General features: G+C 63.2%; 49 protein-coding genes, 2 pseudogenes and 1 riboswitch (1 of these 52 running past the window's edge). Of the genes and pseudogenes, 16 read left to right on the top strand and 35 right to left on the bottom strand.

Annotation, left to right across the window (positions count from 1 at the left end; translation table 11 throughout):
• The 5 genes and pseudogenes from AC0L3D_RS12175 to AC0L3D_RS12195 all read right to left on the bottom strand — a co-directional run.
• On the bottom strand, nt 1-884 hold an 884-nt coding region (locus AC0L3D_RS12175), incomplete at its 3' end, for an efflux RND transporter permease subunit (protein WP_473644473.1).
• 2 nt (nt 885-886) lie between these two features.
• Nucleotides 887-2,065, bottom strand: a complete 1,179-nt coding sequence (locus AC0L3D_RS12180) for an efflux RND transporter periplasmic adaptor subunit (RefSeq protein ID WP_023797016.1) — start codon at nt 2,063-2,065, stop codon at nt 887-889.
• Nucleotides 2,066-2,185: 120 nt separating this feature from the next.
• Nucleotides 2,186-2,461 carry a hypothetical protein gene (locus tag AC0L3D_RS12185; RefSeq protein WP_023797015.1) on the bottom strand — a complete coding sequence of 92 codons (276 nt, stop codon included), beginning with the start codon at nt 2,459-2,461 and terminating at the stop codon, nt 2,186-2,188.
• A pseudogene (locus AC0L3D_RS12190) lies at nt 2,458-4,730 on the bottom strand (xanthine dehydrogenase family protein molybdopterin-binding subunit). The gene AC0L3D_RS12185 and the pseudogene AC0L3D_RS12190 overlap by 4 nt, the downstream one beginning before the upstream one ends.
• Nucleotides 4,731-4,732: 2 nt before the next feature.
• Complete coding sequence (locus AC0L3D_RS12195) at nt 4,733-5,194, bottom strand: (2Fe-2S)-binding protein (RefSeq protein WP_023797013.1); 462 nt, start codon at nt 5,192-5,194, stop codon at nt 4,733-4,735.
• 117 nt (nt 5,195-5,311) lie between these two features.
• Between AC0L3D_RS12195 and AC0L3D_RS12200 the strand changes: the two genes are divergently transcribed.
• Complete coding sequence (locus AC0L3D_RS12200) at nt 5,312-5,908, top strand: TetR/AcrR family transcriptional regulator (RefSeq protein WP_023797012.1); 597 nt, start codon at nt 5,312-5,314, stop codon at nt 5,906-5,908.
• A gap of 13 nt (nt 5,909-5,921) precedes the next feature.
• Here the strand turns inward: AC0L3D_RS12200 and AC0L3D_RS12205 are convergent, their stop codons facing one another.
• The 3 genes from AC0L3D_RS12205 to AC0L3D_RS12215 form a co-directional block, all read right to left on the bottom strand.
• Nucleotides 5,922-7,052 carry a patatin-like phospholipase family protein gene (locus tag AC0L3D_RS12205; protein WP_023797011.1) on the bottom strand — a complete coding sequence of 377 codons (1,131 nt, stop codon included), beginning with the start codon at nt 7,050-7,052 and terminating at the stop codon, nt 5,922-5,924.
• Between the two features lie 35 nt (nt 7,053-7,087).
• Nucleotides 7,088-7,870 (bottom strand): 3-hydroxybutyrate dehydrogenase, encoded by a 783-nt coding sequence (locus AC0L3D_RS12210; protein ID WP_091593547.1) that lies wholly within the window; start codon nt 7,868-7,870, stop codon nt 7,088-7,090.
• Nucleotides 7,871-8,059: 189 nt separating this feature from the next.
• Nucleotides 8,060-8,749 carry a TetR/AcrR family transcriptional regulator gene (locus AC0L3D_RS12215; protein ID WP_128176214.1) on the bottom strand — a complete coding sequence of 230 codons (690 nt, stop codon included), beginning with the start codon at nt 8,747-8,749 and terminating at the stop codon, nt 8,060-8,062.
• A 100-nt stretch (nt 8,750-8,849) separates the two neighbouring features.
• Here AC0L3D_RS12215 and AC0L3D_RS12220 point away from each other — a divergent pair, with 100 nt between their 5' ends.
• On the top strand, nt 8,850-9,296 hold the full coding sequence (locus AC0L3D_RS12220) for a hypothetical protein (protein ID WP_473644475.1): 447 nt from the start codon (nt 8,850-8,852) through the stop codon (nt 9,294-9,296).
• Nucleotides 9,297-9,389: 93 nt separating this feature from the next.
• Here AC0L3D_RS12220 and phaR read toward each other — a convergent pair whose 3' ends face one another.
• Nucleotides 9,390-10,013, bottom strand: a complete 624-nt coding sequence (gene phaR / locus AC0L3D_RS12225) for a polyhydroxyalkanoate synthesis repressor PhaR (protein ID WP_023797007.1) — start codon at nt 10,011-10,013, stop codon at nt 9,390-9,392.
• 312 nt (nt 10,014-10,325) lie between these two features.
• Here phaR and AC0L3D_RS12230 point away from each other — a divergent pair, with 312 nt between their 5' ends.
• From AC0L3D_RS12230 to AC0L3D_RS12255, 6 genes are all read left to right on the top strand, one after another.
• Nucleotides 10,326-11,504 carry an acetyl-CoA C-acetyltransferase gene (locus AC0L3D_RS12230; RefSeq protein WP_023797006.1) on the top strand — a complete coding sequence of 393 codons (1,179 nt, stop codon included), beginning with the start codon at nt 10,326-10,328 and terminating at the stop codon, nt 11,502-11,504.
• Between the two features lie 123 nt (nt 11,505-11,627).
• Nucleotides 11,628-12,353, top strand: a complete 726-nt coding sequence (gene phbB, locus AC0L3D_RS12235) for an acetoacetyl-CoA reductase (RefSeq protein WP_128176216.1) — start codon at nt 11,628-11,630, stop codon at nt 12,351-12,353.
• Between the two features lie 777 nt (nt 12,354-13,130).
• Complete coding sequence (locus AC0L3D_RS12240) at nt 13,131-16,517, top strand: helicase-related protein (RefSeq protein ID WP_473644477.1); 3,387 nt, start codon at nt 13,131-13,133, stop codon at nt 16,515-16,517.
• 14 nt (nt 16,518-16,531) lie between these two features.
• On the top strand, nt 16,532-16,918 hold the full coding sequence (locus tag AC0L3D_RS12245; protein WP_027152935.1) for an RNA-binding S4 domain-containing protein: 387 nt from the start codon (nt 16,532-16,534) through the stop codon (nt 16,916-16,918).
• A gap of 246 nt (nt 16,919-17,164) precedes the next feature.
• A complete protein-coding gene (fdxA, locus tag AC0L3D_RS12250; protein ID WP_023803892.1) occupies nt 17,165-17,503 on the top strand; it encodes a ferredoxin FdxA in 339 nt (112 codons plus the stop codon).
• Between the two features lie 467 nt (nt 17,504-17,970).
• Nucleotides 17,971-18,552 (top strand): CarD family transcriptional regulator, encoded by a 582-nt coding sequence (locus AC0L3D_RS12255; RefSeq protein WP_027152934.1) that lies wholly within the window; start codon nt 17,971-17,973, stop codon nt 18,550-18,552.
• A 104-nt stretch (nt 18,553-18,656) separates the two neighbouring features.
• Here the strand turns inward: AC0L3D_RS12255 and AC0L3D_RS12260 are convergent, their stop codons facing one another.
• The 3 genes from AC0L3D_RS12260 to AC0L3D_RS12270 form a co-directional block, all read right to left on the bottom strand.
• On the bottom strand, nt 18,657-19,430 hold the full coding sequence (locus AC0L3D_RS12260; RefSeq protein ID WP_128245969.1) for an amino acid ABC transporter ATP-binding protein: 774 nt from the start codon (nt 19,428-19,430) through the stop codon (nt 18,657-18,659).
• The gene (locus AC0L3D_RS12265) at nt 19,427-20,107 is read right to left on the bottom strand and encodes an amino acid ABC transporter permease (protein WP_128170983.1); all 681 of its coding nucleotides are present in this window, start codon (nt 20,105-20,107) and stop codon (nt 19,427-19,429) included. Before AC0L3D_RS12265 ends, AC0L3D_RS12260 begins: the two co-directional genes overlap by 4 nt.
• Nucleotides 20,108-20,268: 161 nt before the next feature.
• A complete protein-coding gene (locus AC0L3D_RS12270; protein ID WP_027152931.1) occupies nt 20,269-21,042 on the bottom strand; it encodes an amino acid ABC transporter substrate-binding protein in 774 nt (257 codons plus the stop codon).
• Nucleotides 21,043-21,385: 343 nt separating this feature from the next.
• Here AC0L3D_RS12270 and AC0L3D_RS12275 point away from each other — a divergent pair, with 343 nt between their 5' ends.
• On the top strand, nt 21,386-22,249 hold the full coding sequence (locus AC0L3D_RS12275; RefSeq protein WP_027152930.1) for an RNA polymerase factor sigma-32: 864 nt from the start codon (nt 21,386-21,388) through the stop codon (nt 22,247-22,249).
• Between the two features lie 231 nt (nt 22,250-22,480).
• Here the strand turns inward: AC0L3D_RS12275 and AC0L3D_RS12280 are convergent, their stop codons facing one another.
• From AC0L3D_RS12280 to thiB, 4 genes are all read right to left on the bottom strand, one after another.
• Entirely contained in the window at nt 22,481-23,908 is a 1,428-nt protein-coding gene (locus AC0L3D_RS12280) for a M48 family metalloprotease (protein WP_051505606.1), read from the bottom strand.
• A 291-nt stretch (nt 23,909-24,199) separates the two neighbouring features.
• A complete protein-coding gene (gene thiQ, locus AC0L3D_RS12285) occupies nt 24,200-24,970 on the bottom strand; it encodes a thiamine ABC transporter ATP-binding protein (protein WP_473644479.1) in 771 nt (256 codons plus the stop codon).
• On the bottom strand, nt 24,967-26,586 hold the full coding sequence (gene thiP / locus AC0L3D_RS12290; protein WP_473644481.1) for a thiamine/thiamine pyrophosphate ABC transporter permease: 1,620 nt from the start codon (nt 26,584-26,586) through the stop codon (nt 24,967-24,969). The genes thiQ and thiP overlap by 4 nt, the downstream gene beginning before the upstream one ends.
• Before the next feature lie 92 nt (nt 26,587-26,678).
• A complete protein-coding gene (gene thiB, locus AC0L3D_RS12295) occupies nt 26,679-27,692 on the bottom strand; it encodes a thiamine ABC transporter substrate binding subunit (RefSeq protein ID WP_473644483.1) in 1,014 nt (337 codons plus the stop codon).
• A gap of 43 nt (nt 27,693-27,735) precedes the next feature.
• Nucleotides 27,736-27,849, bottom strand: a riboswitch (TPP riboswitch).
• A gap of 102 nt (nt 27,850-27,951) precedes the next feature.
• On the opposite strand from thiB, the gene AC0L3D_RS12300 reads away from it, so the two are divergent.
• The 4 genes from AC0L3D_RS12300 (at nt 27,952) to AC0L3D_RS12315 (ending at nt 31,023) form a co-directional block, all read left to right on the top strand.
• A complete protein-coding gene (locus AC0L3D_RS12300; RefSeq protein ID WP_473644485.1) occupies nt 27,952-28,596 on the top strand; it encodes a thiamine diphosphokinase in 645 nt (214 codons plus the stop codon).
• A gap of 1 nt (nt 28,597) precedes the next feature.
• Nucleotides 28,598-30,418 (top strand): ABC-F family ATP-binding cassette domain-containing protein, encoded by a 1,821-nt coding sequence (locus AC0L3D_RS12305; protein ID WP_473644487.1) that lies wholly within the window; start codon nt 28,598-28,600, stop codon nt 30,416-30,418.
• 63 nt (nt 30,419-30,481) lie between these two features.
• Nucleotides 30,482-30,724 (top strand): type II toxin-antitoxin system CcdA family antitoxin, encoded by a 243-nt coding sequence (locus AC0L3D_RS12310; RefSeq protein ID WP_091593381.1) that lies wholly within the window; start codon nt 30,482-30,484, stop codon nt 30,722-30,724.
• Entirely contained in the window at nt 30,724-31,023 is a 300-nt protein-coding gene (locus AC0L3D_RS12315; protein WP_128176231.1) for a CcdB family protein, read from the top strand. Before AC0L3D_RS12310 ends, AC0L3D_RS12315 begins: the two co-directional genes overlap by 1 nt.
• A 26-nt stretch (nt 31,024-31,049) precedes the next feature.
• On the opposite strand, the gene AC0L3D_RS12320 is transcribed toward AC0L3D_RS12315, so the two are convergent.
• Together AC0L3D_RS12320 and AC0L3D_RS12325 are read right to left on the bottom strand one after the other, a co-directional pair.
• Nucleotides 31,050-32,792 (bottom strand): hypothetical protein, encoded by a 1,743-nt coding sequence (locus tag AC0L3D_RS12320; RefSeq protein WP_473644489.1) that lies wholly within the window; start codon nt 32,790-32,792, stop codon nt 31,050-31,052.
• Between the two features lie 74 nt (nt 32,793-32,866).
• The gene (locus AC0L3D_RS12325) at nt 32,867-34,165 is read right to left on the bottom strand and encodes an adenylosuccinate synthase (RefSeq protein WP_473644491.1); all 1,299 of its coding nucleotides are present in this window, start codon (nt 34,163-34,165) and stop codon (nt 32,867-32,869) included.
• Between the two features lie 313 nt (nt 34,166-34,478).
• Between AC0L3D_RS12325 and AC0L3D_RS12330 the strand changes: the two genes are divergently transcribed.
• The gene (locus tag AC0L3D_RS12330) at nt 34,479-35,369 is read left to right on the top strand and encodes a DMT family transporter (protein WP_287240371.1); all 891 of its coding nucleotides are present in this window, start codon (nt 34,479-34,481) and stop codon (nt 35,367-35,369) included.
• 106 nt (nt 35,370-35,475) lie between these two features.
• Here AC0L3D_RS12330 and serA read toward each other — a convergent pair whose 3' ends face one another.
• The 5 genes from serA to glmM all read right to left on the bottom strand — a co-directional run bounded on the left by serA (nt 35,476) and on the right by glmM (nt 41,976).
• On the bottom strand, nt 35,476-37,074 hold the full coding sequence (gene serA / locus AC0L3D_RS12335) for a phosphoglycerate dehydrogenase (protein WP_473644492.1): 1,599 nt from the start codon (nt 37,072-37,074) through the stop codon (nt 35,476-35,478).
• Between the two features lie 181 nt (nt 37,075-37,255).
• Nucleotides 37,256-38,431 (bottom strand): phosphoserine transaminase, encoded by a 1,176-nt coding sequence (locus tag AC0L3D_RS12340; RefSeq protein WP_473644494.1) that lies wholly within the window; start codon nt 38,429-38,431, stop codon nt 37,256-37,258.
• A gap of 187 nt (nt 38,432-38,618) precedes the next feature.
• Nucleotides 38,619-39,368, bottom strand: a complete 750-nt coding sequence (locus AC0L3D_RS12345) for an outer membrane protein (protein WP_023799975.1) — start codon at nt 39,366-39,368, stop codon at nt 38,619-38,621.
• A gap of 190 nt (nt 39,369-39,558) precedes the next feature.
• On the bottom strand, nt 39,559-40,398 hold the full coding sequence (locus AC0L3D_RS12350; protein WP_473628528.1) for an outer membrane protein: 840 nt from the start codon (nt 40,396-40,398) through the stop codon (nt 39,559-39,561).
• A 225-nt stretch (nt 40,399-40,623) separates the two neighbouring features.
• Complete coding sequence (glmM, locus tag AC0L3D_RS12355; RefSeq protein ID WP_473628530.1) at nt 40,624-41,976, bottom strand: phosphoglucosamine mutase; 1,353 nt, start codon at nt 41,974-41,976, stop codon at nt 40,624-40,626.
• A 498-nt stretch (nt 41,977-42,474) separates the two neighbouring features.
• On the opposite strand from glmM, the gene AC0L3D_RS12360 reads away from it, so the two are divergent.
• The gene (locus tag AC0L3D_RS12360; RefSeq protein WP_473644496.1) at nt 42,475-43,140 is read left to right on the top strand and encodes a hypothetical protein; all 666 of its coding nucleotides are present in this window, start codon (nt 42,475-42,477) and stop codon (nt 43,138-43,140) included.
• Between the two features lie 337 nt (nt 43,141-43,477).
• Here the strand turns inward: AC0L3D_RS12360 and ftsH are convergent, their stop codons facing one another.
• The 10 genes from ftsH to ybgC all read right to left on the bottom strand — a co-directional run bounded on the left by ftsH (nt 43,478) and on the right by ybgC (nt 53,910).
• The gene (gene ftsH / locus AC0L3D_RS12365; protein ID WP_473628533.1) at nt 43,478-45,406 is read right to left on the bottom strand and encodes an ATP-dependent zinc metalloprotease FtsH; all 1,929 of its coding nucleotides are present in this window, start codon (nt 45,404-45,406) and stop codon (nt 43,478-43,480) included.
• Nucleotides 45,407-45,529: 123 nt separating this feature from the next.
• A complete protein-coding gene (gene tilS / locus AC0L3D_RS12370) occupies nt 45,530-46,909 on the bottom strand; it encodes a tRNA lysidine(34) synthetase TilS (RefSeq protein ID WP_473644498.1) in 1,380 nt (459 codons plus the stop codon).
• Nucleotides 46,910-46,979: 70 nt separating this feature from the next.
• The gene (gene ybgF, locus AC0L3D_RS12375) at nt 46,980-48,062 is read right to left on the bottom strand and encodes a tol-pal system protein YbgF (protein WP_473628537.1); all 1,083 of its coding nucleotides are present in this window, start codon (nt 48,060-48,062) and stop codon (nt 46,980-46,982) included.
• A gap of 202 nt (nt 48,063-48,264) precedes the next feature.
• A complete protein-coding gene (pal, locus tag AC0L3D_RS12380; protein ID WP_027152911.1) occupies nt 48,265-48,771 on the bottom strand; it encodes a peptidoglycan-associated lipoprotein Pal in 507 nt (168 codons plus the stop codon).
• 69 nt (nt 48,772-48,840) lie between these two features.
• A complete protein-coding gene (locus AC0L3D_RS12385) occupies nt 48,841-49,395 on the bottom strand; it encodes a four helix bundle protein (protein WP_473628538.1) in 555 nt (184 codons plus the stop codon).
• A gap of 52 nt (nt 49,396-49,447) precedes the next feature.
• Entirely contained in the window at nt 49,448-50,731 is a 1,284-nt protein-coding gene (gene tolB / locus AC0L3D_RS12390) for a Tol-Pal system beta propeller repeat protein TolB (RefSeq protein WP_245268562.1), read from the bottom strand.
• A 67-nt stretch (nt 50,732-50,798) separates the two neighbouring features.
• The gene (locus AC0L3D_RS12395) at nt 50,799-51,956 is read right to left on the bottom strand and encodes an energy transducer TonB family protein (RefSeq protein WP_473628540.1); all 1,158 of its coding nucleotides are present in this window, start codon (nt 51,954-51,956) and stop codon (nt 50,799-50,801) included.
• An 8-nt stretch (nt 51,957-51,964) separates the two neighbouring features.
• On the bottom strand, nt 51,965-52,423 hold the full coding sequence (locus AC0L3D_RS12400) for an ExbD/TolR family protein (protein ID WP_077375321.1): 459 nt from the start codon (nt 52,421-52,423) through the stop codon (nt 51,965-51,967).
• 9 nt (nt 52,424-52,432) lie between these two features.
• Nucleotides 52,433-53,143 carry a protein TolQ gene (gene tolQ / locus AC0L3D_RS12405; protein WP_023799988.1) on the bottom strand — a complete coding sequence of 237 codons (711 nt, stop codon included), beginning with the start codon at nt 53,141-53,143 and terminating at the stop codon, nt 52,433-52,435.
• 293 nt (nt 53,144-53,436) lie between these two features.
• The gene (ybgC, locus tag AC0L3D_RS12410) at nt 53,437-53,910 is read right to left on the bottom strand and encodes a tol-pal system-associated acyl-CoA thioesterase (protein ID WP_473628542.1); all 474 of its coding nucleotides are present in this window, start codon (nt 53,908-53,910) and stop codon (nt 53,437-53,439) included.
• Between the two features lie 134 nt (nt 53,911-54,044).
• Between ybgC and AC0L3D_RS12415 the strand changes: the two genes are divergently transcribed.
• Nucleotides 54,045-55,295, top strand: coding sequence for a glycoside hydrolase family 5 protein (locus tag AC0L3D_RS12415; RefSeq protein WP_473644500.1), 1,251 nt, complete (start codon nt 54,045-54,047; stop codon nt 55,293-55,295).
• On the opposite strand, the pseudogene AC0L3D_RS12420 reads toward AC0L3D_RS12415, so the two are convergent.
• Both AC0L3D_RS12420 and ruvB read right to left on the bottom strand, forming a co-directional pair.
• A pseudogene (locus AC0L3D_RS12420) lies at nt 55,289-56,202 on the bottom strand (metallophosphoesterase). The gene AC0L3D_RS12415 and the pseudogene AC0L3D_RS12420 sit on opposite strands and share 7 nt — an antisense overlap.
• Nucleotides 56,203-56,326: 124 nt before the next feature.
• On the bottom strand, nt 56,327-57,233 hold the 3' portion of the coding sequence (gene ruvB, locus AC0L3D_RS12425) for a Holliday junction branch migration DNA helicase RuvB (protein ID WP_027152903.1). Its footprint extends 131 nt past the window's final position; the window shows 907 of its 1,038 coding nt (coding positions 132-1,038); the start codon falls outside the window, past its right edge; it ends in the stop codon at nt 56,327-56,329.

Genomic DNA, 57,233 nt, shown 5'->3' on the forward strand with positions numbered 1-57,233 from the left:
GCGATCGTGTCGATCAGGTTGGAGCCGATGCGCTTCTTCACCTCGATGGCGATCGCCGGCTTGCCGTCGAGACGGGTCACCGTCTCGGCGTCCTTGAAGGTGGAGCGGACGGTGGCGATATCCTGGGCCTGCACCACGGCATTGGGGCCGGCGACGATCGGAAGCGCCGCCACGTCCTGTGGCGTTTCGATCAGCGACGGCACCTTGACGGCGTATTTGCCCTCGGACCCTTCAATGTTGCCGGCGGCGACAAGACTGTTGGAATCGCCGACCGCACCGATCAGCTGCTCGAGCTGCAGCCCGTATGACGACAGTTTCATCGGATCGATGACGACTTCGACGAGATCGTCGCGGGCGCCCTGCAGCGAGCCTTCCAGCACGCCAGGCACTTCCTCGATGCGGTCGCGCAACTCGCGCGCAGCCGTCGTCAGAACGCGCTCGGGCACCTCGCCCGACAGCGTCACGACAAGGACGGGGAACTCGGAGACGTTGACCTCGGAGACCACAGGCTCCTCGGCTGCCTGCGGCAGGTCGGCCTTGCCGTCCTGGACCTTGCTGCGCGTGTCCTGCAGCGCCGTCGCCAGATCCGTCTGCGGGTGGAATTCGACCAGCACATAACCGCCGCCCTGGAAGGCGGCCGAACGCATCTCCTTGAGCCCCTTGAGGCTCTTCAGCTTGGCTTCCATCGGCCGCAGCAGAAGGCGTTCCGAATCCTCGGGCGAGATGCCCTGATAGATCAGGCTGACATACATCATCGGAATCGGAACGTCGGGTTCCGCTTCCTTCGGTGTCGACTGATAGGCGACCGCACCGGCAAGGATGAGGAACACCAGCACCGAAATGGTCAGCCTGGCATTGCTGATTGCGAGTTTGACGATATCCATGATTACTGCGTCCCGGCCGTCGCTTCGCCCAGCAGCTTCTGAATGGTCGCCTGGTCGGCCTCGACCGGCTTGACCACTTCGCCTTCCTTCACCAGTTCCTGGCCGGCGACGATGATGCGCGCATCGGCAGGGATGCCGCCGAGCACCAGGCCGGTTGGCGTATCGTCGACCAGATCGATCGGGAAGAACACGACTTTGTTATCCTTGTCGACGGCGCGGATGCCGAGATCGCCCTTGTCGCCGAGCGTGACCACGGAGCGCGGCAGCATGACTGCGTCGGTCGGCTGCGCGCTCAGCGCGATCTCGGCGGTCATCCCGGCCGGAATGGTGCCCTCGGGGTTGGGGATTGCGATCTCGACCCGGAAGGTGCGGGTGGCGGACGAGGCGTCGCGGCTGATATAGCGCACGGTGCCCTCGACATTCTGGCCGCTGACCAACCGTACCTTCGCCTTGTCGCCGATCTTCAGATAGCCGAGATCACGCTCGCTGACCTCGCCGCGGGCTATCACCGGGTCGAGGCTCAGAATGGTTGCCACCTCGCCGCCCTGCATCACGGAACTGCCAAGCTCCACCGGCACCCGGTCGATGACGCCGTCAAACGGAGCCCTCACCTCATTGCGATCAAGCTGGGCTTGCATCGCTTCCAGCATCGACTGCGCTAAGGTCAGGGTGGAGCGAGCGTTGTCGAGCTGCAGCTTGGGCAGATTGCCGGTTTTCGCCAGCCGCGAGGCCGCATCGAGTTCGGCCTGACGCTGCGCGACAAGCTGCTTGGCGTTGCTGAGCGCCGAAAGCTTTTCCTCGGTGGCAAGCATCAGCACGAGGTCGCCCGTCTTGACGTGCTGTCCTTGCTTGACCGGCAGCTTGTCGATGATGCCGTCGACCCGGGTCGCCAGCACCGCGCGCTTGTCGGCTTCGGTCAGTCCGGAAATGCGGATGGCGCGCGCATAGGTACGCCTGGGCGGGGTTAAGATCGCGACGGTGCGCAACGGCGCCTTGGGCTGCTCTGCCTCAGCGGGCTTGGCCTTGCCGGCGTCAGGCGCCTTTGGCTGCTCGACCTCCCCCGCTTTGGGTTTGTCGGCGGCCGCGCTGCCGACGGACGAGAACTCGCCCGTCGCCATCCAGGCAGCGAATCCGACAAGCACAACAATGGCTGCAAGCTTGTGAAACCTGTACTTCGGCATCGTCATTTTTCCAGTGCGCGGGATTCGGCCAGGCCGCGTCTTGTAACTCGGGCGCGTCGCCGATATGGGTGCGCGCAAGGCCGTGTTCAACTTGCCGTGATCGGCGAACGAGCTTCTACATCAAAGTTGCACCGCAATATAGTCAGAAATGTTGATGGGTAATACTTCGATGGGCAGGGTGCGGCCGCCGTGAAGCGCGCCGGACCAGCGCGGCCTTTTATCTGCGACATAACACTCGGCGCAGCGCGGATGCGAAAGCAACCGCCAGACCGCGTCCCTCGGGCAAGTCTTGGCTGCATCGACCATCATCGGTGCCGTGCCCGGCTTGCCAGTGCCGTTGGTAGGCGCCAGCAAAACAGCATGGCAGCAGCTGTCAGCATGATGGGAATATTTCATGCAAAGGTCACCTCCTTCGACAAGGGCAGTGTCCGGATGCGCTTGCCCGTCAGTGCGAAGATGGCGTTGGCGAGTGCCGGTGCCGCCGGCGGCGTGCCGACTTCGCCAACGCCGCCCATCTTGTGAAAATTCTCCAGGATGGCGACTTCGAACGCCGGACACTGGGAGATGCGCATGGCGTCGTAGTCATGAAAATTCGACTGCTCGACCATGCCGTCGGCGAAAGTAATCTCCTGACCCATCGCTGCCGACAGGCCGTAGATGGCGGCGGAGATGAGTTGCGCCTCGATGATATCAGGATCGAGCGCGGTGCCGACATCGGCGGCGATCCACATCTTCTCGATGCGGATCCCGGACGGCGTGTCGGCGACCTGGACGATCTCGCCGACCCAACTGCCGAAGGACAGCGTGAACGCCATGCCCTTGGCCTTGCCGGCGGGCAGCGCCTCGCCCCACTTCGCCATTTCGGCGACCTTCTCGACCACCTTCACCGCTGCCGGATAGGCAGCCATCAGCGTCTTGCGCAGTTCGACCGGATCGGTTTTCCCGGCGGTGGCGATCTCGTCCATGAAGCCCTCATGAAAGAAGCCGTTGATCGAGCAGCCGACCGATCGCCAGAAGCCGACCGGGATGGAGGCGGGCGCAGCAATGCCGCTGACCCGGTAATTCGGGATGGTGTAGGGCTGGTCGAAGGCCCCATCGACAATGGACTTGTCGGGGCCAAGCGGCGGGATCGAGGGAAACAGCCGGCGCAAGGTGCTGGCTATCGGCGATGGCGAGGCGATTGTCATGTCGACGGCGACCGGTATGCCGTCGTTGCCAAGCCGCGCCTGGAATTTGCCGACCGAAGCCGGCCGGTAGGCGTCGTGGCGCATGTCCTCCTCGCGCGTCCAAATCACCTTGATGGGCCGGCCTGCCGTTTCTTTCGCCATCAGCGCGGCACAGAGCGCATAATCCACCTCGATACGTCGGCCGAAGCCGCCGCCCATGAAGGTGGTGTGGACGCTGACCTTGTCCTGCTCAATGCCGACAGCATTGGCGCAAAGCTGCCGCACCAAGGTCGGCGCCTGGTTGCCGCACCAGATGTCGAGGACGCCGTCCTTCAGCCGCGCCGTGGCGTTCATCGGCTCCATCGTCGCATGTGCCAGATAAGGCACCGCATAGTCGGCCTCGACGATCCTTTCGCGCAGCGCGTCGGCGAAAGCGGTATCGACATCGCCATCATCGCGCATCACCGACCCTTTGGTGCCGAGCGCCTGCTTCAGCACCTCGGAAATGCCGGCGCTGTCCAGCGGATATTCGGGATCGGCCCATTCGGCGTCGATCGCCTCCGCCGCCTTGAACGCCGCCCAGGTGTTTTCGGCGATGATGCCGAAGCCGTGGCCGTAATTCGTGTCGATCGGCACGATCTTGATCACGCCAGGCATTTTCTCGGCGTTGGAGAAATCCGCCTTGACCGGCTTGGCCCAGAAGCGCGGGCTCATCTTGACCGTGCCGTACAGCATCTCCGGCAGCGTCACGTCGATGCCGAAGATCGGCGCCCCGGTGACCTTGGCCAGCATGTCGATGCGTCTTTGCGGTTTGCCGAGCAGTTTCCAGTCGGCTTTGTCTTTGAGCCTGATTTCCGCGGGCGGCGCCATCGTCCCAGCGGTCGCAGCGACCGCGCCATAGGTCAGCGATTTGCCCGATGCCTTGTGCAGGATCGAGCCGTTGGCCGTTTCCAGATCGGCGGCAGCTATACCGAGCTTTTGCGCGGCCGCTGCAATCAGCATCTGCCGCGCGGCGGCGCCTGCCTGCCGCATCTTGCCGAAACCATCGAGCGTCGATGTCGAACCGCCGGTGCCTTGCAGAGCGAGGAATTTTCCGGCCACGCCCATGCCGGCGCGCACTATTTCCGCGGTCATGCTTTCATCGAAGAAGGCGAACGGACCGCCCTCTTCCAGGATCGCCGCATTGAAATAGGCGTAGGAGGCCGGGCCGTGCTCGACCTTGATCTGGTCGAGCCCGACATCGAGCTCTTCGGCAACCATGGCAGCAAGCGTCGTCGATATGCCTTGGCCCATCTCGGCGCGCGGCGCGACGATGGTGATGGTGTTGTCGGCGCCGATTTTCACATAGGGTTGAAGGTCGCTTCATCAGCCGCGAGGTCGCCTTCCAGCGGATTCGGAAAAGGCTTGCGATAGTAGTAATAGCCGACGGCGACGCCGCCCGCGATGGCAGCGGTGCCGATGAGAAACGTGCGGCGGGCGATCTTTCCGACACTGGCCATGGTCAGATCCCCGCCGTCTTGAGCACGACCGCCCGTTTGATCGCCGCACGGATCTTCGGGTAGGTGCCGCAGCGGCAGAGATTGCCGCCCATGGCATCGTCGATATCGGCATCGGTCGGATCGTCAACCTGGTCGAGCAGCGCCACCGCGCTCATGATCTGGCCGGCTTGGCAGTAGCCGCACTGGGCGACCTGCTCTTCCAGCCATGCCTGCTGTACCGGATGCAATCTGCCTTCGGTGCCGATGCCTTCGATCGTGGTGACCGCGCCGGTGACCTCACCGACCGGCAATGAACAGGAGCGCACCGGCTGGCCGTCTACATGCACCGTGCAGGCGCCGCAGGCGGCGATGCCGCAGCCGAACTTCGGCCCGGTCTTGCCCATGAGATCGCGCAGCGCCCACAGCAGCGGCATTTCGGGATCGGCATTGACGTCGAATGCCTGCCCGTCGACGGTGAGGCGCATGGGGATACCCTTTGTTGTCGTCCACAGCCCGGGCAGGCCGGTCGGCCATTCGCCCTTATACATCTTGACAAATTACGTCATTTTGTCAATAGAGCTTTTGCAGGATAAAGTCGCGCCATGATCGAGATCGAGGACATCGCCACCGACCCCAAGCGCGCCCGCATTCTGGACAGCGCGATGAAGGTGTTTCTGGCCTATGGTTTCGCCCGCACCACCATGGACGACATTGCGCGTGCCGCCGACATGTCGCGGCCGGCGCTTTATCTCCAGTTCAAGAACAAGACCGATATTTATCGCGCCATTGCGTTGATGCTGCTCTCCCGCTCGCTCGAGCAGGCGAAAACGGCACTCGCCGGCGAAGAACCATTTGCCGAGCGCACGATGCGGGCCATCGACGAAGCGCTGATCTCGATGACGCGCACCGTCCACGCCTCGCCGCATGGCGCCGAACTCCTTGACATGAAATCGAGTCTCGCCGACCTGATCGGCTGCTGGCGCAGCCGGTTTGCCGAGCATATTGCCGCAGCGATCCAGAGCGAAGCCGGACGCAATGGCGTCGATCTCACCGCCAAGGGCTTGTCGGCAAAATTGCTGGCCGACATGCTGCTCGACGGGCTGGAAGGCATGAAGATGCGCATCAGCGATCCGGACGAGCAGCGGCGGGCTGCGGCCGCGCTGATCAAGGTGATCGATCTAGCCTTGCAAAAAAACTGACAAACAAAACGACTCAGGCTCGGCGACGCGCTGCCTCGGGCTTCTTGCGTGCTGCAAGGAACTCCTTGACCCGCCGGCCCGGTGCCGGACCACGCATCGGCTTGAAGCCGTCGTCGAGCTCGCCTGAGAGGTCAAGCGTCGGCTGCTTGCCGACGGCGTCGTAATTCTCCTCCAGCCAGTCGCTGGCGGCAGTGCGGCCAAGGTCGCGCAGATAGTTCAGAAACGCCCATTCGGCATTGACCTTGGACGATGCCGACAGGTCCTTGAATGCCTCGTCGGCATCGATGCGGTGCATGCGGATGTCGCGGTATTCGCCATGCGGCAGCCGGCCGGCGGCAATCAGCTCCTTGATGAAGGCGATCGAGCGGAATTCGCGCAAGAGTCCGGCGTTGAAGGTGATCTCGTCGATGCGATTCTGGATTTCGTTGGCGCTCTTCGGCGTCCCCTCGCGGACCACCGGATTGATCTGCACCAAAAGCACGTCCTCGGTGGCAGTCGTCTTGAAGAACGGGAACAGCGCCGGATTGCCGCCATAGCCGCCATCCCAGTAGGGCACGCCCTTGATCTCGACGGCGCGGAACAGCTGCGGCAGGCAAGCCGACGCCATCACCGTGTCAAGATCGATCTCGCCATCGGAAAAGACGCGTAACTGCCCGGTCTCGACATTGGTCGCGGAGATGAACAGCTCCATCGATTTGCAGGCGCGCACATTGCCGAAATCGATCTCCTGTTCGATCACGTCGCGCAGCGGGTTGAGGCCGAGCGGGTTGGCGACATAGGGCGAAAACACCCGCGACATCGTGTCGAAAAACAGATAGCCCGGCGTGTTCTCGATCGACCAGTTGCCCCAGGCGACGTCCCACGGCATGCGCTGCACCGGGCTGAACCGGCCCTTCCGCGCCACCGCGCGCCAGAAATCGTCGAGCTTCTGCCGCGCGCCCTCGACGCCGCCGCGGACGAAGCCGTCGGCCAGCGCCACCGCGTTCATGGCGCCGGCGCTGGTGCCCGAAACCGCCGCGATGTCGAGCCGTCCGTCCTCCAGCAGCTGGTCGAGCACGCCCCAGGAAAAGGCGCCGTGCGAGCCGCCGCCCTGCAGCGCGACGTTGATCTTCTTGGGCTCCTCCGCCTTGCCGTTTGTCGTCATGGCGTTGTCCTTGATCTAGAGAGCCATTGGATGGATCACTGCGCGGTCCAGCCGCCGTCGACCGAGATTTGCGTGCCGTTGATCTGCGCTGCCGCATCCGAGCACAGGAACACCGCGGCAGCGGCAACTTGCTCGACCGTGACGAATTCCTTGGTCGGCTGTCTGTCGAGCATGACCTCGCGGACCACCGTGTCGCGGTCCATCTTGTTCGCCTTCATCTGGTCGGGGATCTGCGCCTCGACCAGCGGCGTCAGCACATAGCCGGGACAGATGGCGTTGCAGGTGATCTTGTCGCGCGCCAGTTCCAAAGCGACCGTCTTGGTCAGTCCCATGATGCCGTGCTTGGCCGCAACATAGGCCGATTTGAACGGCGAGGCGACCAGCCCATGGGCCGAGGCGATGTTGACGATCCTGCCGCCGCCGGCTTCTCTCATCAGCGGGATGGCGGCGGCGATGGTGTGAAAGGCCGACGACAAATTGATGGCGATGATGGCGTCCCACTTCTCGACGGGAAATTCTTCCACTGGCGCGACATGCTGGATGCCGGCATTGTTGACCAGGATGTCGACCGAGCCGAAGCTCTCGGCTGCCTTTGCGACCAGCGCCCGGCATTCGGCCGGCTTCGACATATCTGCCTTGATGTAGACAGTCTTCACGCCGTGATGCCTGGCGATCGCATCGGTGACGGCCTGGTCGTCGGCCGTGTCTGAAAAGGAATTGACGACAATGTTGCAGCCATCGGCCGCGAGCGCATGGGCGATTGCCAGGCCGATGCCCGAGGTGGAACCGGTGACGATGGCAGTTTTTCTGCTGGGCAAGGCGAAATCCTTCATTACGGCGCTAACGGACCATATTGCAGTGCAGCATATATGTCTGGTGTGGCGCAAAAATAGCGGCACTCAGTGGCGATGACATGAAATTTTTGTCATGAAAGAGAACACCCTCACTCGAAGCTGTGCGCCTGACACTAGTGCGAAGACAGGTTTTGCAGTGCGAAGACAGTTTTGTCAGCGATCCCCGGAAGTCACTTCAGGGCGCTCGTGAGATTGCGTTTCGGGATTTGTCATCTGGCTGATGAAAAGACGCAGAGCTTTCCGTACGGCGAGCGATGGCGGCTCGGACGGATGCCACTCCGGGAAATGACCATCGATCGCCATGCGTGCCAGGCCGTAGACAAATGCGCGGGCGGCAAGCACCAGATGATCGAAGTCGGTGTCCGGGGCAAGCCGACCTTGTTGTTGCGCTTGGGTCAGCAGGGCGATCATTTTCCGGCGAACGGCTTCATTCTGATCACGAAGACTGTCCGACGCGTCGAAATCGATCAGCGTCCGAGAACTGATGATCTGGAAATGCGTGGGATTGCTGATCGCCCACTCCAGATAGCCTTGCCCGATCGCTTCGAAGGCCACAATGGGATCTGCGCTGCCGACTTTGGACTGTGCATCGGCAACGGCCTCGGTCAGCCGGTTCATCGCCTGTTCGGCGACGGCGGTCAGCAGTGCTGATTTCGAGCGGAAATGCCGGAATGGCGCGCCGGGCGAAACGCCGGCACGTTTTGCCGCCTCGCGCACCGAGACATGCTCTGCTCCGCGCTCTTCGATGATCTCTACGGTGGCAGCGATCAAGGCCTCGACCAGATTTCCGTGATGATAGCGCTTGGGGTTGGCGGCTTCGCCGTAATCCGTGGGGCTGGTCATGCCTGCCAATAGCACGACGCCGATATGTAATCACTGATTATTTTCTTGCGTCCAGGCGTTTCATATGTAATCAGTGATTACAACATCAATGGAGGTTACCATGGTTCGCATCATCGCAACGACTGCCCTTGCTTTCTGTTTACTGTCGCTCGGGTCTGCCCAGGCCGAAGATCGGCCAACCCTGCAAATCGTCTGGCCGGCGGCCGGTTCGGTCATCGAACTCGGCAATGACCCAGAGAAGGCGATAGGCGTCGTCGTCAGCAGCAACTTCACGCTTCTGCCAGCGGGTGAATGCGACGGCGTCAGCCAATGCGGCCATTTGCATATGAAGATCGATCCCGCCGGAGATACCTGCAACATCCCCGGCAAGCCGTACAACAGCATGAACAGCGACTTTGGCGGCGATCTTGTCAAGGCTCGTTTCGGCCATTGCCCGGATGCCGCCGGCAAGCATGTGATCGGCGTCCTACTTGCCGATGATCATCACAAGCCCATTCTCGTCGACGGCAAACCCGTTACGGCTCTGGTGACGGTGACAACGAAATAGCGCGGGTCGGGCGGCACTCAGCCTCATTCGAGCGGAGATTTCTGATACGGCCTGCTGATGAGAGATTTCGGCCGGGCTTGGTCTGGCCGGCGATCACGACATCGTGTCGAGCTTGCGCTGCATGGCGGCGATCTGTTCCTTCAGTTCCTGAAGGTCGTCGGGCTTTTCCGACGTCTCTTTCCTGGCCGGCTCCGCCGGCGCTGCGGAAGTGCCATTCGAGCCTGCGGGTGGGCCAGCGGGTGGGAATGGCGTGAACAGGCGCATGGCGTTCTGGAACATTTCCATATTGCGGCGCGTCTGCTCTTCCAGCGCCTTGATCGGCGTGGTGATCTTCATCATGTCCAGCGGCGACTTGCCCAACGCACCCTTCATCTGCTCGCGGAAGCGTTCCTGCTCCTTTGAGAAGGCGATCATCGACTGTTCGAGGAAGCTCGGCACGATCATCTGCATCTGGTCGCCGTAAAAAGCGATCAACTGGCGCAGGAACGGAATCGGCAGCATGTTCTGCCCTTCCTTGTTCTCCAGTTCAAAGATGATCTGGGTCAGCACCGGATGGGTGATGTCGTCGCCGGTCTTGGCGTCCTGGACGGTGAACTCCACGCCCTTCTTGACCATTTCGGCAAGGTCCTCGAGCGTCACATAGGTGCTGGTGCCGGTGTTGTAGAGGCGGCGATTGGCATATTTCTTGATGATAATCGGTTCGTCTTTCGCGGCCATCAGCATCCTCCCGGGACACCGGCGCACTTGAGGTAAGCTGCCGGTAACGATTGCGCCTTTTCAAGGATATGCGCAAAAGCGTCACAATTCCAAGCGGTTTGTGCAGTGCGGCATCAATTAATGCTGCACGGCGGGCTAAAAATGCTGCGCAGCAATGGGCCGGCTGTATCCACCACGATGCGCAACCTGCTTGCGGCGCATGGCCGGTATGCCCATTTCCGGTTTGACTTGGATCATTGAAAGGGCAAGAAAAGCCCTGACGATACAAACTGCGATACCAAAACCTCGATACCTCGAAGTGTGGAGAAGAACATGTCCGCTGCCATCGTTGTCGCCAGTGCGGCGCGCACGCCCGTCGGTTCCTTCAACGGCGCCTTCGCCGCCACGCCGGCGCATGAGCTTGGTGCCGTCGTCATCAAGGAGTTGCTGTCCCGTGCCGGTGTCGAGCCGGCGGAAGTCGACGAGGTCATCCTCGGCCAGGTGCTGACCGCGGCTCAGGGCCAGAACCCCGCCCGCCAGGCATCTATCGAAGCCGGCCTGCCAAAGGAAACCACCGCCTGGGGCCTCAACCAGGTTTGCGGCTCAGGTCTGCGCGCTATTGCTCTCGGTATGCAGCAGATCGCGACAGGCGATGCCAAGGTGATCGTTGCCGGCGGGCAGGAATCGATGTCGCTGGCCCCGCACGCTCAACACCTGCGTGCCGGCGTCAAGATGGGCGACTACAAGATGATCGACATCATGATCAAGGATGGGCTGTGGGATGCCTTCAATGGCTACCACATGGGCAACACGGCCGAAAACGTCGCTCGCCAGTTCCAGATTACCCGCGAGGACCAGGACCAGCTCGCATTGGCCTCCCAGAACAAGGCAGAGGCCGCGCAGAAGGCCGGCAAATTCAAGGACGAGATCGTGGCCTTCACCGTCAAGGGCAAGAAGGGCGACACCATTGTCGACCAGGACGAATATATCCGCCACGGCGCCACGATGGAGGCCATGACCAAGCTGAGACCGGCCTTCGACAAGGACGGCACGGTGACCGCCGCCAATGCCTCCGGCATCAATGACGGCGCCGCCGCCGTGCTGCTGATGACCGAAGCCGAAGCCGCAAAGCGCGGCATCACGCCGCTGGCGCGCATCGTGTCCTGGGCGACCGCGGGTGTCGATCCGCAGATCATGGGCACCGGGCCCATTCCCGCCTCGCGCAAGGCGCTGGCCAAGGCCGGCTGGTCGGTCGGCGATCTCGACCTGGTCGAGGCCAACGAAGCCTTCGCCGCCCAGGCCTGCGCCGTCAACAAGGACATGGGCTGGGATCCGTCGATCGTCAATGTCAATGGCGGCGCCATCGCCATCGGCCACCCGATCGGCGCCTCCGGCGCCCGCATCTTCAACACGCTGGTTTACGAGATGCGCCGCAGAAGTGCCAGGAAAGGTCTCGCCACGCTGTGCATCGGCGGCGGCATGGGGGTCGCCATGTGCGTGGAAGCGCTGTGAAGTCATCTGCAAAGCGCCGTGAGGACGGAGCGAGCAAGCCGTGAAACAGTCGGTGGCGAACAGGCTCCGCCGTTAGAGCGTTCCCCTTTCGCCGCCCGCCGATCGAGAAAAAGGGAGGATATTATGACAAAGGTAGCACTCGTCACCGGTGGGTCGCGCGGTATTGGCGCCGCGATTTCGATCGGCCTGAAAAACGCCGGCTATCAGGTCGCCGCGAACTACGCCGGCAATGACGAAGCGGCGCAGAAATTCAACGTGATGACCGGCATTCCGGTCTACAAATGGTCGGTCGCCGACTACGATGCCTGCGCCGCCGGCATCAAGCAGGTCGAGGCCGATCTCGGCCCGGTTTCCGTTCTGGTCAACAATGCCGGCATCACCCGCGACGCCATGTTCCACAAGATGACGCGCGAGCAATGGAAAGAGGTCGTCGACACCAATCTTTCCGGCGCATTCAACATGACGCACCCGCTGTGGGTCGGCATGCGCGACCGCAAGTTCGGCCGCGTCATCACCATCTCCTCGATCAATGGCCAGAAAGGCCAGACCGGCCAGGTCAATTATTCGGCGTCGAAGGCCGGCGATATCGGCTTCACCAAGGCGCTCGCCCAGGAAGGGGCGCGGGTCGGCATCACCGTCAATGTCATCTGCCCCGGCTACATCGCCACCGAGATGGTCAGGGCGATGGACGAGAAGGTGCTCAATGAGCGCGTCATCCCGCAGATCCCGGTCGGCCGCCTCGGCGAGCCGGAAGAGATCGCACGCTGCGTCGTCTTCCTGGCTTCCGACGATGCCGGTTTCATCACCGGCTCGACCATATCAGCCAATGGCGGCCAGTATATCACCTGAGGCGTCATGTCACCTGAGGCGTCGGCCTGTTGCCGGGGACTGTTGCAGCCCGCTGCGGCAGCGCTATGCCATGGGAGAGGCTTGAACCAGGCCGTTTTGCATTGCTGGCAGCCTGGTCAGCGACTGCGCCGACCGATGGGCGTGACGCCGATTTGTGCCGAAGCGGCACGCAAAGGTTAACGGCGGCCGTGCGGCCTGTGCAAAACCCTGTTCCCCGCCTGTGGATAACAGGTGGAATACCTGTTCACGATACTACATATGGGGGTGAACAAACCGGGAAACATGCTCCGGCGCCGATTCGTCGCCGTTTCGTTCCGGCTTTGAGCGCAGAGTTAAACGACAAAGGCTGAAAAACATCCCCAAATGGTTAAGGCGCGTTAGGAAAGATTAATTATTTCAAAATGTTGGATGACGCCGGCCGACCTGCGTCGATCGTTCAGCGGCAAAGGTTAACGGCGACGTCAGCCCTGCATGAAACGGGCCAGTTCGGCGATTCAGCATGTGGTGAGACTCGCAGGCGAGAAATCCAGATGTAGCCGTGAACAAACCCTGAATCTGCGCGAGTCAGCGATTCGTAGCCGATTCGTTCCAGACTCGTTCCAACTGTTAAATCGGAACGGCGGAACGGCATTTCGACGCCGACGGAAGGCTTCGAGCTGCCATCGGAATATTCTGCTTTCGCTTCACGCCCAAAATCCCTATGTGTCGGCTGTCACCCGCGCCACCACGGGGCGCGCTCCCGACAACGCGAGGCAGAGAGCCTTAATTTCCAGGTCGATGAACATCCAGCCGAAACACACTGAGCCACTGATCCTGTCAGGCCGCGACGTGACCGCTGTGCTCGGGCCGACCAACACCGGCAAGACCCATCTCGCCATCGAGCGCATGGTGGCGCATGAAAGCGGCATTATCGGCCTGCCGCTCAGGCTGCTCGCCCGCGAGGTCTATTCACGCGTCTGCGAGAAGGTCGGCGCTCATAAGGTGGCGCTCATCACCGGTGAGGAGAAGATCCAGCCCGATGGCGCCAGATATTCGGTCTGTACCGTCGAAGCCATGCCGCGCGAGACTGACGCCGCTTTCGTCGCCGTCGACGAGGTCCAGCTGGCCGGCGATCTCGAGCGCGGCCACATCTTCACCGACCGCATCCTGCATCTGCGCGGCCGCCAGGAGACGCTGCTGCTCGGCGCAGCGACCATGCACGGCATCCTCCAGCGTCTGCTGAAGGGGGTGTCGGTGGTGACGCGGCCACGGCTGTCGCATCTCGCCTATGCCGGCTCCAAGAAGCTGACCCGCCTGCCGCGACGTACGGCGATCGTCGCCTTCTCCGCCGACGAGGTCTATGCCATCGCCGAACTGATCCGCCGCCAGCAGGGCGGTGCGGCAGTCGTGCTCGGCGCGCTATCGCCGCGCACCCGCAACGCGCAGGTGGAGCTGTTCCAGTCGGGTGATGTCGATTATCTGATTGCCACCGATGCGATCGGCATGGGCCTCAACCTCGATCTCGATCACGTCGCCTTCGCCCAGAACCGCAAGTTCGACGGCTACCAGTATCGCAACCTGACGGCGGCCGAGCTCGGCCAGATCGCCGGCCGCGCCGGCCGCCACTTGCGCGACGGAACTTTTGGCGTCACCGGCCAGGTCGATCCACTGGACGAGGAACTGGTCAAGAAGATCGAAGCGCATGATTTCGACCCGGTGAAGGTGCTGCAATGGCGCACCGCGCGTTTCGATTTCGCCAACCTCGACGCGCTGAAGCGCTCGATCGAGACCAACGCGCCGGTTGAAGGCCTGACGCGCGCGCTGCCGGCGGTCGATGCGCAGGCGCTCGAACATCTGTCCCGCGACGAGGACATCCGGACGCTTGCCACCGACGCCAGGCGCGTGGCGCTGTTGTGGGAGGCCTGCGCCCTTCCCGATTACAGGAAGATCGCCCCGGCTCAGCATGCCGACCTGATCGCCTCGATCTACATGGACCTTGCCAGGCATGGCCATGTCGATGAGAATTACATGGCCGAGCAGGTGCGCCGCGCCGACACCACCGAGGGCGACATCGACACGCTGTCGCACCGGATCGCCCAGATCCGCACCTGGACTTTCGTTTCCAACCGGCCCGGCTGGCTGGCCGATCAGGCACACTGGCAGGAAAAGACGCGCGAAATCGAAGACAGATTGTCGGATGCGCTGCATGAGCGGTTGACGAAACGCTTCGTAGACCGCAGGACTTCCGTCCTCATGCGGCGCCTTAGAGAAAATACCATGCCTGAAGCCGAAATCAGTCCAACCGGAACCGTCCTCGTCGAAGGCCATCATGTCGGCGAGTTGCAGGGGTTCCGCTTCACCGCGGACCAAAGCGCCGGCGGCGAGGACGCCAAGGCGGTGCGCACAGCAGCCCAGAAGGCGCTTGCAGCCGAATTCGAGGCGCGGGCCGAACGCTTCGGCGCCTCGGCCAATGGCGACATCGCGCTCGGCTCCGATGGCACGCTGCGCTGGATCGGCGCGCCGATCGGCACGCTGGTCGCAGGCGACGAGCCGTTGAAGCCGCGCCTGGTGCTGCTGGCCGACGAGCAGCTCACCGGTCCCGCCCGTGACAAGGTCGCGGCGCGCGCCGAGCGCTTCGTCAATTTCCAGATCGAGTCGCTGCTGAAGCCGCTGGTCGACCTCAAGAACGCCGAGCAGATCACCGGCATCGGCCGCGGCATCGCCTTCCAGCTCGTCGAGAATTTCGGGCTCATCAACCGCCGCGACATCGCCGAGGAGATGAAGTCGCTCGACCAGGAGGGCCGCGCCGCCCTGCGCCGGCTCGGCGTGCGCTTCGGCGCCTACCACGTCTTCGTGCCGGCGCTGATCAAGCCGGCTCCGGCCGGACTGGTGACGCTGTTGTGGGCGCTGCAGAACGACGGCAAGGACAAGCCTGGCTTTGGCGACGTGGTTCACGCGCTGGCCTCCGGCCGCACCTCGGTGGTCATCGATCCAACCTTCGACAAGACCTTCTACAAGCTGGCCGGCTACCGCAATCTCGGCCGTCGCGCGGTGCGCGTCGACATCCTCGAACGGCTGGCCGACCTGATCCGGCCAGCAACCAACTGGAAGCCGGGCCTCGGCCAGCGCCCTGACGGCGCCTATGATGGTCAGTCCTTCATGGTGACGCCGCCGATGATGTCGATCCTCGGCGCCACGGCCGACGACATGGAAGAGATTCTGAAAGGCCTCGGCTACCGGGCCGAGCCGAAGCCGGCTGTCGAGGTGAAGGCACGGCTCGAGGCACAGGACAATGCCGCGCGCGAAGCCGCCGCGGCCAAGCAGGCGGCGGAAGAACAAGCCGAACAGGCCAAGGCAGCTGAAGCCGCGATTGCCGACGCAGCCGCCGAGGCGCCGGCCGACAGTTCTGAGCCGGATGCAGTGGCAGAAGCCACGGCGGAGGCTCTCGCGGAACCCGCTGCCGAAGCGGAACCTGTCGCAGAAGCTCAGCTGCAAACTCCGCCTGAGGTCACGGTAGAGGCACTGCCTGCAGCTGAAGCCGCAGTTCGAGAGGCAGCACCCGAAACCGCCGAGGTTGAGGTCGCACCGGCGGAGCCGGCTTCCGAAGCCTCGCCCGCAACGGCAGCAGTCTCGGCCGAACCTGCCGCGGCGGTGGAAGCCGCCATCGGCGAGGCTGCTCCAGAGGCCGAGAAAGAGGCAGAAGAACCAAAACCCATCCTGTTGTGGCGGCAGGGCCGCTTCGACCAGCGCCCACGCCACCGCCACCACGACAACCGGCCCCGTGACAGGGACAATCGCCCGCGCAGCGGACAAGCCGCGCGCGATGGCCGCAGCAACGCGCCGGCAGAGGCCGGGCAGCAGGCCGGCGCTCCAGGCGACCGGCCCGCCCGTGAAGGACGCCGCGACGGCGACGGCGCCGGCAAGCCGCGCTTCGACCGCAGCAAGTTCAAGCCCAAGCCCCAGGGCGAGCCAGGCGAACGGCGCGACGGCAAGGCGCAGGGCGAACGTCCCGATCGTCGCGAAGGCCGGCCCGACTGGAAAGGCGGCAGGCCGGACGGCAAGGGCGGCGCGCCTGGTGGAAAGCCCGCGTTCCAGCCGAAGCCTCGCGAGGAGCGTCCGGTGCGCTTCGACCCGGATTCCCCCTTCGCCAAGCTCGCCGCGTTGCGCGACCAGCTGAAGAAGTAAGTTCGTTCGCTCCGATGGTCACTGATGCCCGCCAGCGCATCGACAAATGGCTGTTCTTTTCGCGTGCGGTGAAATCGCGCTCGCTGGCGGCGAAGCTGGTGGTGGCCGGACGCGTTCGCATCAATCGCGACAAAGCAGCGCAGGCCTCCGATCTGGTCCGCCTCGGCGACGTCCTGACCATCACTCTCGAGCGGCGCATCTTCGTCTGGAAGGTGCTCGGCACCGGCAGCCGGCGCGGTCCCGCCGAGGAAGCGCGCTTGCTCTACGAGGATATCTCGCCGCCGCCGGCACCAAAGGGCGAGGCCGTTCGCGATGCGATCCCCGCACTGCGTGATGCCGGCAGCGGCCGCCCGACCAAGAAGGAACGCCGGGAAACCGACCGGTTGTTCGGCGACGACTGACGCATAACCGGCTTTCGTCGCATCACCGGCAGGAAATCCATTCCGGAAACACCGGCATCACGCGCAATGGCTGCCCTTGCAAGCGGCAGGCAAAGACGTTACCTCACCAAGAAAGCCTACCGCATCGGCCCACGATATCGATTTTCCAAGAGCACGATGCGTGGATTCAAAGTGTTAGAGCGTACCTTATGCGTCCGATTGGACGCCACGTCGCCCTGATAAAACGGGACGTCCCGGAGCCGACCGATGACCTATGTCGTGACCGATAATTGCATAAAATGCAAATACATGGACTGCATCGAGGTCTGTCCGGTCGACTGTTTTTATGAGGGCGAGAACATGCTCGTCATTCATCCCGACGAGTGCATCGACTGTGGCGTCTGTGAACCGGAATGCCCGGCCGACGCGATCAAGCCGGACACCGAGCCAGGGCTCGACAAATGGCTGCAGATCAACACCGAATACGCCGATAAATGGCCCAATATCACCGCCAAGAAGGAGCCTCCGGCCGACGCCAAGTCCTTCGATGGCGAGGCCGGCAAGTTCGAAAAATATTTTTCTCCCGAGCCCGGCCAGGGTGACTAGCGCTCGACCGCGAAAATCGAAATCGATTTTCGGAAGGACTATGCGCCAGATCAAAGTGTCACAGCGTCCTTGCGCGTCCAAAACGAGCGCGTGGCACCGTAATGGCGACGCTGGTTTGATCGGCGTCACGCGTGCTGACAGGCACCGCACGTTAACTGCCTTGACAGGCGGAGATCGCGCTTGACCTTCGCGCGTGCAGCAAAACCTTGATTCTTCCGACTTTTTGTGCTAAACGAACCAAACATGCCGGTGACACAACGTCGATTTATGGCGCAAACGCCCCAAATCACTGAAAGGTGAATTTTTCAATCCGGACCAGAGTGATCTGGGGCAGGCAGTCGCGACTATGCGATTTGCCGCCCTCGGCTTTTCCGGTGGGTTCGTAGTTGTGCGGCTAACGATCGGTACCCGATCGCGCGAGTTCGACCGGCAGAATGCCGGTTCCACACCAAGGAGTTCATGGCGTAATGGCAACAATCACCCCGCAGAAGAAGTCCAGCGCAGCGCGTCACGGTTTTAAGACGGGCGAGTACATCGTCTATCCGGCGCATGGCGTCGGCCAGATCGTCTCGATCGACGAGCAGGAAGTTGCGGGCCACAAACTGGAACTGTTCGTCATCGACTTCCAGAAGGACAAGATGCGTCTGAAGGTCCCGGTCGCCAAGGCGACCTCCATCGGCATGCGCAAGCTGTCGGAAGAGGATTACGTCGATCGCGCGCTGAAGGTCGTGCAGGGCCGCGCCCGCGTCAAGCGCACCATGTGGTCGCGCCGCGCCCAGGAATATGATGCGAAGATCAATTCCGGCGACCTGATCTCGATCTCGGAAGTTGTGCGCGACCTCTACCGCGCCGACAATCAGCCGGAGCAGTCCTATTCCGAACGCCAGCTTTATGAGGCGGCACTCGACCGCATGGCGCGCGAGATCGCGGCCGTCAACCGCATGTCGGAAACCGAAGCGGTGCGCCTCATCGAGGTGAACCTCAACAAGGGTCCGAAGCGCGGCGCCAAGGCCGACAATGAAGAAGCCGAGCAGGAAGAAGCAGCCTGAGCGCTTCTCGCCTTCGAATTTGGAAAAACCCGGCCTCGCGCCGGGTTTTTTTGTTGTTTGTGATGGTCACCCCAAAACCGCTACGCCGTTTTGGGCGACATGCATTAACCTTCGCCGCCGCCTTCCTTCTCCGCCTCCTGCTTCAGCGTCGCGATGAACCGCTTGGTTCGCTGGCGCTCCGGATTGCTGAACAAAACCGCGGCGGGGCCTTTCTCGACGACGCTGCCGGCGTCGAGGAACACCACCTCCTGCGCGATTTTGGAGGCGAGGCGCAAATCATGCGTCGCCATCACCATGGTGGTGCCCTCGCTGGCGAGCTGGCCGAGCACGTCGACCACCTCCTGCGCCAGTTCCGGATCGAGCGCCGAAGTCGGCTCGTCGCACAGCAGCACTTTCGGCGATGGCGCCAGCGCCCGGGCGATCGCCACGCGTTGCTGCTGGCCGCCTGACAACGTCGCCGGCCAGGCGTCGGCCTTGTGCGCCATTCCAACCTTTTCGAGCAGGGCGAGCGCCCGCTCGCGCGCTCGCCCGGCCGGCCATTTCAACACCGTCACCAGCCCCTCCATGACGTTTTCGATCGCCGTGCGGTGCGGAAACAGCTGGAAATTCTGGAACACCATGCCGGTCTGCAGCCGCAGGCGCTGGATAGCCGTGCCGGGAACCTTGCCGCCGGGATGGAATTCGAGCGCGTCGTCGCCGATGCGCACCGTGCCCGAGGTCGGGATCTCGAGCAGGTTGATGCAGCGCAGAAGCGTGCTTTTCCCACCGCCCGAGGGGCCGACAAGGGCGGTGACGCTGCCTTCCTCGATGGTGACGGTCACGCCCTTCAGCACGAGATTGTCACCAAAACGCTTCTCGATGTCGGTGAGGCCGATCATGCGCGCGCCTCGAGGAAGCCGCCATAGCGGTTGAGCCGCTTTTCCAGGCGCGTCTGCAACGCCGACAGCACCGAGCTCAGCGCCAGATAGAGAGCCGCCGCCTCGACATAGAGGATCAGCGGCTCATAGGTGGTGGCGACGATGCGCTGCGCCGCCTGGAACATCTCCGGCACCGTGATGGCTGCGGCCAGCGATGTGTCCTTGACCAACGAGATGAAAGTGTTGGACAGCGGCGGCACCGCGACGCGGCCCGCTTGTGGAAGGATAGTGCGTCGCATCGCCTGGCCCCAGGTCATGCCGATCGAATAGGCCGCCTCCCACTGCCCCTTCGGCACCGAGCCTATGACGGCGCGGATGATCTCCGACGTATAGGCGCCGATATTGAGTGTGAAGCCGATCAACGCGGCTGAAAAGGCGTCGAGCAGGATGCCGACCGAGGGCAGGCCGTAGAAGATCAGGAAGAGCTGCACCAGAAGCGGCGTGCCACGGAAGATCCAGACATAGAAGCGGACCACGGCGACCAGCGGCTTCGGGCCGAACAGCCGGACGAGCGCTGCGACCAGTCCTACGAAGAGACCGAATGCGAACGACAGCAGCGTTAGCGGCACGGTGAAGATCAGCGCGGCCCATAGCAGCGTGGGCAACGAATCCAGCATCAATTGCAGCCAGTGCGGCACGAAAACTCTCCTTGCGAGATTGCCGCCCAAAAATCGGCCCGGCAGCATCGAGGCGCGACCATAGTGTCGTCATATCACGCCAAAAGCGGCGGCCGTCAAAGACGGCTCGCCGCGATACTTTGCCATGCGGGCCGGCAACCGGCCCGCTCCGGGAAATGCGCTTACTTCGAAACGTCCTGGCCGAAGTAAGTGTCGGCGATCTTCTGGTAGGTGCCGTCGGACTTGATATCGGCCAGCGCCCGATTGATGGCGGCGACCAGTTCCGGATCGCCCTTGCGCACGAGGACGCCGGAATAGTCGGCATTTTCTTCCTGCGCGGCGATCTTCACGTTGGCGTCGGGTTTGTGCTTCTTGAAATCGAGGAAGGACAGGCTGTCGTTGATGGTGGCATCGGCGCGGCCGGTAAGAAGCAGCTGGATCGATTGGTCGAAACCATCGGTACCGACGAGTTCGGCGCCGTTCGCTTCGGCGAGCTTGCCGAAATTCGAGGTCAGCGACTGCGCCGCCTTCTTGCCCTTCAGGTCGGCAAAGCTCTTGATGTCGGTATTGTCGCCGCGCACGATCAGCACCGCCTTGGAAGCAATATAGGGATCGGAGAAATCATACTTGGCCTTGCGCTCCTCGGTGATGCCGACCTGGTTGATAACGGCGTCATAGCGCTCGGCGTCGAGGCCGGCGATCAGCCCATCCCATTTGCCTTCGAGGAATTCGGCCTTGACGCCGAGTCGCTCGGCGATCGCCTTGGCAATCTCGACGTCGAACCCGACCAGTGCGCCCGAGGCATCATGATAGGTGAAGGGGGCATAGGTACCTTCCGTGCCGACCTTGAAGACACCGGCCTGCTTGATCTGATCGAGATTGGCGCCGGCATGGCCTGATGTGCCTGCCAGTACCTGCAGTGTTGCGGCGACGATAAGCGATTTGAGCCATTTCATTTTTCTGTGATCCCGTCATTGGCCGGCGTCCGGGGCCGGCGTCCGGCGCATTGTGAGCGCCGGAAACTGACAGATGCAGCCTGGCAAAATAAGGAACCAGATTTCAAAAATGAGACACTTTCGAAATCCAATTCTCAAAACCACATCGACTCACGCCAACCGGCCGAGGAGCGACCGCCGCATCGAGCTTTCGAACAGTGCAATCCACGCGACATCAGCGGCGGAACCATTCGCGCGGGTGGCACGTTTGTTGGCTGTTGTAGGGCGCGGCGTCGCCAATTCAACCACGATGCCAGCTCAGGGCGAGCGATCGCACCGCAACGCCCGGAACAGGGAGCGTGGCATGATGGAAGATACGGCAGGGCGAACCATGGTCCGCGCGGCGATGAAAGCCCCCTATCTCGAGCGCGACGAGGAGCATGTTCTCGCGCTGCGCTGGAAGGAAAACAACGACCAGCAGGCACTGCACCAAATCGCCATGGCGCATATGCGGCTGGTTATTTCCATGGCCTCGAAGTTCCGCCACTATGGCCTGCCCCTGGGCGACCTGGTGCAGGAAGGCCATGTCGGCCTGCTGGAGGCAGCGGCCCGTTTCGAACCGGAGCGCGAGGTGCGGTTTTCGACCTATGCGACATGGTGGATCCGTGCCTCGATGCAGGACTATATCCTGCGCAACTGGTCGATCGTGCGCGGCGGCACCAGTTCGGCGCAAAAGGCGCTGTTCTTCAATTTGCGGCGCCTGCGCGCCCGCTTGGCGAACGGTGCCGAGCCGATCTCGAACACCTCGCTCTACCGCGAGGTGTCGGTGGCGCTCGGCGTCTCCGAGGCGGATGTGGCAATGATGGACTCGCGCCTTTCGGCCCCGGACAGTTCGCTCAACCAGCCGCTCGCCGACGATGCGGGCGCCACCGAGCGAATGGATTTCCTGGTTTCGGACGATCCTTTGCCGGACGAAGTCGTGGGCGACACGATCGATGTCGAACGCCGCTCTATCTGGCTGAAAACCGCGCTCGGCGCGCTCAATGCCCGCGAGCTCAGGATCATCGAGGAACGCCGGCTGAGCGACGAGGGCGCGACGCTAGAAGCCCTCGGCGAGGCGCTTGGCATCTCCAAGGAACGCGTCCGCCAGATCGAGGCACGCGCCATGGAAAAGCTCAAGATAGCGCTGGTGAAGCAAAACCCCGAGTTTCTGGCGACCGCCGCCTAGGGTGTGTTGAGATTCAAGTCAGGACGAGTCGGAGTCGAAGACGGGCGCGAAGCGACCAAACCAGGTGGTTTCCGAGAACCGGAGCGGAGAGTACATAAAGTACGTGAGCACCGGCCTACGCCGGCCGGAGCCTTAACTGCCGCGACCGCTCATGAGTGCTCCGGCCGGCGAAGGTCGGAAGCGCAGGAAATTGCCGTTTGCGGGCCGGCATCACCTGAATATCGACACACCCTATCTGTCGGTGATGATCTTGACCTTGTCGCCGGCCGAAACGGCTGCGCCGGGCGACATTGCATTGAGCACCCTGAACAGGTCGAGCTTGCGGTCGACGCCGACCATCTGCGCCGCGAGCGAACCCATGGTCTGTCCGGGCCGGACCGTGACGACGCGGATATGCAGCGGCTTCAGCTCTGCTTTTTCGGCTGCGCTCAAGATCCGGAACGAGCCGCTGACCGAGCGCGCCACCGCGTCCAGCGAGGTGCTGGCGGAGGGGGCTGCCGTCAGCAGCCGGTAGACCTGGCCGCCGGCGCGGATCACCGCGATGCCGAACTGCCAGCCCTCGGCGCTGGCATGCGCCGTCGCCGCCTCGTTGCCGTTGATTGTTTCTTGGCGCACGCTGCTTTCGTCGAGACCGGCCACCCAGCCGCTGCGGAGGTAGTCGGTCAGCGATCGGTTCCTGTCGATCGAGACGCCGTCGAAGCGGATCGCTATGTCGCCCGGCCCGGTTGCCGTCACCGCCGCGGCCGAGTTGTCGATGATGAAGCCGTCGGGCACCGAGAACGACACGCCGAGCCCCGGATGCAGGAAGGTTTCGCCACGCACATAGCCTTCCTCCGGCGTATCGCCGTAGAGCAGCCCGTCTATGCCGGCGAGGAAGGCGTCGCGGTCGCGCGTGCCGACGCCGGGCGCGCCGAACTGGCGGGCATGGCGCTGCGCCAGATCGATGCGTTGCGGCGTGTTCGGGTGCGTTGCCAGGAAGTCGAGGCTGGCATCGGTGGCGCCGCTGATCGAGCGGAAATCGGTGTAGGCCGACATGGACTGCAGGAAGCGGCCGGCGGCAAACGGATCGAAGCCCGCCTCGCCGATCGACTTGATGCCGATGCCGTCGGCCTCCAGCTCCTGATTGCGCGAGAACTGGGCAAGCCGCAGCTTGCCGCGGATCAGTGCCGCCTTGGCGGTCGGGCTGTCGCCGAGCACATCCGAGACGACTTTTGTTGCAAAGCCTTCCTCGGCCTCGAGCTGCTGGCGCTGCAAGCCGTGGTTTGCAGTGACATGGCCCATCTCATGCGCGATGACCGCGGCGAGCTCGGCCGAATCGTTGGCCAGCGCCAACAGGCCGCGCGTGATGTAGAGATAGCCGCCAGGCAATGCGAAAGCGTTGACGTTGGGCGAATTGAGGATCGTGATGCGGTAGGTCTGGCTCGGGTTGGCCGAAACCACCGTCAGGCTGCCGACGACCTTGGCGACCATGCGCTCGAGCTTGGGATCGGAATATTCGCCGCCATAGGTCGCGAGGATGCGCGGATGCTGCGCCTTGGCCATTTCGGCGACCTTGCTGTTGGCGGCAACATTGTCGACGGTGACCGGTTTGCTGGAAGGCTGGAAGCCGGATTCCTGAACGTCCGGAGGCGTGAACATCTGGCAGCTTGCCAACGCCATGGCAAAGCCGGCCAGCGCCAGGAAGCGCGCCAGCGGTTTCCCTCTCACTCTGTCTGTACCGGTCGGCAGAACAGCTTCCTTTCGGCTCTCAGCACATGGCCCGAAAATCGGGCATCGATTTTCAGATCATGCGCAAAATCAACTGCCACAGCGTCCTTCGAGCCCACGAGCGCGGATGGCACCGTAGTGGCAAATCACAACCTATGCCGGACCAGTATCGGAGGACCTAGCCACACTACTTTGACCATGGCAAGCAAACGCCACATCGCCTGAAGCCGGTTTGGCCGTAAATTATGTCCGCTTCCGGGCAACATCTCGTGATCCTGCGCCAAACGGACCTGCACCGATATAGCGCCGGAAGGCTTCCGGTCCAGCCTTGGTAAAAAAATCGGCGACAGTCCCGGTTGCGGCAACCGTGCCATTGTCCAGGAACACCATGTCTTGGCCGATACGGTGGGCGTCCTCCGGCTGATGGGTGACGAACAGCACCGTCATGCGCCGCTCCGCTTGGAGGTCGGCTACCAGATCGAGCATGTCGTCGCGCAAGGCCGGTCCGAGCGAGGCGAACGGTTCGTCGAGCAAGAGAACCGGCCGGTCGCGCACCAGGACGCGGGCGAGCGCGACGCGCTGCCGCTCGCCGCCGGAGAGTTCGCGCGGCAGGCGCTGTTGCTTGCCGGCAAGGCCGACGCGCTTGAGCGCCCCGGCGATTGCAGCGTGGTCGGCCTCGGTCAGCTTGAGCGACGGCGAGCGGCCAAGGCCGACATTTCGTTCGACCGAAAGATGGGCGAAGAGATTGTTTTCCTGGAACACCATCGACACTGGCCGCGCCGAAGGTGATTTACCGCCGACGTCGCCGCCACCGATCAGCACGCGGCCCGATCGCGGCGTCTCGAAGCCGGCCACCAGGTTGAGCAGCGTCGATTTTCCCGAGCCGCTCGGCCCCATGATGGCGGTGATCTTCGAGGCGGCGAACTCGACATCGAATAAAAACGGCGCTTCGCCATAGCTGAACGAGACCTTTTCCAGCCGCACAGTCGTACCGTTTTCGCTGTTGAGCATCATGATTTTTCTCCCCGTCCCAGCCAGTCCGCGGCCAGGACAAGCGCGAGACAGACCAGGCCGAGCAGCAATGCCAGGCCGGCCGCGTCCATCGTGCGGTAGCTGCCCATGCGGGCCAGCAAGAGATAAGGCAGCGTCTGCAGGGAGTCGCTGCCAAACAGGGCAATGACGCCGAGATCGCCGAGCGACAAAGCCATCGCGAACGCGAAGCCGGTGGCGAGCGGCCGCCGCAGCGATGGCCAGTCGACCAGCCGGAAACGGCTCCAGCCCGAAATGCCAAGCAGCAGACAGAGCCGTTCGTGACGTTCACTCGCCGCATCATAGCCGGGGCGAATGGCGCGGATGGCAAACGGCATCGCCATCACCGCATTGACGGCGACGACCATGACAGGGGCGATGGCAAAGACGTCGCTGACCGAACGCAGCAGCAGGAACCAGCCGGCGCCTATGACGACGGGCGGCACGACGAGGACGAAGCCGGCGCCGGTATCGGTGGCGTATTCGAGCAGCGTCCCGGCGCCGACGCGACGCCTCAAGGCCAGCGCCCGTCGTGCCATGACCAGCGACAGCGACAGCGCCACTGCGAGCAGCGCCGCCAGCAAGGCGAGCACGGCGCTGGTCAGCGCCGCTTGCCGCACCGCGCTCTCGCCCGCCAGCCGGCCGAGATCGGCGCCAAGGCCTGACGTCACCGTGGCCGCCATCGGCCCGGCGACGAACAGCAAAGCGAGGATGATCAATGCTGCGTTCAGCACGGTCTCGGCGGCGCCGGCCGAAAGATAGCGGCGCGAAGCCGCCGGCAGGTTGGAGTCGCCGACGGTATTGGCGCCGAGCCGCATCAATGCCAGCACGACGACTAAGGTCAGCGCGATCTGCAGCACTGTCAGCGTCACCGCGCGGGCAGGATCGAAATCGAAACGCAGCGCCTGGTAGATGGCGACCTCCAGCGTCGTCGCACGCGGCCCGCCGCCCAGCGTGAGTACGATGGTAAAGGATGTGATGCTGAGCATGAAGACAAGCCCGGCGACGCCCGGCAGCGCAGCGCGCAGCGTCGGCCATTCAATCAGCCGGAAGGCGGGCCTGGCGCCCATGCCGAGTTGGCTCGCCAGCCGCCACTGGTCGGCCGGCACTGTCGCAAGCGCTTCGAGGAACAGCCGCGTCGCCAGCGGCAGATTGAAGAAGACATGGGCGACGAGGATGCCGGACAGGCCGTATAGGCCCGGCCAGCCCTGACCGCCGATCGCGCTGAGCACGCCGGCAAAATAGCCTGCACGGCCATAGAGTGCCAGAATCCCGAGTGCTGCGACGATGGCCGGCAGCGCGAGCGGCACGGCGAAGAGCTGCAGGATCAGGCCGCGACCAAAGAAGCGCGGATGCCGCGACAGCGCCCGCGCCACGAACAGCGCTGGCACGACGGAGAGCAGTGTCGACAGCAATGCCTGCCACAACGTGAATCGGGCGACGCGGAAGAGGTAGGAATCGAAGGCCGACGCGGCGCCGGACGGATCGCGGGCGCCTTCGACGATGAGCCCGGCGAACGCGCCGCCGATCAGCAGCGCAACAGCGGCAAGCGCAATTGTGCCGGCGGTGACGCGGGGGTCGGCAGGATATCCGGTACGCATGCCGCCCTGCCTAGTTCAACGACCGTCGAAGCAGAAAATATGGCTGAGGCCGAGTTCCCGGCGCCGTAGAGTGATCATCTCTCAATCACAAGCTACTTGCTCATCACCGACAGCCATTCGTCGACCCAGGCCTTGCGGTGGGCGGCGACCTCTTCGGGGCTTAACAGCAACGTCTTGGTCGGCTTGACGAGCTTGTCGAAAGCCGGATTGAGCGGCTTCTCGGTCTTGCCGGCAGGGAACATCCAGTTGGTCTCGGGAATGACATCCTGGAATTTCGGCCCGGTCATGAAAGTCAGGAATTGTTTCGCCAACGGGTTCTTCGCACCTGATTTGGTGATGCCGGCAACCTCGATCTGCAGATACGCGCCCTCGTCGAAGGACGCTGCCTGATAGCGTTGGGTGTTTTCGGCGACCATGTGATAGGCCGGCGACGTGGTATAGGACAGCACCATCGGCGCCTCGCCCTTGGTGAACAGGCCGTAGGCCTCGCTCCAGCCCGGCGTCACGGTGAGCACCTTTGCCTTAAGCTTGGCCCAGGCTTCGGGCGCCTTGTCGCCATAAACCGACTTCACCCACAACAGCAGGCCGAGACCGGGCGTCGAGGTGCGCGGATCCTGAATGACGATCTTTTCATCGGCATTGCCCTCGACCAATTCCTTCAGGCTTTTCGGGGGCGTCTTCAGCTTTTCGGTGTCGTAGACGACGGCGAAATAGCCATAGTCGAACGGCACGAAAATATCGTCGCTCCAGCCGCCCGGCACCTTGACGTCGATGACGGCACCATGCGGCGAAAACAGGCCGGTGGCCTTGGCTTCCGCCGTCAGATTGGTGTCGAGGCCGAGCACGATGTCGGCCTTGGTCGCGGCCCCTTCCAGCCTGACGCGGTTGAGCAGGGCGACGCCGTCGGCGACCGCGACGAATTCGAGAATACAGCCGCATTCGGCCTCGAACGCCTTCTTGACCGCCGGGCCTGGACCCCATTCGGCGGTGAAGCTCTCATAGGTATAGACGGTGAGTTTTTCCTGCGCGGATGCCGGCCCGGTGCCGGCGAGAACGGTCGCCGCGAGCAGCACTGCCGGAACAAGTGTGTATAAAAACGCGCGCATCGGCGCCTCCCTCGTTGGCGTTGAAGGGAATTGAGGCGTCGGGTTGTCCGAAACGTCTAATCCCTCCGCCGGTACAAACCGGATCAGGTTCAGCGGGTTGGCAGGTTGCCTCTCAGCCGGTCCGCGAAGATCGCGTCCAGCACCCCGTTAGAGCGCTTCGACACATAGGCCCGGCCCATCTGCGGCGCAAGCGGAAGTTTGCCGGGCATCCAGACCGCGGCCTTCCGTTTCGCAAGCAGGGCTGGTAAGGGCCACGCATATGAGCAAATTCACCATCCTGCTTGGCGGCGACCTTATCCGCACGCCGCTGCTCGACCGCCAGGTCGAAGGCACGCGTGTCATCGCCGCCGACGCCGGCATCAGCCATGCCCGGACTCTGCGCCTGACGCCGGAACTCTGGGTCGGCGACTTCGATTCGGTGCCGGCGGATTTGCCGGACGAGCTCGCCGCCGTGCCGCGCCAGGTGTTTCCGGCAGAAAAGGACAACACCGACGGCGAACTGGCTATCGCCGCCGCGCTCGAACGCGGCGCGACCAGCCTCGTGCTCGCCGGCGCGTTCGGCGGCAAGCGCACCGACCACGCCTTCCTGCACCTGGCGCTCGGCGTCCGGCTGGCCGAGGCAGGGACAGAGGTGCTTTTGACCAGTGGCGCACAGGAAGGCGTCCCCTTGCTTCCCGGAAAGGCCGGCTTCGACTACGCCGACGGCACGCTGTTTTCGATTCTCGGCTTCTCCGACCTTGCCGGTCTGACCGTGACCGGCGCCAAATGGCCGCTGAACCATGTCGAGGTGGCGTTCGGCTCGTCGCTGACCATTTCCAACGAGGTCAAGGGCCGGCTCGAAGTCGCGCTGGGCAGCGGCCGCGCGCTGTTGCTCGCCCATCCATTCCCCCTACCTGAAAGCTGACATGGCGCCGCCGCTTCTCAATCTCGACGGGATAAAACTGACCTTCGGTGGCACGCCGCTGCTCGACGGGACGGAACTGACGGCGTCGGCTGGCGACAAGATCGCTCTGGTCGGCCGCAACGGCTCGGGCAAGTCGACGTTGCTGAAGATCGCTGCGGGATTGATCGAGCCGCAGGATGGCGAGGTGTTCCGCCAGCCTTCGGCAACAGTGCGCTACCTGCCGCAAATGCCCGACATGGACGGTTTCGCCAGCGTCCGCGCCTATGTCGAGGCGGGGCTCGGACCCGCCGACGATCCCTACCGCGCCACCTATCTGATGGAGCATCTCGGCCTGTCCGGCGAGGAACGGCCGAACGATCTCTCCGGCGGCGAAGCCCGCCGTGCCGCCCTGGCCCGCGTCATGGCGCCGGAGCCCGACATTCTCCTCCTCGATGAGCCGACCAACCATCTCGACCTGTCGGTCATCGAATGGCTAGAGGAGGAACTCGCCCGTACCTCTTCGGCGCTGATCGTCATCTCGCACGACCGCCGCTTCCTCGAGCGCGTGTCGCGCGCCACCGTCTGGCTCGATCGCGGCCAGACCCGCAGGCTGGACAAGGGCTTTGGCCATTTCGAGGAATGGCGCGACACCGTTCTGGAAGAGGAAGAGCGCGAGCAGCACAAGCTTGGCCGCCAGATCGTGCGCGAGGAGCACTGGTTGCGCTATGGCGTGACGGCAAGGCGCAAGCGCAACATGCGCCGGCTCGGCGAATTGCAGACCATGCGCCAGCGCTTTCGCGGCCATCGCGGCGCCGAGGGTGCGGCGACCATGGTGGCCAGCGACGCCGCCGAATCCGGCAAGCTGGTGATCGAGGCCAGGAACATCGAGAAGAGCTTTGGCGACCTCACCGTGGTCAGGGGTTTCTCGACCCGCATCCAGCGCGGTGACCGCGTTGGCCTGGTCGGCCCGAACGGCGTCGGCAAGACGACGCTGCTGAAGATGCTGACCGGCGAATTGAAGCCGGACTCAGGCACGGTGCGACTCGGCACCAATCTGGAGATCGCCACGCTCGACCAGAAACGCGAGGCGGTCGACCCGCAAGAGACGCTGGCGCAGTATCTCACCGACGGCGGCGGCGAGAACCTTGTCATCAACGGCGAGCAGCGCCACGTCGTCTCCTACATGAAGGACTTCCTGTTCAAGCCGGAACAGGCGCGCACGCCGGTGCGCGAGCTTTCGGGCGGCGAGCGGGCGCGGCTGCTACTCGCCCGTGTGCTGGCGCGGCCGGCAAATCTTTTGGTGCTGGACGAGCCGACCAACGATCTCGACATGGAGACGCTGGAACTGCTGCAGGAACTGGTCGCCGGTTTTGCCGGCACCGTCATCCTGGTCAGCCACGACCGCGATTTCCTCGACCGCACGGTGACCAGCCTGATCGCGCCGGAAGGCGGCGGCCGCTGGATCGAATATGCCGGCGGCTATTCCGACATGCTGGCGCAGCGCGGCGGCACCAGGCTGGACGACCGCAAGGCACGGCCGAAGGCCGAGACGAGTGAAGTGGCGGCGGCAGCCAGGACCGAGGCAACTGCGCCGAAGGGCCCGGCGAAAAAACTGTCGTTCAAGCAGAAATTCGCGCTGGAATCGCTGCCCAAGAAGATCGACGCGGTGACCGCCTCGATATCACGGCTGGAGGACAATATCGCCGACCCGGCCTATTACGAGCGCGACCCGGCCTCATTCCAGAAGACCATCGCCGCGCTCGACAAGGAGCGCGCCACGCTGGCAGCGCTCGAGGAGGAATGGCTGGAACTTGAAATGCTGCGCGAGGAGATGGAGGGGTAGACGCTTCGCCGTTGCTCCACCACGACAATGCGCATACATTATGCGCATTCTGCGGAGGTCATCATGCGAAAGATAGCTATGAATGCGGTTCGTCAGCCGGCAAATCTGTCGATCGACTCAAAGCTCATGAAGGAAGCCAAGGGACTCGATGTGAATGTCTCGCGCGCCGCCGAAGCCGGTATCGCAGAGGCGGTGGCTGCCGAAAAAGCCCGACTATGGAAACTTGAGAATCGCGCCACAATAGAAGCGTGGAACGAATACGTCGAAAAGCACGGTATTCCGTTGGAAGAACATCGGCAGTTCTGATGGCACGCTATGATGTCTTCGCGGGTCGGGTCGAAGGCAGCTATTTGCTGGACGTCCAATCCGACCTGCTCGACGATTTTAAAACACGGGTGGTGATCCCGCTGCTTCCGACAACAATGACGCCGCCGCCGATGCGAAAGCTCCATCCCCTCGTCGAGATCAATGGGCGAAAATTGGTTGTAGCCACCCATCTGATCGCCACGGTTCCGGCAAAGGAATTGGGCGAAAGTCGACTGAATATCTCCAAGCATCACGACGACATCGTGGCCGCGCTCGACATGCTGTTCCAGGGCTTCTGAGCCGAAGGGAGGCTGGTGAGCCGGCCTCAGCCCGCCTCTTTTGTTTGCCAGGCCTTCAGCGCCTCGTCGAACACCTTCTCGCCGGGAATGCCCTTTTCCATGGTGAGCAGCGCCCGCCGTCCGGTCTTGTAGACGACCGGCACGTCGATCCATTTCTGGCCCCGCAGCAGGGTCAGATTGGCGTCTTCGTCCGGCTTTGTGTCGTTGAGAGCGACCAGGAAGAAGCCGTCGGCGATCTTGGCCGGGATGCCGATCAGTGGACTGCCGGCATCCTGTTCAGAGCCCTTCATGGCGACGCGCAGGATGTTGTCGACACCGCCGCCGTCGAAACCATCGGGCGTCAGGAAAATCATCTCGATGATGTGGCTGGCCGGCAGCGTCTGGTCGGTGTTGCGGCGGATGGTCATGCGCAACTGCACGTCCTTGCCCGGAATGCTCGCCTCGGCGCGGATTGCCGGCTCGGGCGGCAGATTGCCGCCGGGCGATTCCTGCACCAGCGACCAGACGATGCTGCCGGGCTCGGCCGAGCCTTGCGCGGTGCTGGTGCGCTCCTCGTAGAAGATCGCCTTCTGGCCGACCGCCAGTGCGGTTTCCGCAGGCGCGGCTGTCGGTGCAGCACCCGGCGCGGCACCCGGGGCCGGCGCTGCCGGCGCGGCTGCGCTATCGGTCGGCGCCGCAGGCGCCAGCGTGGCGGCATCGGCAGGCGGTGTTGCGGGGGCCGCGCCCGGTGCGGGCACATTCGTGGCTGGCGTGCCGGCAGGCGCTGCAGGCGCAGGTGCGGCCGGCGGCGGCCTGGTCAGTGCTGCGACGGATTCGCCCTCTCCGATGCCACTTTGTCCTGAAGCGGGGCCGGGATCGACCTCACCGCCCTCAGGTGTCAGCCGCTGGGTGAACTTTGTGCCCTCGGCATCGGCTGGAGCCGCTGCAGCCGGGGCCCTTGCCGCAGCATCGGCAGCCGGCCGCTCGGCCGGGCTCGGCTTCACCAGCGGTTCTACGGTTGCGACCGTCGTGCTGTTGAGACCCAGCATGTTGCTGAACGCGTCCTTGTTCAGCCAGATGCCGTAGCCGCCGCCCGCGATGACGAGCAAGGCGACGACAGCGGCGATCAGCCCGCCATAGCTGCGCCTGCGCTCGGCAGGATGCTGAAAAGTGTCCGGCGCCGGCTCCTCGTCGTTGGGGAAGACATCGTCTCTAAAGCTATCGCTGTTCTCGTGAGCCGCTGGAAGATCCGCGTCCGAAGGCTCCGCATCGGTGCCCTCTGGAGGCGGTTTTTGCCAATTCAGCGAGGCTTTGGCGGCAGGTGCCGGCTGCCATTCCGGCTCGGTCTTGGCCGGCTGCCATGCCGGCTCGGTCTTGGCCGGCTGCCATGCCGGCTCGGTCTTGGCCGGCTGCCATTCCGGCTCGGTCTTGGCCGGCTGCCATTCCGGCTCGGTCTTGGCCGGCTGCCATGCCGGCTCGGCCTTTGCCGGCTGTCGGACATGGCTGGGTTGGTTCTTGTTGCGGTCGATGGAGGAGAAGATGTCCTCCAACTCCGACAGCGGATCGGATACCGGCGCAGGCTTGGCGTAGCTCCGCTCGACGATGGCGATGGCATCTTCCAGAGTGCGCTTATGCTGGGCAACGACCGACGGCGCCAGCGGCGGTATGTTCTTCGCAAGCTTGTCCGCGATTGTCGAACGGGCCTTGTCATAGACCCTGGCGCGTATCTCCGGCGTCGGATTTCCAAGGCCGTCGAGCGTCTTTTTCAGAGCACCAACAAAATCTGCCATGCTTCAGTCGACCTGCATTTCGTTTCTAGGCCGGCCCCCGCAAATCGGCCGCGATGCCCGGAACAGCTTGGAATCTAGTCTTGAAACGGATCGGTCACAAGTATTGTGTCGTCCCGTTCAGGGCTGGTGGAAAGGAGTGCGACCGGCGCGCCGATCAGTTCCTCGATGTGACGGACATATTTGACTGCCTGGGCCGGCAGATCGTTCCAGCTTCTGGCGCCGGCGCTGGTGCCTTTCCAGCCCTCCAGCGTCTCGTAGACCGGTTTGACGCGCGCCTGCGCACCCTGGCTGGCCGGCAGATAGTCGATCGCCTCGCCATCGAGGCGGTAGCCGGTGCAGACCTTGATCTCGTCCAGCCCGTCGAGCACGTCGAGCTTGGTCAGGGCGATGCCCTTGATGCCGTTTACGGCGACGGCTTGGCGAACCAGCACGGCATCGAACCAGCCGCAGCGGCGCTTGCGGCCGGTGACGACGCCGAACTCGTGGCCGCGCGTGCCCAGGAACTCGCCGATCTCGTTCTTCTGTTCGGTCGGGAACGGACCTTCGCCGACACGGGTCGTATAGGCCTTGGTGATGCCGAGCACATAACCGATGGCACCCGGGCCGACGCCGGATCCGGCGGCCGCTTGGCCAGCCACCGTGTTGGACGAGGTGACGAACGGATAGGTGCCGTGGTCGATGTCAAGCAGCGTGCCCTGCGCACCCTCGAACAGGATGCGTTCGCCGGCGCGGCGCTTGTCGTCGAGGATCTTCCAGACGCGGTCCATATAGGGCAGGATCTCGTCGGCGACCGAAATCAGCTCACTCATGATTGCGTCATGCGTGACTTCGGCGTGGCCGAGCCCGCGGCGCAGCGCATTGTGATGCGTCAGCAGCCTGTCGACCTTCAAGGGCAGCGTTTCCAAATCCGCCAAATCCATCACCCTGACTGCGCGCCGGCCCACCTTATCCTCATAAGCGGGGCCGATGCCGCGACGGGTCGTGCCGATTTTCGTTCCCGAATTGGAGGCGGCGTCTTCGCGGAATCCGTCCAGCTCCCGGTGCAAGGACAGGATAAGCGCGGTGTTTTCGGCTATTTTCAGGCGCTCCGGCGTCACCTCGACGCCTTGCGCCTTCAATTTCGCTACTTCCGCGACGAAGGCATGCGGGTCGAAGACGACGCCATTGCCGATGATGGACAGCTTGCCTTGCCGCACCACGCCGGACGGCAGCAGCGACAGCTTGTAGACCTTGCCGTCGACGACCAGCGTATGGCCGGCATTGTGGCCGCCCTGGAAGCGCACGACGACGTCGGCGCGTTCCGACAGCCAGTCGACGATCTTGCCTTTGCCCTCGTCGCCCCATTGCGAGCCGACGACCACCACATTGGCCATGTTTCTTTTCCCTTGAGGCGCCGCTCCGAGCGGCTTGAATGGTTCGAAACGACAGGCTTCTATCGCATCGGCCAGAAAATCGGAATCGATTTTCGGATAGCACGACGCGAACGTTCAAAGCCTTGAGACGCGTACTTTGTGCGTCCAGGTGGACGTACGTCGTTCTATAACGTCAACACCCGGCGAGCGCGACCATTCTTTGCCGCCGAAAGCGCCCTCAGGCACAACAATTTTCGCGTTTGACATCATTTACTTGGGCGAACCACCACAATAGGTCGGCAATGACCCTGCCCACCCCGGCTGGAATTTCGCGATGCATCGAACCGCCTATCTGTTCCTGCTGTTCACCACCTTGCTGTGGGGCGGCAACTCCGTGGCCGGCAAGCTGGCAGTCGACCATATTTCGCCGATGACGCTGGTCTTCCTGCGCTGGGTCCTGGCCGTTCTGATCATGCTGCCGATCGGCTGGCGAACGCTGCGCGAGGACTGGCCGGTGGTGCGCAGGCATTGGTTGCTGCTTGGCGGGCTCGGCGCTTGCGGCTTCACCTTTTTCAACGCGATCTTCTACACGGCGCTCAACTACACGACGGCGATCAACGTCTCGATCGAGCAGGCGGCAATCCCGGTCGTCATCATCCTCGCCAATTTCGTGCTGTTTCGCCTGCGTGTGAACCGGGTGCAGATCGCCGGTGTCGTGCTGACGATCATCGGCGTCGCCCTGACCGCCAGCCACGGCGATCTGCGCCAGCTTCTCAAGCTGGACCTCAACTTCGGCGACGCCATCATGCTGATCGCGGTGCTTTGCTACAGCTTCTACTCGGTCGGGTTGCGGCTGAAGCCGGCCATACGCTGGCAAAGCCTGATGCTGGCGCTGTCGATTGCCGCACTGGTGACCTCGCTGCCTTTCTTCCTCTGGGAGGTGGCTGCCGGCAAGGTCATCATCCCCGATGCGCGCGGCTGGGCGATAGCGTTCTACACTGCGATCGGCGCTTCGGTCGTCTCGCAGATTTTTTATATCAGGGGCATCGAACTGATCGGCGCCAACCGGGCCGGTCTGTTCATCAACCTGGTGCCGATCTTCGGCACGCTGCTGTCGGTGCTGATCGTCGGTGAGACATTCCAGCTCTATCAGGGCGTGGCCCTCGTGCTGGTGCTCGGCGGCATCAGCCTGGCTGAATACAGCGGGCGTAAAATGGCGATTTGACAGCCGGAAACCTGTGACGGGCCGTGAAAGAACTCTGTCGATATTTCGACGCCATTGTCGAAACGCCCCGTGGGCTTACAAAACTCGCGGGGCGCTCGCGGATGACTCAGGCGACGCCGACGTCGAAATGCAGCCGCTTGGCGGAGTCGATCGACTTGTGCGCCCGCACCTGTTCCAGCACCTTCTCCGGGAACGGCGCATCGAGATAGAGCAGCGCGATGGCATCGCCGCCAGGCCGGTTGCGGCCGAGCTGGAAGTTGGCGATGTTGACGCCGTTCTCGCCGCAGACCGTGCCGAGCAGGCCGATGATGCCGGGCGCGTCGGCATTCGTCGTGTACAGCATGTGCTGGCCGACCTCGGCGTCGAGGTTGATGCCCTTGATCTGGATGAAGCGCGGCTTGCCGTCCGAGAAGCAGGTGCCGGCGATCGCACGCGTCTTGTGCTCGGTCTTGACCGTCAGCTTGATATAGCCGTCGAACACGCCCGATTTGTCGCGCTTGACCTCGGCGACGATGATGCCGCGCTCCTTGACCATGATCGGCGCCGAAACCATGTTGACGTCGGAGACCTGCGGCCGGATCAGCCCGGCAAGTGTGGCGCTGATCAGCGCGCGCGTGTTCATCGTCGCGGTCGAGCCGTCGAACAGGATCTCGACCTCCTTGATCGGATCCTCGGTGACCTGGCCGACAAAGGCGCCGAGCACTTCGGCCAGCTTGACGAAGGGTTTTAGGCGCGGCGCTTCCTCGGCGGTGATCGACGGCATGTTGATGGCGTTGGAAACGGCGCCCTTGATCAGGTAGTCGGCCATCTGCTCGGCGACCTGCAGAGCGACATTCTCCTGCGCCTCCATCGTCGATGCGCCGAGGTGCGGCGTCGCCACCACATTCTCCATGCCGAACAGCTCGCTTTTCTCCGCCGGCTCGACCTCGAACACGTCGATGCCGGCGCCTGCCACCTTGCCGCTTTTCAACGCCGCGATCAGGTCGGCCTCGACGATCAGCCCGCCACGGGCGCAGTTGATGATGCGCACGCCGGTCTTCATTTTGGCGATCGCCGAAGCGTCGATGATGTTGCGCGTCTTGTCGGTCAAGGGCGTGTGCAGGGTGATGAAATCGGCGCGGGCGAACAGCTCGTCGAGTTCCACCTTCTCGACGCCGAGCTCCTCGGCGCGACTGTCCGACAGGAACGGATCGAAGGCGATGACGTGCATCTTCAGGCCAACGCCGCGCGTAGCGACGATCGAGCCGATATTGCCGCAGCCGATGATGCCCAGCGTCTTGCCGGTGATCTCGGTGCCCATGAAGCGGTTCTTTTCCCACTTGCCGGCATGGGTCGAGGCATTGGCTTCCGGTATCTGGCGGGCCAGCGCGAAGATCATGGCGACGGCATGCTCGGCGGTGGTGATCGAATTGCCGAAGGGCGTGTTCATCACGATGATGCCCTTGCGGCTCGCCGCCGGGATGTCGACATTGTCGACGCCGATGCCGGCGCGGCCGACCACCTTGAGCCTTGTGGCGGCGTCGATCAGCTTTTCGGTGACTTTGGTCGCCGAACGGATGGCGAGGCCGTCATACTGGCCGATCACTTCGAGCAGCTTTTCCTTGTCCTTGCCGAGATCGGGCAGGTAGTCGATCTCGATGCCGCGATCCCTGAAGATCTGCACGGCGGTGGTGGAGAGTTTGTCTGAGACGAGAACGCGGGGCATGGGCTTCATCCTTTGCGATTGGCGCCCCTCCCCTGACGGGAGGGTCGGCGCGAAGTGCCGGGGTGGGGTGGTTGCGGCCGGGCGTGGCCGAAATCTTTTTCTTCTGGATGGCGGACCGTTGAGTTGGGTGGAGGCGAGCCCACCCGGCCCTTCGGGCCACCCTCCCCTCGAAGGGGAGGGATCAGGCGGCCGCCTTGAGCGACGCCTTTTGCGCGGCAAAGGCCCAGTCGAGCCACGGCAGCAGCGCTTCGAGGTCGGAAGTCTCGACGGTTGCGCCGCACCAGATGCGCAGGCCCGGCGGCGCATCGCGATAGGCGCCGATATCGTAGGCGACGCCTTCCTTGTCGAGCGCCGAGACGATGCCCTTGGCGAACGCCGCTTGTCCGTCGGCATCGAGCGCGGCGACGTCCGGGTCGGTGAAGGAAAGACAGACGGACGTGTTCGACCGCGTCGCCGGGTCGGTGGCCAGATGGCCAAGCCATGCGGATTTACCGACGAAACCGTCGATAATTGCGGCGTTGGCGTCGGCGCGGGCAATCAATGCGTCGAGACCGCCGATCGACTTCGCCCAACGCAGCGCGTCGAGATAATCCTCGACGCACAGCATCGACGGCGTGTTGATGGTTTCGCCCTTAAAAATGCCTTCGATGAGCTTGCCGCCCGAGGTGAGCCGAAAGATTTTCGGCAGCGGCCAGCCAGGCTTGTAGCTTTCCAGCCGCTCGACGGCGCGCGGGCTGAGGATCAGCATGCCATGCGCACCTTCGCCGCCCAGCACCTTCTGCCAGGAGAAGGTGACGACGTCGAGCTTGCCAAAATCGAGCTCTTGCGCAAAGGCCGCCGACGTGGCGTCGCAGATGGTCAGGCCCTTGCGGGCGGCCGGGATGAAATCGCCGTTCGGCACGCACACGCCTGAGGTCGTGCCGTTCCAGGTGAAGACCACGTCGCGGTCGAAGTCGATTTTTGTCAGATCCGGCAACGCACCGTAGCCGGCTTCGATCCTGCGCACGTCGGCGAGCTTCAGCTGCTTGACCACATCGGTGACCCAGCCGGAACCGAAACTCTCCCAGGCGACCATGTCGACGCCGCGTTCGCCGAGCAGCGACCACATCGCCATCTCGACCGCGCCGGTGTCCGACGCCGGCACGATGCCGATGCGATAATCCGCCGGAATTTGGAGAATTTCCCGCGTCAGCTCGATCGCCTGTTCGAGCTTGGTCTTGCCGATCTTGGCGCGGTGCGAGCGTCCGAGCGCGGCATTGGCCAGCGCCTCGACTGACCAGCCGGGGCGTTTTGCACAGGGACCTGAGGAAAAATTGGGATTTGCCGGGCGCAGTCCGGGCTTCGTATGGATCGTCATCGTGGTCTATCCTTCCAGATAGTGGCCCCTCGTTGGGGAGGGGTGGCCCACAGACGGCGATATGCGTTCAGGCTTCCGGCGTCAAGAGGAAAGTTTTTGTCGCTGACGGGATACTGGTCGCGTCCCACCGAAAAAGAGAACGACGGACCGAAATCCGCCGCTGGCATTCCCGAGGCTTTCGCCGTGCCTACCAGAGATCGTAGCGCAGCCCGACCTTGACCTGATGATTGCTGATCCCTTTGTCGATCGGATAGGAATCCAAATCCTGTGCGGTGGTATATTCGGCGTCGGGTGCGGAAAAATATTGATAGCCCAGATCGACTGAAAGGTTCTTGGACACCTGGTAGGCAAGGCCGGCGTTCAGCGTATAGGCGAAAGAGTAATGGGTCTCGTTGTCATCGCGGACGAAATCGTCGGCGGGGTTGGCGTTGTCTGTGAAGTAGTCCGCCGAGAGGCGCCGCCTGGTCTGGACAATACCGATACCGGCGCCGAGATAGGGTGTGATCCCGACATAGGTGCCAAGATCGACATAGCCGTTGAGCATGCCCGAGAACGCGTAGTTCTCCAGGTCCGCCGATGCCACGGTCGTTCCGTTGTCATAGCTGACGCTGATCTCGTTGCCGGGCAGATAGCCCAGATTGAGATCGGCGCGCAGATAATCGTTAAAATGGTAGCCGAAGCCGATGCTGGCGAAGATGTGATCCTCTTCTTCGTCGAAGTTCGCTGGCGCGAAGGCGAAGTCCTCATTGTCGAAGCTCTTCTGCACCAGATAGGAGACATCGCCGCGCAGATACCATCCCGAACCGACTTCGACCGGCACATAGTCCGGCGCCTGGTCGACATAGATCGGCGGATCGTAGTCGGCGCCAAGCGCCTGCGACAACGGCGTCAGGGCGATTGCTGCAAGCGCCAGTGCTATGCGCGATTTGACTGTCATGATCCCCGGCTCCCGAAGGTGGCGCCATTCGCGATCGCGAGCGCCGTTTCAGGGCATTGTTAACCATAGTGGTTAAGTGGCGGTTAAGGATAACAGGGCGTTAGCGAATTGATTTTGATGCGCGTTCCGCCACAACGAGAAAAACCGCCCGGCTTTTGCCGGGCGGTCCGCAAACCTGCTCTCGAAGCGATTACTTGGTGTAAACCGGTTCGGGTTCGTAGGCGATCGGCTCCGGCTGGGCGCAGTCCGAGTTGCCGAACTGGTAGCGCAGGCCGCCGCGCACTTCGTGCACATTGATGCCCTTGTCACGGCCGGGACCGACATTGCTGTCTGAAGCGTAGTCGAACATCTTGCCGCCCTCGATACGGCTGAAGCGGTAGCCGAGATCGAGCTTGACGCGATCGGTCAGGCAGTAGGAGGCGCCCGCCATGGCCGCATAGGCAAAGCGCCAGCCCTTGCCGCCATGATGCTCGAACTCGCCGTCGATGTCATTGTTGTGCAGCGTGTCCCATTTGACCCAGGCGCCGCCGATGCCGGCGCCGACATAAGGCGTGACGCCGTGCCAGGTGCCGATATCGACATAGGCATTGGCCAGGAGCAGCAGCGCCGTATAGGATGAGTGGTCGGTCGAAGTGCAGGGCGTCTGATTGATGCCGCAGAAGCCGCTGGTCGAGCCGCGGAAATCGGATTTGCTCATCCAGCCCGCGGTCAGGTCGGTACGGAAATGCCGGTTGATCTGGTAGCCGACGCCGGCGCCGGCCGAGAAGGCGCCATCCAGCTTGCCGCTGTCAAAGCTGCCAGTGCCTGGAACCGCCCCGTAGGTGATGTAGTCGCCGCCGCGGAACTTCGACCAGTGGTAGTCGATGTCGCCGCGAATGTACCAGCCGCCATATTCGACCGGCTGCTCGTAGACGGGCGGCGGCGGGGCCGGCTCGACCACAGGCGGCTCGACGAAGTCGGCGGCCAACACTGGTCCGGCCACGCCCGCGAGCAGCGCGGCAAAGAGGCCCATTCTTGCTGTATTGAACATGCTTGTCACCCCTGAGAACCCTCGGCACAGCGAACGCGTCCGAATCTGATTGGTTTCAGTCGTGGATAATGAATTGGAAAAGTTAAAAGCCGTTTAACCCTATCGCTTAACCATGAATCTCTAAATCTTTCAGGATTTTCGCGTTGTCCGCCAACGATTTGGCGTGCGGACACACGAAAAAAGCCCGCCGGAGGGCGGGCTTTTCACCTGGCAAAAACTGGGGGATCAGGCAGCGCTGCGGGCTTCCGAAATGACCTCGACGATGTCGTTGACGACGGCCTCGACCAGTTGCTGATCGTCGCCTTCCGCCATGACGCGGATGAGCGGTTCCGTGCCGGACGGCCGGATGACCAGGCGGCCAGCCTGGCCCAAACGATGGCGTCCATCTTCGATCGCCGCCTTGACCAGGGCTTCCTCGAGCGGCTTGCCGCCGGAAATATGAACGTTCTTCAGCAATTGCGGCACCGGCGCGAACTTCTTCGACAGTTCGCTGACCGGTCGGTTCTGCCGCTTGATGCAGGCGAGCACCTGGAGTGCCGAGACGAGGCCGTCGCCGGTGGTGGAAAAATCGGACAGCACGATGTGGCCCGACTGTTCGCCGCCGACATTCAGGCCGTGCGCACGCATGTGCTCGACGACATAGCGGTCGCCGACCTTGGTGCGGTGCAACTGCAGGTTCATGTCGCCGAGGAAGCGTTCGAGGCCGAGATTGGACATCACCGTCGAGACGACGCCACCGCCGGCCAGCCGGCCGCTCTGATGCCAGGACTCGGCAATCAGCGCCATGATCTGGTCGCCATCGACGATCGCGCCGTTCTCGTCGACGATGACGACGCGGTCGGCGTCGCCGTCGAGCGCGATGCCGATATCGGCGCGCACTTCATGCACCTTCTTCTGCAGGCCGGCCGGATGGGTCGAGCCACACTCCTTGTTGATGTTGAAGCCGTTGGGCTCGACGTTGATGGCGACAACTTCGGCGCCGAGTTCCCACAGCGCCTCGGGCGCCACCTTGTAGGCGGCGCCATTGGCGCAATCTACGACGATGCGGAGGCCCGACAGCGACATCGACCGCGGCAGCGTGCGCTTGGCAAATTCGATATAGCGGTCATGAACGCCGTCGACGCGCTTGGCGCGGCCGAGCCCGTCCGAGTCGGCGAGCGCCAGTTCGATATCCTTGTCGAGCATGCCCTCGATGCGCTCCTCGATCTCGTCGGAAAGCTTGTAGCCATCGGGACCGAACAGCTTGATGCCGTTGTCGTAGTAAGGATTGTGCGAGGCCGAGATCATCACGCCGATGTCGGCGCGCAATGAGCGCACCAGCATGGCGACCGCGGGCGTCGGAATCGGGCCGAGTAGGAACACATCCATGCCGGCGGCGCACAGGCCCGACACCATCGCATTCTCGATCATGTAGCCGGAAAGTCTGGTGTCCTTGCCGAGCACGACGCGGTGACGATGGTTGCCGCGCTGGAACGAAAGGCCGGCGGCCATGCCGACCCTCATGGCGACCTCCGCCGTCATTGGAAATCTATTGGCGCGGCCGCGAATGCCGTCCGTTCCGAAATAACTTCCTGCCATGCTAGTCAGCTTCCCGATGGTTCATTGCCGGCACGTCATGCCACACATTGGCCCGAGCCCTATCATCACAATTCATGATTATAGGGCACCATTCCTTAGAAAACTGTTGTCTTGTGTGTTTTGTGTCACGTCAGTGCTTTGAATTTGCCTGCCCTGGTTGCGCCAGCAGCGTTCAGAACCTTCAGACCGCATCTGGATTCTTTCATGTGCCAATCAGCGGCATCGAAGTCAGAATCCCCGTCGCGTTATTCTGGGCCGGCCGCACTGGCCGACCCGCTCGGCCCGTCATGCGAGGCAGTTCCCGGAGAGTGGTCCGCTCTATACAAGTTTTCCGTGCATATGCGCCCAGGAAAGTGCCTGGGGGCAGGAGCTGGCAACGAGTTCATCCAAAATAATGCACTTTCCGAAGGGTTTTACGCCATTTGCCCTCTGGCGCAACCATTCGTTGAGTGCTATTGCTTGCTTGGTACATAACGTGAACATCAGAGGAGAAGACACATGCTTATCCATCGACTTGCAACTTTGACGGGTCTTGCCGTGGTGACTTTATTCCTGGCAGCGCCCGCCAATGCGCTGACCATGGCTGAATGCAGCACCAAGTATAACGCGGCAAAGGACGCCGGAACACTTGGCGGGCAGAACTGGAACCAGTTCCGCAAAGCAGAATGCGTCACCGTCGCCGCCGCAACCGACGCCACGCCAGCCAAGGCGAACAGCACCAGCGCTGCAACGCCCGATGCGGCCGCCGCAGCGACGACCAAGGCAGCGGCAACTGCCAATGCAGGCAGCGGCCTCAGCAGGGCGGAGTGCGGCGCCAAATATCGGGCGGCCAAGGCCGGCAACACGCTGAACGGCATGAAGTGGAACGACTTCCGCATGAGCCAGTGCGGTGCCAGTGCCTTCGACGACGACACCAAGCCGGCAGCCGATCAGGCAAGCCTCACCAGCCAGCCGAAAAAGCCGACCGTGACCGCTCCCCAGGGAGTGACGTTTCCGAAGGCGATCTCGGACAAATATAGCAGCGAAACTCCGGCCAAGGCCCGCATGTACACCTGCCGCGACCAGTACCAAGCCAACAAGGGGGCCGGGACGCTGGGTGGCCTCAAGTGGATCCAGAACGGTGGCGGCTTCTACAGCCTGTGCAATGTCGCGCTGAAGAGCTGATCGACATTAACATTCGAACATAGCAAGGCTCGCGAAGGTTCGCGGGCCTTTTGCTGCTGGCGGTTGCAGGCAGGGCCAGGATATGCCGTATCTGCGCTAGCGAGGCGCTGTCGGCGCCGCTGCCAATCTCCCCCCTTGCGGGCCCTTGCGGGGAGATCAGCCCTCATCACGGCATCCGCAAACCTTCAACGTCTATTTCCCATGTGGAGAATCCCCTGCACTGGGTGAAGTGATGGAGTTTTTCAGGCCGCGATCGGCTGTCGCTGTCGGCACCTCGTGAACAAAAACGCCGCGTCCAAGCCGCGGCGTTTTCGAAATCAGTCTCCTGAGCCGGAGCCTAGCTTGACGGCTGAGGCTCCATGCCGCCTTCGGGCTCCGGGCCCTTCTTGCGGCGGCTGCCGGACTTCGGCACGGCCGAGCCGCGGCTCGGCGGCGTGTCGTCGCCGAGATCGCGTGCCGGCTTGTGGCCGGCGATCAGCTGCTTGATCTCGTCGCCGGACAGCGTCTCATATTCCAAAAGCCCCTGCGCCAGCGCAATCCATTCATTCTTCTTCTTGGTCAGGATGGATTTCGCCGTCGAATAGGCCTCGTCGATCAGCCGGCGCACTTCAGCGTCGATGATCTGCGCCGTCTCTTCCGAGACGTTCTGCGTGCGCGCCACCGAATGGCCGAGGAACACTTCCTCCTGGTTGTCGCCATAGGCGACGTGGCCAAGCTTGTCGGAAAAACCCCAGCGTGTGACCATGGCGCGCGCCAGCTTGGTTGCCTGCTCGATGTCCGAGGAGGCACCCGAGGTGATGTTCTCCTTGCCGAACTTGAACTCCTCGGCGACGCGGCCACCCATCATGATGGCAAGGCGCGAGATCATGTATTTGTAGCTCATCGAATAGCGGTCGCCTTCCGGCAACTGCATGACCATGCCAAGGGCCCGGCCGCGCGGGATGATGGTCGCCTTGTGCAGCGGATCGGCCGACGGCACGTTCAGCGCCAGGATGGCGTGGCCGGCCTCGTGATAGGCGGTGAGTTCCTTCTCGGCCTGGGTCATCGCCGACGAGCGGCGCTCGGCGCCCATCATGATCTTGTCCTTGGCGTCCTCGAACTCGGCCATGGTGACAAGGCGCTTGTTGCGCCGCGCCGCCATCAGGGCGGATTCGTTGACGAGGTTCATAAGGTCGGCGCCGGAAAACCCCGGCGTGCCGCGCGCGATCACCTTGAGGTCGACATTGGGGGCCAGCGGCACGTTGCGCACATGCACCTTCAGGATCTTCTCGCGGCCGACGATGTCGGGGTTCGGCACCACCACCTGGCGGTCGAAACGGCCGGGCCTGAGCAGCGCCGGATCGAGCACGTCCGGCCGGTTGGTGGCAGCGATCAGGATGATGCTTTCGTTGGATTCGAAGCCGTCCATTTCGACCAGCAACTGGTTCAGCGTCTGCTCGCGCTCGTCGTTGCCGCCGCCGAGGCCGGCGCCGCGATGGCGGCCGACCGCGTCGATTTCGTCGATGAAGATGATGCAGGGCGCATTCTTCTTGGCCTGGTCGAACATGTCGCGGACGCGGCTAGCGCCAACGCCGACGAACATCTCGACAAAGTCCGAGCCGGAAATGGTGAAGAACGGCACGTTGGCCTCACCGGCGACCGAACGGGCAAGCAGCGTCTTGCCGGTCCCGGGAGGGCCGACGAGCAGCACGCCGCGCGGAATCTTGCCGCCAAGCCGCTGGAACTTCTGCGGATCACGCAGGAATTCGACAATCTCTTCCAAATCCTGCTTGGCTTCGTCGACGCCGGCGACATCCTGGAAGGTGACGCGGCCATGCGCTTCAGTCAAAAGCTTGGCCTTCGACTTGCCGAAGCCCATGGCGCGGCCGGAGCCGGACTGCATCTGGCGCATGAAGAATATCCAGACGCCAAGGATGAGGATCATCGGCAGCCAGGAGATGAGATAGCTGAACAGCGAATTGGAACCGTCGGATTCGGGGCGCGCGTTGATGGTGACGTTCTTATCCTGGAGTCTCGAAACCAGCGACGGATCACCCGGCGAATAGGTCTGGAAGCCGGTAGAGGTGTCGGTATAGGTGCCCGAGATGCGGGCACCCGCGATGGTCACCGTCTTGACCCGGCCGGCCGCGACGTCCTGCAGGAACTGCGAATAGGGGACGTCACTCGCTGCTCCGCGCGTCTGCGGCGTCTGGAACAGATTGAAGAGAGCGATGAGCAGGACCGCTATGATCGCCCAGAGCGCGAGATTGCGATAATTCGGATTCATCAATTGTCCCGTTGGTGTCCGCCAGCGGACACGCGTCGTGAGAGGAAACTTGGGTCTAACATAGGGATGGCGCCCTTCATTGCCAAGCAGAACAGCATGTCGCGGTTAAGCTTTCGCCCATGATCAACCGGCAGTGTGGCCGCCGAAAGGCGGGGCAGGAAGTCGCGGCGCACCGATCAGCGCGGCGACAGTTCCGGCCGGCGCCAGGTCGAAGGACGGCAGGAAGCGGGCAAAGGGCGCGACGACCGGGCATACCGCCATTCCTGGCAAGACCGGGCTGTCGCCAGGATATTCGCTTGCGCGCCACAGCACCGGCTCGGCCGCCAGAGCCGCGCGGACAAGGCTTGGCTGCGTGCCGTTTTCGGCAATCGCCAGTCTTGCGGCACCAGCCGCGCCGAGCGGCGCGATCAAAAATGCACCCGGCTCGTCGCCCAATGTGATCCTCCGGCGACCGTCCCAGAGGGCATTGTTCACGGCAGGCGCAGCGGGCGGCAGGTTGCGGGTTTCGCGACGCAGGAAGATGCCGGCACGCCGCGCATCGACCACCGTCCGCGACAAAGTAGCGCAAAACGGGGCAGCCAAAATTGGGGTTGTGCCAGGAGGTCCGGGCCTCAGCCGGTTGAGCAGCGCCTCGCTGCGAGCCTGACCGGGCAGAAAGGCAACGCCGCCGACAGTCGCCAGCAGGATCCGCAGCGCGTAGACGGCCGCCGCCTCGTCGACGGCTGTCGCAAAGCCCGGATCGAGACGGACAAGGCCGGCTGCGGGCCTGCTGGCAAAGCCACGGATCAGCACGGCGGCGCGATGGCCAAGCTGCTCGCGCTCCACCGCAGCCCGCGCGGCCAGCGTCAACGCGTCTTCCCGCGCACCATTGCGGTCGGCAAGCGCTGCGCGGATACGTGGCCTCTCGAAAGCCTCGTCTTCATTGGTCGGGTCTTCGGTCCAGCCGACATTCGCGCGCCGGAGGACTTCGCGCAGCGCAGCACGCCGTGTGCCGAGAAGCGGCCGTGCGATCCAGATCCGCCAGTCATAGAGGGTGGCCGGTGCCATGCCTGCTAGGCCACGCCCTGGCTCTCGCACCCTCTCTTGGCGAGCTTGCCGCATCAGCACGGTCTCGGCCTGGTCGTCGGCCGTGTGGCCGGTCAGGATCAGGCCGATACCTTCCGCCTGCGCCGCCTCGACCAGCAACCGGTAGCGTGCCTCTCGCGCGGCAGCCGGCAGGCCGGTCGAAGGCTTGCGTCCGGACCAGAGCAGGATGCGGTGGGCAATGCCGCGCCCGGCGCAAAGCCTGGCCACGGCCTGTGCTTCCGCTGCCGAGCCCGGCCGCAGACCGTGATCGATGGTCACAGCCAGCAATTTCGTTGCCGGCGCGGTACGGTCGAGGTGATCTTTGAGGAGAAGGAGGAGGGCGGTCGAGTCGCTGCCGCCGGACACGGCCGCAACAGCGCCGCTGGTAAAGTCGATCTGCGACAAAACCGAACGGTCAGGCTCGGTTTCGGGCGTCAATGCATGTCGCCCAAAAGTGGCCCCTGATCTGGGGCAACAAGTCTTGGGGCAACGACATGCAAGAGAAAAACTAACACGCCGCGAGCGCCCTTTCCTGCTTGACGCGTTCCTTGAGCGCGCCGGAAACGTTCGGATAGCGCTTGCCGATCTCGCCGAAAGTGGCGCAGGCCACGTCGCGCTGGTTCAATCCGACCAGTGACACACCGAGCTTCAGCAGCATGTCGGGAGCCTTCTTGGCCTTCGGATAGTCCTTGCTGGCGGCGAGGAAAGTCTCGGCCGCGTCGCGGTACTTCTGCTGGCCGAGCAGGGACTCACCCAGCCAGTAATGCGCGTCCGCCGTCTTGGCGTCCTTGGGGAAGCGGGCGATGTGGTCGCGAAAACCCTGTTCGGCAGTGCCGTAGTCGCCCGACAGGATGAACTGATAGGAATTGCGGTAAAGCTCCTCCGGGTCGTCGGTGGCGGGCAGCGCCGCGACCACCGTATCGTCGGACTTGCCGGCCTGCGTGCCAGCGGCCAGGTCGCTGGTAACTTGGTCGCTGGGGGCGGTGTTCTGCGCCGGTGCATGTGCCTGCGTCTTGCCGTCTGCGTCGATCACATTGCCGTTCTTGTCGACGGTGATGGTGCCGAACGTCTTCGGCGGCGTGCCCGGGATCACCGCGCCGGGTTCCCCTGTCGGTGATTCGACGATGACCTCGCCGCTCTGGCCGCCCGCGGGCGGTGTGCCCGCATCGGCCGGCGCATGCGTCGCCGGAGCCTCGGCGACGCTGCTGTCGGTGTTGGTGGTGGCGTCCGACTTCTTCTGCTCGCGTGGCTGCTGCGCACCTTGTGAGCCGCCTTCCAACTGCTGGAAGCGGAACTCGTTGTCTTCCTGCTGCTTGCGGATCTGCTCCTGCATCTGCAGCACCTGGAAGTTGAGCTCCTCGATCTTGCCGTTCATTTGCCGGAGTTGTTCCTCCAGCCCCGTAGTGCCGGTGCCATCCTGCGCAAATTGCACCTGATCCGGTTTCTTTTTTTCACCGAAAATGCCGAGCGTCGGCAGGCGGAAGGAAAAACCGCTTTTTTCTGTGCCTTGCTCATTGCCTACTGCCGGGGCAGCGACGCTTGATACGAGCAGCAACGCAAGCGTGCCGCTCAAGACCGATCTGAAATGCATGTGCCTCTCGCCGTGGATTGTTTGCCTGTTGCATGCCTTCCGATCGGAGTGGACCGTCAGGCGCCTCAGTTATTACCAAGGACGCAGGACTTCGGCCAAATTTTGTTTCAAGTCCCACATCCGGGCACCGGACATGAAAAAGGCGGCCGCAGCCGCCTTTCACACGTAGGTGTTGCATTTCTGCCGATCGGAAAATTGCCGATCAGGAACCGGCGCCGCTGATCGTGGTGACGGCGCGGCGGTTCTGCGACCAGCAGGAGATGTCGTCGCAAACCGCGACCGGACGCTCTTTGCCGTAGGAAATGGTCTTCAGGCGCTGGGCAGAAACGCCCCTGGCGACGAGGAAGTCGCGGGTGGCGGCGGCGCGGCGGGCGCCGAGCGCCAGATTGTATTCGCGCGTGCCGCGCTCGTCGGCATGGCCTTCGATGACGATGGCATACTGCCGATACTGGTTCAGCCATTGCGCCTGCCGCGAAAGCGTCGTCTGCGCGTCGGCGCGGATCGAGGACGAATCCGTATCGAAAAAGATGCGGTCGCCGATGTTGACGGTGAAGTCCTGGGCCGATCCGGGCGTTGCCGCCCCGGCGCCGCTGAGACCGAGATCGGCGGCGCTGTTCAGGTTCTTCTTCGAGGCGCAGCCGGCGATGGCGAGCAACGCCACCAGCGCGATCATCGCCGGGTTTCTGGTAAGTGCTGCGATACGGCCCATGCCGCCTCTCCTTCGCAATTCGAGTGATTTCGTTGATCGTCCAGTAACCACGTTTGGGTTAACTGGCGTTCAAGAAACACGGTTAAAATTTGGTTTCGGCTGCCGTCCACAGCCGTTTTGCCCAAGGGGAATCCGAGGAGGCAACAATGCGCGCGGACCGTAGGCAGAAATGCGGCTGAAACGCGACCAAGCCGTGGAAAAGAGCGAATTGAAGAGTTGAAGAACTGAGGAATTGAGGAAAGAGGTCACCTCAGCTTCTCTCTGAGATTTGACCAGCATTCCGTAGATGCGGGCATAGGATTGCAACCACTCGTCGCGTTGCGCCTGGGTGATATACTCCAGATCGAACGCATACGAAATCCACGTCTCCACTTCACTGCATGACCCTATCGCCATCGAAATGAACCGTGCGAATTCGGGCTTGGAGCGGGTTTGTTTGGCAAAACCCTCAGCCAAATTGGCGCAGATCGCCTTGCTGGAACGACGTAGTTGATCGGCGAGCGCGTATTGCTCCATTTTCGGAAAAGCAAGCGTGGCTCTGTGTACCCCAAGGGAAACTGCATAGGCACGCTTATAGACTTCCAAATCCCTCGCGTGCTCGATGTAGGCCGCTGCCTTCTCCATCCTTCAGTTCTTCAACTCGTCAGTTCCTCAATTCCTCAATTCCCCTTCCAGCCTATTCCAGCAGCGGCGACCAGGCCGGGTCCGAAGCGAAATTCGAGGTCGGGATCGACTGTTCGTTGCGGCCGGTGAGATCGACCGAAACGAGTTTCGGGCCGCCGGCAGAATCGCGGAAGAACATCAGCACCCGGCCGTTGGGCGCCCAGGTCGGCCCCTCCTGCTGGAAGCCGGTTGAAAGGATGCGCTCGCCTGAACCGTCGACGCGCATGACGCCGATCTGGAACTCGCCGGCGGTCTGCTTGGTGAAGGCGATGAGGTCGCCGCGCGGGGACCATACCGGCGTCGAATAGACGCCGTCGCCGAAGGAGATGCGGGTCTGGCCAGAACCGTCGGCGCCCATCACATAGATCTGCGCGCGGCCGCCGCGGTCGGAGGTGAACACCACCTTGCTGCCATCCGGCGAATAGGACGGCGAGGTGTCGATGGCCGTCGAGTTGGTGAGCCTGGTCGTCGAGCGGCTTCTCAAATCCATGGCGAAGATGTTGGAATTGCCGTCGTCGCGCAGCAGGCTCATGATCACCTTCTGGCCGTCGGGCGAGAACCGCGGCGCAAAGGTCATGCCGGGAAAGTCGCCGACCAGTTCGCGCTGCCCGGTCTCGATCTGCAGCAGATAGACCTTCGGCTGGCCGCTTTCATAGGACATGTAGGTGATTTCCTGCCGGTTTGGCGAGAAACGCGGGGTCAGCACGATCGATCTGCCGTCCGACAGGTAGCGGATATTGGCGCCGTCCTGGTCCATGATGGCGAGGCGCTTCTTTCGCGCGTTCTTTGCGCCCGATTCGTCGATGAAGACGACGCGCGTGTCGAAATAGCCCTTCTCGCCGGTCAGCCGCTCATAGATGGCGTCGGCGATGATGTGGGCGACGCGCCTTGTGTTGGCGTCGTTGGCGAAGAACTGCTCGCCCGACATCTGCTGGCCGGCAAAGGTGTCCCACAACCGGTACTGGGCACGGACGCGGCCATCGGCCTCCTTGCTGACGCTGCCGGTGACCAGCGCCTGGGCATTGATCACCTTCCAGTCCTCGAAGCGAGGCGTGGCATCGGGGTTGGAGATCTTTTCGATGAAGGCGCTCTTGTCGATCGGCGCGAACAGGCCGGAGCGTTTCAGGTCTGCGCTGACAATGCCGGAAATCTCCGCGCCCAGCGCATCGCCGCCCTGGAAATCGGTGATGGCGATCGGCAGCGGCTCGACATTGCCTTTGTTGACGTTGAGCTCAACGAGCGCCCGCGCCGGCAAGGTGGCGGCGGCAGTCATGCCCAGCGCCATCGCTACGATCATCAGGAGCGGCTTGAGGATGGATTTCATGTCTTCTCGCTTCTCTTCAATGATTCTACGGGCGCCAGGCCTACAGGCCCAGCATCTCCCTCGGATCGAAAGTGACCCGGACGTCGGCCCAGATGTCCTGCTTGCCGGCGGGAACCTGCAGACCGGCCATGTCGCATTTCTGAACCGCGCGTACGGCACTCTCGTCGAACGGGCGGCTTCCGCTCGATTTTTCGACAGCAGGCCGGCCATCTAGCTTGCCAGACGCGTCCAGATTGAAGCGGATCACGGCCACGTAGCTCTCCGAGCCCTCGACGCCAGCAGGAATTGACCAGCAACCGGCAAGCTGATCTCGGAGCGCCCCTTCCTCCGACTTCGACAACTTCTGGCCCTGATCCTTGTCACCACCAAGCGATGCCTGCTGGGTTGAGCGCTTGGCGCCGCCGCCGGATGGCTTCCGCTTGTCAAGCAGGGCAGCGACCTCATCGGCGTCAAACTGCTTGTCTTCCGATTTCGGCTTGGACGAGGCTTCCTTGACCGGCTTGTCGGCGTCCTTGCGCTCGGGCGCCTTGGCGCTTTCGGCCTGGGCCGGCTGCGGCTTCGGCCGCGCCTGCGGGGCGGGCGCCGAGTCCGGAAGCTGCGTCTCCTCGGTTGGCGGCTCCTGGGCAATGGCCTCGGCAACGGCGTCCGGCTTGACCTCTGGCTTCGGGTCGATGGCGGCGGTATTGTCCTGCGGCGGCGTCGGCGCCGGTTCCTTGGCCGGTGTCGGCTTGGGCTCCGCCTGCTTGACCGGCTCGGGCTTGACCTCTTCCTTCGGCTGCGGGACCGGTGCGACCTCCGTCGCCGGGACAGGCTTCGGCTGCTCCTTCGGTTTCGGCACGTCCTCGGGCTTCGGCTTCTCTTTCGGCGTCGGCGCGGGCGGCGGCGCCTCAGCCATATCGACCGGCTGGGGCTTGGGCTCCGGCGTCGGCGGCTTGTCGGTATCGACGCTGTTGTCGCCGACCGTCTTCGCGTCGGCCACGATGTCCGGACGCTGGGTCGGCAATGGAGTCGGCTTTTCGCTCACCGCAGCTTTCTTGTCGCCTTTCTGTATCTGCGCGATCGCTTCCATCGGCACGATCTCGACTGCGACCGACTCGACTTCGGACGACGGAAGCGCAGCCGGCGCCGACAGTGTGAACAGCCCGAAGGCGATCGCCGTCGCATGCAAGATCACCGATGTGGTGAGGCCGGTCCGCATGTTCTTGTCTACTGGTCCTGTTCCTGCAGCGAGATGAGACTCATATTCTTGTAGCCAGCGGCTTGGACACGGGCCATGACCTGCAGAGCCGCTCCATAATTGGTCGCCTTGTCGGCGCGAAAGAAGATGCGCTCGTCATAGCCGGTCTTCGAGATCGCCTGCAGCTTTGCCACCAGTTCCTCGATCGGGATCTCGGTCTTCTGGATGTAAATCTGGCCGGCGGAGTTGATGGATACCTCGATCGGTTGCGTGTCGGCCGCAATCGCCTTGGCCTGTGTTTCCGGCAGGTCGACCGGAACGCCGACCGTCAGCAGTGGCGCGGCGACCATGAAGATGATCAAGAGCACCAGCATCACATCGACCATCGGCGTGACGTTGATTTCCGATATCATCGCGTGATGGCGGCCGCGCCGCCTGTGGCCGCGACCACCGCGTCCCCCGCCACCCGCGCCTACAGACATTCCCATGATTGTTCCTCAGGTCTTCTGCGCGACTTTTTCATCGATTTGGCGCGAGAGTATGGCGGAGAACTCGTCCGCGAACCCTTCCATGCGCACGGCGATCTTGCTCGCGTCCGACGACAGCTTGTTGTAGGCGATGACGGCGGGAATAGCCGCCAGCAGGCCAATTGCCGTGGCCAGCAGCGCCTCGGCAATGCCGGGTGCGACCACCGACAGGCTGGTGTTCTTCGATGCCGCGATCGCCTGGAACGAGGTCATGATGCCGATCACGGTGCCGAACAGGCCGATGAACGGCGCTGCCGAGCCGGTGGTGGCGAGAAAGCCAAGCCGTCCTTCCAGTTTTTCCATTTCGCGGGTCAGCGCCAGGTCCATCGCCTTGTCGATGCGGGTCTGCAGGCCAAGCGGCGATTTCGCCCCCTTCTCGAAGCTCTTCTTCCATTCGCGCATGGCGGCGACGAAGATGGCGCCCATGCCTGACGTCTTGCGGTCGGCGAGCGTGCGATAGAGCTCTTCCAGCGACTGCCCGGACCAGAACACCTGTTCGAAGCGATTGAGCGCGAGCCGCATGCGGCCATAGGCGACGAGCTTGTCAACGATGATCGCCCAGGTCCAGATCGAGGCGCAGAGCAGCCCGATCATGACCAGCTTGACCACCCAGCCAGCCTGCGTGAACAGCGCCCAAATCGACAAATGCGCGCCCGGTTCGGCGAGTGCGATATTTTCCATGGTTACGTCCTTAAGAATTTTCCGGGCACGGCTGGCGGCTGGCCCATAGGCATCCCTTGTAATCCGTTCGCGCAAAGCTTGCGGGATAACCCCAAAATGCACCGTAGGCGGCCTTTTCAGGGCAAATCTTGGTGAAAGGAAGGCGCTGGATTCCTCCAATCTTCACCACTCTCTTCATGAACCGTTATGGTTAAGGATGGGTTAGGACGCACAGCGCGGCGCATTGCCGCGCCTTGGGCGAGCCACCTGGCATCGTCAGCGGATCATTGGGATCGGTAACTTGCCGATTTGAACTACCGATTTGTCTTGGGCATGAAGGTTGCGATCCATTCCTTCGGAAAGCGCCTTGGCCGGCCGTTCTCGCCGATGATCGCCGCCTCGACCCGCGCCTCGACCAGCACCTCGCCGCCGCGCTTCAGCTGCTGCGCCATAAAGATGCGGGCGCCCGAAATGTCCTCGGTGCGCGTCTCGATGGTCAAGACATCGTCCATGCGGGCGGAGCCGCGAAAGTCGATTTCCATGCGCCGCACCACCCAGATTATTCTTTCGCCGAGCTTCCCGTCGGCAAGCTCGGTGTGGTGGACGCCGGCAAGCCTGAGATAATCGGAACGGCCGCGCTCGAAGAATTCGAGATAGCGCGCGTGATAGACGACACCGGAGAAATCGGTGTCGGCATAATAGACCCGCGCCATCAGCCGGTGGCCGAATTCGGTCAGCGCGCCGGAAAGCCCGGCGCAGAGCGCCGCCGCTTCACCATGATCGTCCATCGCGCTTTCCTTTCTTGGCCTGGCCGGGCACCTAAAGCGCGACGCGCTCCAGGTGATGTTTGCGGGCGCGCGTCGTTGTCGCAAAACCGCTGCACAGTTTTGGGCGACACGCATTAACTTGGCGCATGAACCCGATGGCACTGTTGACGGCGATGATCAAGACCTCGATGGCAGCGCTGCTTGCGCTGGCCGCGCTGGTGCCGCCGGGCCAGGCGGCGAGCTTTATGATGAAGCGCGGCCTCAATCTCGACCAATGGACGACATGGCCGGGCGAGGACAAATGGGGCGACCGGCGGGCAATCCTGCCCTATCCGGAATGGCGCAAATTCCTCAACGACGACGACCTCAAGGCGCTGAAGAGCGCCGGCTTCGATTTCCTGCGCATGCCCGTCGATCCGTCGCCGTTCCTGTCCGGCGAGACGCTGGCGCTGCGCGACGAGCTCTATGCCAGCGTGCTGGCCTCGGTGCGCATGATCAATCGCGCCGGCTTGAAGGTGATCGTCGACATGCACCTGATCCCCAGCGGCAGCAGCCGCAAGATCGGCATGGGCGAGGTGATGGACGATCCACAAATGTTCGACGCCTATGTCGAAATGGTGCGCAAGATGGCGCGCACGCTGGCCGATGAGGATCCGCGCCAAGTCGCTTTCGAGCCGATGAACGAGCCGGTCATCGACTGCGACGCCGACGGCACCGGCCTGTGGCCGGAGCGCCAGCAGAAACTGTTCGCGGCGGCGCGTTCGTCAGCCACCAGGCTCACCCTGATCCTGACCGGCGCCTGCTATTCCAAGGCGGTATCGCTGGCAAAGATCGATCCGAAGGCGATCCCCGACGACAACATCATCTGGACCTTTCACTCCTACGACCCGTTCCTGCTGACCCATCAGGGCGCGACCTGGGCCGGCGACTTCATCCCCTATGTCACCGGCCTGCCCTATCCGCTCAGCGCCGTCCCGCGCGCCCAGCTGGATGCTGCGCTCGATACGATCCGCGCAAGGATCAAGGCCGAGGCGCCATGGGCGCGCCAGAGCGGCCTGCTTGCCTATCTCGACGAGCAGGTCGCCAGCCTGGACACGGACGAGGAGCTGCGCGAGACGATGGAGGCGCCGTTCACCAGGGTCGAGGCCTGGGCAAAGGCCAACGGGATAAAGCCGGAGAACATCACGCTCGGCGAATTCGGCATGATCCGCCAGGAATACGGCAATCCCTACGTGATGCCGGCCGAATACCGTGCCGCTTATGTCAGGGACATGATCGCGCGCGCCGAAGCCCATGGCTTCGCATGGTCGGTCTGGAGCTATGGCGGCGCCTTCGGCATCGTCGACGCTTTTGATGGCGACAAGGCCGAGCCGGATGTGATGGACGCGATCAGGTCACTTCATTGAAGTGCTGAACCCAGGTCGATCGAAAGAATCTCTGGGCGCATCCCGAAACGCACCGGCAGGATGCTGAAACCGAGGCCTCCGGAGACGATCAGGTTACAGTTCTCCTCCACGACATGGCCATAGGCAAAACGGTTGCCGAAGCGGGACGGCACGACCGGAGAATAGCCGAGCAACCGCACCTGTCCGCCATGGGTATGACCCGAAAGGGTCAACGATACCCGTGGCGGGACCTTCGGGAAAATGTCCGGCTCATCTGCCAGCAGGATAACAGGGGCCTTGTCGCTTACCTTTGCCAGCGTGCCGTGCAGATCGTCCAGTCCTTTGAACCTGCTGCGGCCCCAGGCCTTGCCCGGCCGCAGCGCAAGTTGGTCGGCAAGTCCGGCGACCCAGAAGCCATGCCCGTCTTTTTCCAGGCGCACCACATCGTTTTCCAGGACCGGTATGCCGGCGCTCTCGAGCGCCCGGCGCGCACCGTCGGCCCCAACCCGGCCTTCTGCGCGGAAAGGTCCTCCCACCAGTCGTGATTGCCAAGGATGGACCACACGCCGAGTGGCGCCTTCAGGCCTGACAAGGCCGGCGCCCATTCGGAGGAGCCCACCCAGTCCGTAACCAGGCGTGTGCCGGCTGCATAGTCGCCAAGCAGGACAATCAGATCCGGCTGCAGGCTGTTCGCCCGTTCGGCAAGTGACCTGATCCGCTCCGGCGTCATCCATGGCCGACAGGCATGAATATCGGCGAGAGCGACGACGCGAAGCCGCAATCCTGCAGTCCAGTTTGGCGGGGTCAGTGAATAGCGCTTTACATGTGTCAGCAGCATCGGCTCGAGGCCAACCGCATAAGCATTGAGCGACACGGCGGATAGGAAGGAACCGCCGATGAGGCGCAGGAAGCCGCGTCTGGTGATCATCGCTCAACCCCTTCGTTCGTGGAACCGACGGTCCCACAGCGAAGCGTTAGAGCCCGCAAATGCGCCGGCAAGCTGACCAGGATTAGGAGATTTTGCGCAGGAATGGAGCCGCAAGGCCGCGCGGCTACTCTTCCTGGAACAGGCTGATCTGCTGCTGCGCAAGGTCCTTCGGCGCATCGAGGCCGAGATGCCGCCAGGCATTGGCGGTCAGCACGCGGCCGCGCGGTGTGCGCTGAATAAAACCCTGCTGGATCAGATAGGGCTCGATGATGTCCTCGATGGCGTCGCGCGGCTCGGAAAGCCCTGCCGCGATGGTCTCGATGCCGACCGGCCCGCCGCCAAAATTCCGCGCGATCATCGAGAGATAGCGGCGGTCGAGCGCGTCGAGGCCGAGCGCATCGACCTCGAGCCGCGTCAGCGCCTCGTCGGCGATCTGGCGGTCGACGTGACCGTCGCCGGCGACGGAGGCAAAATCACGCACGCGGCGCAACAGCCGGCCGGCGATGCGCGGCGTGCCGCGCGCGCGCCGCGCGATCTCCAGCGCGCCATCGTCGCCGAGCGGCATGGCAAGAATGCGGGCGCCGCGCCGCACGATCTGTTCCAGTTCCTCGACCGAGTAGAAATTGAGGCGGACCGGAATGCCGAAACGGTCGCGCAGCGGATTGGTCAATAGGCCGAGCCGGGTGGTGGCGGCGACCAGGGTGAAGCGGGCAAGATCGATCTTGACCGAGCGCGCCGCCGGCCCTTCGCCGATGATCAGGTCGAGCTGGAAATCCTCCATCGCCGGATAAAGGATTTCCTCGACCGCCGGGTTGAGCCGGTGGATCTCGTCGATGAACAGCACGTCGCGGTCTTCGAGATTGGTGAGCAGTGCTGCGAGATCGCCGGCCTTGGCGATGACCGGGCCGGAGGTCGAGCGGAAATTGACGCCGAGCTCACGTGCCATGATCTGCGCCAGCGTCGTCTTGCCGAGGCCGGGCGGGCCGACGAACAGCACATGGTCGAGCGCCTCGCTGCGCCCCTTGGCGGCC

Source organism: Mesorhizobium sp. WSM4837 (genome assembly GCF_055811435.1).

Coding starts and splice junctions, on each gene's coding strand:
- pal (WP_027152911.1), bottom strand. CDS start 48,771: ATGGGCCGTATCGCAGCACTTACCAGAAACCCGGCGATGATCGCGCTG.
- AC0L3D_RS12350 (WP_473628528.1), bottom strand. CDS start 40,398: ATGTTCAATACAGCAAGAATGGGCCTCTTTGCCGCGCTGCTCGCGGGC.
- thiP (WP_473644481.1), bottom strand. CDS start 26,586: ATGCGTACCGGATATCCTGCCGACCCCCGCGTCACCGCCGGCACAATT.
- AC0L3D_RS12305 (WP_473644487.1), top strand. CDS start 28,598: ATGGCGCCGCCGCTTCTCAATCTCGACGGGATAAAACTGACCTTCGGT.
- AC0L3D_RS12385 (WP_473628538.1), bottom strand. CDS start 49,395: ATGGAGAAGGCAGCGGCCTACATCGAGCACGCGAGGGATTTGGAAGTC.
- ybgC (WP_473628542.1), bottom strand. CDS start 53,910: ATGGACGATCATGGTGAAGCGGCGGCGCTCTGCGCCGGGCTTTCCGGC.
- AC0L3D_RS12320 (WP_473644489.1), bottom strand. CDS start 32,792: ATGGCAGATTTTGTTGGTGCTCTGAAAAAGACGCTCGACGGCCTTGGA.
- AC0L3D_RS12400 (WP_077375321.1), bottom strand. CDS start 52,423: ATGGGAATGTCTGTAGGCGCGGGTGGCGGGGGACGCGGTGGTCGCGGC.
- AC0L3D_RS12415 (WP_473644500.1), top strand. CDS start 54,045: ATGGCACTGTTGACGGCGATGATCAAGACCTCGATGGCAGCGCTGCTT.
- thiQ (WP_473644479.1), bottom strand. CDS start 24,970: ATGATGCTCAACAGCGAAAACGGTACGACTGTGCGGCTGGAAAAGGTC.
- AC0L3D_RS12300 (WP_473644485.1), top strand. CDS start 27,952: ATGAGCAAATTCACCATCCTGCTTGGCGGCGACCTTATCCGCACGCCG.
- AC0L3D_RS12230 (WP_023797006.1), top strand. CDS start 10,326: ATGTCCGCTGCCATCGTTGTCGCCAGTGCGGCGCGCACGCCCGTCGGT.
- AC0L3D_RS12180 (WP_023797016.1), bottom strand. CDS start 2,065: ATGCCGAAGTACAGGTTTCACAAGCTTGCAGCCATTGTTGTGCTTGTC.
- AC0L3D_RS12270 (WP_027152931.1), bottom strand. CDS start 21,042: ATGAAATGGCTCAAATCGCTTATCGTCGCCGCAACACTGCAGGTACTG.
- AC0L3D_RS12205 (WP_023797011.1), bottom strand. CDS start 7,052: ATGACGACAAACGGCAAGGCGGAGGAGCCCAAGAAGATCAACGTCGCG.
- AC0L3D_RS12310 (WP_091593381.1), top strand. CDS start 30,482: ATGCGAAAGATAGCTATGAATGCGGTTCGTCAGCCGGCAAATCTGTCG.
- AC0L3D_RS12260 (WP_128245969.1), bottom strand. CDS start 19,430: ATGATCGGCCTCACCGACATCGAGAAGCGTTTTGGTGACAATCTCGTG.
- AC0L3D_RS12200 (WP_023797012.1), top strand. CDS start 5,312: ATGATCGAGATCGAGGACATCGCCACCGACCCCAAGCGCGCCCGCATT.
- AC0L3D_RS12340 (WP_473644494.1), bottom strand. CDS start 38,431: ATGACGATCCATACGAAGCCCGGACTGCGCCCGGCAAATCCCAATTTT.
- AC0L3D_RS12280 (WP_051505606.1), bottom strand. CDS start 23,908: ATGGCGTTGGCAAGCTGCCAGATGTTCACGCCTCCGGACGTTCAGGAA.
- AC0L3D_RS12215 (WP_128176214.1), bottom strand. CDS start 8,749: ATGACCAGCCCCACGGATTACGGCGAAGCCGCCAACCCCAAGCGCTAT.
- fdxA (WP_023803892.1), top strand. CDS start 17,165: ATGACCTATGTCGTGACCGATAATTGCATAAAATGCAAATACATGGAC.
- AC0L3D_RS12220 (WP_473644475.1), top strand. CDS start 8,850: ATGGTTCGCATCATCGCAACGACTGCCCTTGCTTTCTGTTTACTGTCG.
- phbB (WP_128176216.1), top strand. CDS start 11,628: ATGACAAAGGTAGCACTCGTCACCGGTGGGTCGCGCGGTATTGGCGCC.
- phaR (WP_023797007.1), bottom strand. CDS start 10,013: ATGGCCGCGAAAGACGAACCGATTATCATCAAGAAATATGCCAATCGC.
- tolB (WP_245268562.1), bottom strand. CDS start 50,731: ATGATCGTAGCGATGGCGCTGGGCATGACTGCCGCCGCCACCTTGCCG.
- AC0L3D_RS12330 (WP_287240371.1), top strand. CDS start 34,479: ATGCATCGAACCGCCTATCTGTTCCTGCTGTTCACCACCTTGCTGTGG.
- AC0L3D_RS12345 (WP_023799975.1), bottom strand. CDS start 39,368: ATGACAGTCAAATCGCGCATAGCACTGGCGCTTGCAGCAATCGCCCTG.
- AC0L3D_RS12325 (WP_473644491.1), bottom strand. CDS start 34,165: ATGGCCAATGTGGTGGTCGTCGGCTCGCAATGGGGCGACGAGGGCAAA.
- AC0L3D_RS12275 (WP_027152930.1), top strand. CDS start 21,386: ATGATGGAAGATACGGCAGGGCGAACCATGGTCCGCGCGGCGATGAAA.
- serA (WP_473644492.1), bottom strand. CDS start 37,074: ATGCCCCGCGTTCTCGTCTCAGACAAACTCTCCACCACCGCCGTGCAG.
- AC0L3D_RS12185 (WP_023797015.1), bottom strand. CDS start 2,461: ATGAAATATTCCCATCATGCTGACAGCTGCTGCCATGCTGTTTTGCTG.
- AC0L3D_RS12245 (WP_027152935.1), top strand. CDS start 16,532: ATGGTCACTGATGCCCGCCAGCGCATCGACAAATGGCTGTTCTTTTCG.
- thiB (WP_473644483.1), bottom strand. CDS start 27,692: ATGCGCGCGTTTTTATACACACTTGTTCCGGCAGTGCTGCTCGCGGCG.
- tolQ (WP_023799988.1), bottom strand. CDS start 53,143: ATGGAAAATATCGCACTCGCCGAACCGGGCGCGCATTTGTCGATTTGG.
- AC0L3D_RS12240 (WP_473644477.1), top strand. CDS start 13,131: ATGAACATCCAGCCGAAACACACTGAGCCACTGATCCTGTCAGGCCGC.
- AC0L3D_RS12315 (WP_128176231.1), top strand. CDS start 30,724: ATGGCACGCTATGATGTCTTCGCGGGTCGGGTCGAAGGCAGCTATTTG.
- glmM (WP_473628530.1), bottom strand. CDS start 41,976: ATGGCAGGAAGTTATTTCGGAACGGACGGCATTCGCGGCCGCGCCAAT.
- AC0L3D_RS12195 (WP_023797013.1), bottom strand. CDS start 5,194: ATGCGCCTCACCGTCGACGGGCAGGCATTCGACGTCAATGCCGATCCC.
- AC0L3D_RS12395 (WP_473628540.1), bottom strand. CDS start 51,956: ATGCGGACCGGCCTCACCACATCGGTGATCTTGCATGCGACGGCGATC.
- AC0L3D_RS12255 (WP_027152934.1), top strand. CDS start 17,971: ATGGCAACAATCACCCCGCAGAAGAAGTCCAGCGCAGCGCGTCACGGT.
- ftsH (WP_473628533.1), bottom strand. CDS start 45,406: ATGAATCCGAATTATCGCAATCTCGCGCTCTGGGCGATCATAGCGGTC.
- ybgF (WP_473628537.1), bottom strand. CDS start 48,062: ATGCATTTCAGATCGGTCTTGAGCGGCACGCTTGCGTTGCTGCTCGTA.
- AC0L3D_RS12360 (WP_473644496.1), top strand. CDS start 42,475: ATGCTTATCCATCGACTTGCAACTTTGACGGGTCTTGCCGTGGTGACT.